Origin of the sequence: Chryseobacterium sp. OV279, assembly GCF_900128945.1 — a bacterium.
Lineage (GTDB): Bacteria > Bacteroidota > Bacteroidia > Flavobacteriales > Weeksellaceae > Chryseobacterium.
Window position 1 is genome coordinate 173,015 of the sequence record NZ_FQUD01000006.1, and the last position, 57,671, is coordinate 230,685.

General features: G+C 38.8%; 47 protein-coding genes and 1 riboswitch (2 of these 48 running past the window's edge). Of the genes, 9 read left to right on the top strand and 38 right to left on the bottom strand.

All coding sequences use genetic code 11. The annotated features are described in order from the left end of the window. The 19 genes from BUA72_RS23455 to BUA72_RS23545 all read right to left on the bottom strand — a co-directional run. A protein-coding gene (locus BUA72_RS23455; RefSeq protein WP_072925651.1) for an enolase C-terminal domain-like protein crosses the window boundary here: on the bottom strand, positions 1 to 548 show its 5' portion. 451 nt of this gene lie to the left of the window's left edge; 548 of the gene's 999 nt are visible here — the first part of the coding sequence; the start codon lies at positions 546 to 548; its stop codon lies off the left edge, out of view. 3 nt (positions 549 to 551) lie between these two features. Further along, positions 552 to 1,154, bottom strand: coding sequence for a hypothetical protein (locus BUA72_RS23460; protein ID WP_072925653.1), 603 nt, complete (start codon positions 1,152 to 1,154; stop codon positions 552 to 554). A 63-nt stretch (positions 1,155 to 1,217) separates the two neighbouring features. Beyond that, positions 1,218 to 3,809 (bottom strand): T9SS-dependent M36 family metallopeptidase, encoded by a 2,592-nt coding sequence (locus tag BUA72_RS23465; protein WP_072925655.1) that lies wholly within the window; start codon positions 3,807 to 3,809, stop codon positions 1,218 to 1,220. Between the two features lie 80 nt (positions 3,810 to 3,889). After that, positions 3,890 to 4,390: a tetratricopeptide repeat protein gene (locus BUA72_RS23470; protein ID WP_072925658.1), complete on the bottom strand. Its 501-nt coding sequence runs from the start codon at positions 4,388 to 4,390 to the stop codon at positions 3,890 to 3,892. Next, a complete protein-coding gene (prfH, locus tag BUA72_RS23475) occupies positions 4,377 to 5,075 on the bottom strand; it encodes a peptide chain release factor H (RefSeq protein ID WP_072925661.1) in 699 nt (232 codons plus the stop codon). Before prfH ends, BUA72_RS23470 begins: the two co-directional genes overlap by 14 nt. A 1-nt stretch (position 5,076) precedes the next feature. Next, on the bottom strand, positions 5,077 to 5,628 hold the full coding sequence (locus BUA72_RS23480; RefSeq protein WP_072925663.1) for a hypothetical protein: 552 nt from the start codon (positions 5,626 to 5,628) through the stop codon (positions 5,077 to 5,079). Positions 5,629 to 5,785: 157 nt separating this feature from the next. Beyond that, positions 5,786 to 7,177 (bottom strand): RtcB family protein, encoded by a 1,392-nt coding sequence (locus BUA72_RS23485; RefSeq protein ID WP_072925666.1) that lies wholly within the window; start codon positions 7,175 to 7,177, stop codon positions 5,786 to 5,788. Between the two features lie 26 nt (positions 7,178 to 7,203). After that, complete coding sequence (locus tag BUA72_RS23490; protein ID WP_072925669.1) at positions 7,204 to 7,938, bottom strand: hypothetical protein; 735 nt, start codon at positions 7,936 to 7,938, stop codon at positions 7,204 to 7,206. 411 nt (positions 7,939 to 8,349) lie between these two features. Continuing rightward, a complete protein-coding gene (locus BUA72_RS23495) occupies positions 8,350 to 9,330 on the bottom strand; it encodes a M28 family peptidase (protein WP_072925672.1) in 981 nt (326 codons plus the stop codon). Positions 9,331 to 9,404: 74 nt separating this feature from the next. Further along, on the bottom strand, positions 9,405 to 11,525 hold the full coding sequence (gene scpA, locus BUA72_RS23500) for a methylmalonyl-CoA mutase (RefSeq protein ID WP_072925674.1): 2,121 nt from the start codon (positions 11,523 to 11,525) through the stop codon (positions 9,405 to 9,407). 138 nt (positions 11,526 to 11,663) lie between these two features. Then, a complete protein-coding gene (locus tag BUA72_RS23505) occupies positions 11,664 to 14,699 on the bottom strand; it encodes a reprolysin-like metallopeptidase (RefSeq protein WP_047452754.1) in 3,036 nt (1,011 codons plus the stop codon). A 136-nt stretch (positions 14,700 to 14,835) separates the two neighbouring features. Then, positions 14,836 to 16,938: a prolyl oligopeptidase family serine peptidase gene (locus BUA72_RS23510; protein ID WP_072925677.1), complete on the bottom strand. Its 2,103-nt coding sequence runs from the start codon at positions 16,936 to 16,938 to the stop codon at positions 14,836 to 14,838. A 93-nt stretch (positions 16,939 to 17,031) separates the two neighbouring features. Continuing rightward, complete coding sequence (locus BUA72_RS23515; protein ID WP_072925679.1) at positions 17,032 to 17,706, bottom strand: hypothetical protein; 675 nt, start codon at positions 17,704 to 17,706, stop codon at positions 17,032 to 17,034. 18 nt (positions 17,707 to 17,724) lie between these two features. Then, entirely contained in the window at positions 17,725 to 18,396 is a 672-nt protein-coding gene (locus tag BUA72_RS23520) for a hypothetical protein (protein WP_047452757.1), read from the bottom strand. A gap of 78 nt (positions 18,397 to 18,474) precedes the next feature. Beyond that, a complete protein-coding gene (gene prfA / locus BUA72_RS23525) occupies positions 18,475 to 19,560 on the bottom strand; it encodes a peptide chain release factor 1 (RefSeq protein ID WP_034726886.1) in 1,086 nt (361 codons plus the stop codon). 176 nt (positions 19,561 to 19,736) lie between these two features. After that, positions 19,737 to 21,038 carry an APC family permease gene (locus tag BUA72_RS23530; RefSeq protein ID WP_072925681.1) on the bottom strand — a complete coding sequence of 434 codons (1,302 nt, stop codon included), beginning with the start codon at positions 21,036 to 21,038 and terminating at the stop codon, positions 19,737 to 19,739. A gap of 7 nt (positions 21,039 to 21,045) precedes the next feature. Further along, a complete protein-coding gene (locus BUA72_RS23535; RefSeq protein WP_072925684.1) occupies positions 21,046 to 23,466 on the bottom strand; it encodes a TonB-dependent receptor plug domain-containing protein in 2,421 nt (806 codons plus the stop codon). Positions 23,467 to 23,566: 100 nt separating this feature from the next. Then, positions 23,567 to 23,675: riboswitch (SAM riboswitch) on the bottom strand. A 233-nt stretch (positions 23,676 to 23,908) separates the two neighbouring features. Beyond that, positions 23,909 to 26,746, bottom strand: a complete 2,838-nt coding sequence (locus tag BUA72_RS23540; RefSeq protein ID WP_072925687.1) for an alpha-amylase family glycosyl hydrolase — start codon at positions 26,744 to 26,746, stop codon at positions 23,909 to 23,911. A 215-nt stretch (positions 26,747 to 26,961) separates the two neighbouring features. Further along, entirely contained in the window at positions 26,962 to 29,034 is a 2,073-nt protein-coding gene (locus BUA72_RS23545; RefSeq protein ID WP_072925689.1) for a T9SS type A sorting domain-containing protein, read from the bottom strand. A 151-nt stretch (positions 29,035 to 29,185) separates the two neighbouring features. Between BUA72_RS23545 and BUA72_RS23550 the strand changes: the two genes are divergently transcribed. Next, the gene (locus tag BUA72_RS23550; RefSeq protein ID WP_175548929.1) at positions 29,186 to 30,055 is read left to right on the top strand and encodes a helix-turn-helix transcriptional regulator; all 870 of its coding nucleotides are present in this window, start codon (positions 29,186 to 29,188) and stop codon (positions 30,053 to 30,055) included. A 99-nt stretch (positions 30,056 to 30,154) separates the two neighbouring features. On the opposite strand, the gene BUA72_RS23555 is transcribed toward BUA72_RS23550, so the two are convergent. Both BUA72_RS23555 and BUA72_RS23560 read right to left on the bottom strand, forming a co-directional pair. After that, positions 30,155 to 30,439: a hypothetical protein gene (locus tag BUA72_RS23555; protein ID WP_175548930.1), complete on the bottom strand. Its 285-nt coding sequence runs from the start codon at positions 30,437 to 30,439 to the stop codon at positions 30,155 to 30,157. A 93-nt stretch (positions 30,440 to 30,532) separates the two neighbouring features. After that, positions 30,533 to 32,140 (bottom strand): fumarate hydratase, encoded by a 1,608-nt coding sequence (locus BUA72_RS23560; protein ID WP_034726880.1) that lies wholly within the window; start codon positions 32,138 to 32,140, stop codon positions 30,533 to 30,535. A gap of 136 nt (positions 32,141 to 32,276) precedes the next feature. Here BUA72_RS23560 and fumC point away from each other — a divergent pair, with 136 nt between their 5' ends. The 3 genes from fumC to BUA72_RS23575 all read left to right on the top strand — a co-directional run bounded on the left by fumC (position 32,277) and on the right by BUA72_RS23575 (position 34,398). Beyond that, positions 32,277 to 33,671: a class II fumarate hydratase gene (fumC, locus tag BUA72_RS23565; RefSeq protein WP_034726879.1), complete on the top strand. Its 1,395-nt coding sequence runs from the start codon at positions 32,277 to 32,279 to the stop codon at positions 33,669 to 33,671. 297 nt (positions 33,672 to 33,968) lie between these two features. Continuing rightward, positions 33,969 to 34,163 carry a hypothetical protein gene (locus BUA72_RS23570; protein ID WP_047452765.1) on the top strand — a complete coding sequence of 65 codons (195 nt, stop codon included), beginning with the start codon at positions 33,969 to 33,971 and terminating at the stop codon, positions 34,161 to 34,163. 28 nt (positions 34,164 to 34,191) lie between these two features. After that, complete coding sequence (locus tag BUA72_RS23575) at positions 34,192 to 34,398, top strand: bacteriocin-like protein (protein ID WP_072925694.1); 207 nt, start codon at positions 34,192 to 34,194, stop codon at positions 34,396 to 34,398. A gap of 46 nt (positions 34,399 to 34,444) precedes the next feature. Here the strand turns inward: BUA72_RS23575 and BUA72_RS23580 are convergent, their stop codons facing one another. The 5 genes from BUA72_RS23580 to BUA72_RS23600 all read right to left on the bottom strand — a co-directional run bounded on the left by BUA72_RS23580 (position 34,445) and on the right by BUA72_RS23600 (position 40,263). Then, positions 34,445 to 35,380 (bottom strand): Dyp-type peroxidase, encoded by a 936-nt coding sequence (locus tag BUA72_RS23580; RefSeq protein WP_072925696.1) that lies wholly within the window; start codon positions 35,378 to 35,380, stop codon positions 34,445 to 34,447. A gap of 14 nt (positions 35,381 to 35,394) precedes the next feature. Continuing rightward, positions 35,395 to 36,114: an ABC transporter ATP-binding protein gene (locus BUA72_RS23585; protein ID WP_047452768.1), complete on the bottom strand. Its 720-nt coding sequence runs from the start codon at positions 36,112 to 36,114 to the stop codon at positions 35,395 to 35,397. A gap of 3 nt (positions 36,115 to 36,117) precedes the next feature. Beyond that, positions 36,118 to 37,584, bottom strand: coding sequence for a DUF5687 family protein (locus tag BUA72_RS23590; protein WP_072925699.1), 1,467 nt, complete (start codon positions 37,582 to 37,584; stop codon positions 36,118 to 36,120). A gap of 51 nt (positions 37,585 to 37,635) precedes the next feature. Then, positions 37,636 to 39,285 (bottom strand): DNA repair protein RecN, encoded by a 1,650-nt coding sequence (locus tag BUA72_RS23595; RefSeq protein WP_072925701.1) that lies wholly within the window; start codon positions 39,283 to 39,285, stop codon positions 37,636 to 37,638. Between the two features lie 75 nt (positions 39,286 to 39,360). After that, positions 39,361 to 40,263 carry a type IX secretion system protein PorD gene (locus tag BUA72_RS23600; protein WP_072925704.1) on the bottom strand — a complete coding sequence of 301 codons (903 nt, stop codon included), beginning with the start codon at positions 40,261 to 40,263 and terminating at the stop codon, positions 39,361 to 39,363. 393 nt (positions 40,264 to 40,656) lie between these two features. Between BUA72_RS23600 and BUA72_RS23605 the strand changes: the two genes are divergently transcribed. Next, positions 40,657 to 43,425 (top strand): T9SS type A sorting domain-containing protein, encoded by a 2,769-nt coding sequence (locus tag BUA72_RS23605; RefSeq protein ID WP_072925706.1) that lies wholly within the window; start codon positions 40,657 to 40,659, stop codon positions 43,423 to 43,425. Between the two features lie 174 nt (positions 43,426 to 43,599). Here the strand turns inward: BUA72_RS23605 and coaBC are convergent, their stop codons facing one another. From coaBC to BUA72_RS23625, 4 genes are all read right to left on the bottom strand, one after another. Further along, complete coding sequence (gene coaBC, locus BUA72_RS23610; protein WP_072925709.1) at positions 43,600 to 44,811, bottom strand: bifunctional phosphopantothenoylcysteine decarboxylase/phosphopantothenate--cysteine ligase CoaBC; 1,212 nt, start codon at positions 44,809 to 44,811, stop codon at positions 43,600 to 43,602. A 123-nt stretch (positions 44,812 to 44,934) separates the two neighbouring features. Beyond that, on the bottom strand, positions 44,935 to 45,258 hold the full coding sequence (locus BUA72_RS23615; RefSeq protein WP_027372958.1) for a DNA-directed RNA polymerase subunit omega: 324 nt from the start codon (positions 45,256 to 45,258) through the stop codon (positions 44,935 to 44,937). A gap of 41 nt (positions 45,259 to 45,299) precedes the next feature. Continuing rightward, positions 45,300 to 46,295 (bottom strand): outer membrane protein assembly factor BamD, encoded by a 996-nt coding sequence (locus BUA72_RS23620; protein WP_072925712.1) that lies wholly within the window; start codon positions 46,293 to 46,295, stop codon positions 45,300 to 45,302. 103 nt (positions 46,296 to 46,398) lie between these two features. Beyond that, positions 46,399 to 47,028 (bottom strand): TetR/AcrR family transcriptional regulator, encoded by a 630-nt coding sequence (locus tag BUA72_RS23625; RefSeq protein WP_034726870.1) that lies wholly within the window; start codon positions 47,026 to 47,028, stop codon positions 46,399 to 46,401. 98 nt (positions 47,029 to 47,126) lie between these two features. Here BUA72_RS23625 and BUA72_RS23630 point away from each other — a divergent pair, with 98 nt between their 5' ends. From BUA72_RS23630 to BUA72_RS23645, 4 genes are all read left to right on the top strand, one after another. Then, positions 47,127 to 47,753, top strand: a complete 627-nt coding sequence (locus tag BUA72_RS23630) for a TatD family hydrolase (protein ID WP_072925715.1) — start codon at positions 47,127 to 47,129, stop codon at positions 47,751 to 47,753. After that, positions 47,746 to 48,471, top strand: coding sequence for a tRNA threonylcarbamoyladenosine dehydratase (locus BUA72_RS23635; RefSeq protein ID WP_047452776.1), 726 nt, complete (start codon positions 47,746 to 47,748; stop codon positions 48,469 to 48,471). The genes BUA72_RS23630 and BUA72_RS23635 overlap by 8 nt, the downstream gene beginning before the upstream one ends. Then, a complete protein-coding gene (gene rnpA, locus BUA72_RS23640; protein ID WP_072925717.1) occupies positions 48,471 to 48,842 on the top strand; it encodes a ribonuclease P protein component in 372 nt (123 codons plus the stop codon). Before BUA72_RS23635 ends, rnpA begins: the two co-directional genes overlap by 1 nt. 359 nt (positions 48,843 to 49,201) lie before the next feature. Beyond that, positions 49,202 to 49,804 carry a DUF4126 domain-containing protein gene (locus tag BUA72_RS23645; protein ID WP_047452778.1) on the top strand — a complete coding sequence of 201 codons (603 nt, stop codon included), beginning with the start codon at positions 49,202 to 49,204 and terminating at the stop codon, positions 49,802 to 49,804. Here the strand turns inward: BUA72_RS23645 and BUA72_RS23650 are convergent. The 8 genes from BUA72_RS23650 to miaB form a co-directional block, all read right to left on the bottom strand. Then, the gene (locus tag BUA72_RS23650; RefSeq protein ID WP_072925720.1) at positions 49,801 to 50,913 is read right to left on the bottom strand and encodes a tetratricopeptide repeat protein; all 1,113 of its coding nucleotides are present in this window, start codon (positions 50,911 to 50,913) and stop codon (positions 49,801 to 49,803) included. The two genes, BUA72_RS23645 and BUA72_RS23650, sit on opposite strands and share 4 nt — an antisense overlap. After that, on the bottom strand, positions 50,914 to 52,992 hold the full coding sequence (locus tag BUA72_RS23655) for a hypothetical protein (RefSeq protein WP_072925723.1): 2,079 nt from the start codon (positions 52,990 to 52,992) through the stop codon (positions 50,914 to 50,916). A gap of 1 nt (position 52,993) precedes the next feature. After that, on the bottom strand, positions 52,994 to 53,515 hold the full coding sequence (lptE, locus tag BUA72_RS23660) for an LPS assembly lipoprotein LptE (protein WP_034726863.1): 522 nt from the start codon (positions 53,513 to 53,515) through the stop codon (positions 52,994 to 52,996). Continuing rightward, on the bottom strand, positions 53,512 to 54,204 hold the full coding sequence (locus BUA72_RS23665) for a DUF4013 domain-containing protein (protein WP_072925726.1): 693 nt from the start codon (positions 54,202 to 54,204) through the stop codon (positions 53,512 to 53,514). The genes lptE and BUA72_RS23665 overlap by 4 nt, the downstream gene beginning before the upstream one ends. Before the next feature lie 9 nt (positions 54,205 to 54,213). Beyond that, positions 54,214 to 55,500, bottom strand: coding sequence for a sigma-54 interaction domain-containing protein (locus BUA72_RS23670; RefSeq protein ID WP_047452782.1), 1,287 nt, complete (start codon positions 55,498 to 55,500; stop codon positions 54,214 to 54,216). A 33-nt stretch (positions 55,501 to 55,533) separates the two neighbouring features. Beyond that, a complete protein-coding gene (locus tag BUA72_RS23675; RefSeq protein ID WP_072925728.1) occupies positions 55,534 to 56,331 on the bottom strand; it encodes a tetratricopeptide repeat protein in 798 nt (265 codons plus the stop codon). Beyond that, positions 56,303 to 56,746, bottom strand: a complete 444-nt coding sequence (locus tag BUA72_RS23680) for a hypothetical protein (RefSeq protein ID WP_139259672.1) — start codon at positions 56,744 to 56,746, stop codon at positions 56,303 to 56,305. Before BUA72_RS23680 ends, BUA72_RS23675 begins: the two co-directional genes overlap by 29 nt. A 78-nt stretch (positions 56,747 to 56,824) precedes the next feature. Continuing rightward, on the bottom strand, positions 56,825 to 57,671 hold the 3' portion of the coding sequence (miaB, locus tag BUA72_RS23685; RefSeq protein WP_072925819.1) for a tRNA (N6-isopentenyl adenosine(37)-C2)-methylthiotransferase MiaB. Its footprint extends 590 nt past the window's final position; only the last 847 of its 1,437 coding nucleotides appear in the window; its start codon lies off the right edge, out of view — the gene reads right to left on this strand; its stop codon occupies positions 56,825 to 56,827.

A 57,671-nucleotide genomic window follows, 5' to 3' on the forward strand; every position in this document is an offset into this window, starting at 1 on the left:
TGGTCTGTAAAGCTGGCATTGGAATCCAAAGCAATATGCAGGTTTAACCTCAACAGTTTTTCAATATTCTCATGATTTAAGCCTTTACATTTTACTTTAAACCTATTCCAGCTGCTGTTTTCTATTTTCCGGATCTGGTCATTGATATCGGCCACAGAAATCGTAATAGAGCTTTCCACTAAATGATCGGAAGGAATCGTATTTAATTCGATAAAACTTTTATTTTCAAGCTTTCCAAACAGATCCCAATAAGCACAGTCCAAAGCAGACAGTAAAAACGAATGCAGATTCATTGTTGAAAGAAAAGTGAAAAATTCACTGGGATGAATGATGGTCTGGTTTTCCAGCAATGTCTTTATCTCCTTTAATCTAGCAATAAATTTTTTAAGGTCAATCTGATAATAATCTATCGCTACACATTCGCCATAGCCTTTACAGTTTAAATAAGATAATTCAACCAACAGGGCTTCCCTTTTGTCATAGTTTCCATAGGCAATGGAGAAGGTTTCTTTTAACTTCAGTTCTTTTATTTCCCAACTTATTCTCATACTCTAACTAATCCATTGTTCTACTATTTTAATCTCAACCCATTTACCGTTGACTTTCTTGTAAATTGCTGTATACCCACTCCCACTCAAATAGCCGCAGGAGATAGAATTTTCAACGATACACATTGTCTTCTCTTTATTAAAGAAAGGTACCGATAACTTTCGAAAACATTTATTCCCGAATTTCGTGCGAAAGGCAACCCAAAAATCTTTTTTACCATTTTCCGTTAATTTGTCGAGGTCTTCCTCTGTAGCATACTGTAATGGTCTCTTTATTTTTGTTGTATCCAATTTGAAATTAAACGTGGTTTTTGCCTGATTTTTATAGTACGCAGAATCCCTAATTAAAAAAACGGAATCATACTTTAGGATAACACTTAACGGCAGGGATTCATCTTCTCTTTTTTCAAAAAGATAAACCGACTTTAATGGGACAATAAATATATCATTCTTCTCCTCAGAAGACATACGTTCATTATCAATTAGCTGATTCAAAACTTCATATCTTAAATCTAACTCTTCATCTATAACACTGGTATTCAGATTGATTTCACTTTTCTTACATGAAATCATTAATAATAAGACCAAAAAAATATACCCTTTCATATACTAAAGCTACAAAAAAAGAGACCACAAGTGATCTCTTTCATTATTTACAGCTTAATAATTTTATCTTACAATCAGTTTTTCAGTCTGTGCTTTTTCACCCTGCGTGATACGCACCATGTAGACTCCTTTTTGAAGTCCTTTCGTAGAAACTGCTTTTTTAGATTGAGAATCTCTTGCGTCAGAGAATACTAATTTTCCGGACATATCAAACATTTTAATCTGAACGTCTTTTGAAGAAGCATCTAAATTACCCACAAAGAATTCGTCATAGGTCGGATTTGGGAAGATAATGAATTTATGATCTTCTTTTTTAATATCCTGAGTGGCTAAAGCCGTATTACATTCATCAGGAACAATAAAACTTTCAACCTGATCATTCGCCGTTGCTCTCACTCCTGCTGAAGCACCTGTTCCCAATCCTCTTTTGGCAAATGCCTTCCAGATCATACATTTATCAAGACCGGCATTTCCAACTAAATCGGCCTGAAGAATTGCGTCACGCCCATCAATAAATGTCGGACTGCAAGCCTGCAGTTTAAGTCCATCTACCACAAGTTGCAGCGCTTTTGCATTCCCGGAAGTAGTACTTGCCAGTACATCACTGTTATATCCGTATTTTTCGATGTATTTCCAGGTAAGATCCCAAAGCATGCTCGCCCAGATGAATCCTATAGCGTGTGAACCTGAAACCGTATTTGTATTTCCGTAGGTATAGCTGTTTACGGCAAAATCCGGAGAATATTTCGCAGGTCTGATTCCCAGTCCTGTAGTAGGCTCTCCTTTTGCGTAGGTTCCCATTCCTCTTGCCAAAGCAGATGTATCGCCCGGTCTTGTGGTCAGCATTAAAGCAAAATAATCAGACCAACCTTCGCCCATCTGTTCTGCACTGTTGGTTGCAGAAAGACAGCTGTAGCCCTGACCTGTCAGTCTGTTTGAAATTCCATGTCCGTATTCATGGGCGATGATCCCATTATCAAGGCTTGAATGTTTAAAACCATTAAAATCATTTCCTAAGGTAGCATTGATTGTGTTTCCGTTTCCAAGCTCGGTCACCATATACAAACCTTCTGTTTTTCCGATATTAATAGAAGGAATGGTTACCTGTCCTCCTGAAGTTCCTCCTCCCATAGCGATTGGAGTATCAGTAGACGGCCTATAAACAATAGCTCCCACTGCACCGGCTTTCTGAGCATTCAAGACTTTAAGCCCGTATTCACAGGTCGTACTTGTAATCACTGCTATTTTACCGGTAAGACTTCCCAACGCGGGCTGAGTACATGCATCTGCAGGCACTGAAACCGCAAGATCACCTGTCACAGTCTGTCCGTCAAACAAAAGTTTTCCAAAAGATGCACTTCCGGTCATTACTTTAGGTCTGCTGACCGCTGTTGCCGGCGTATTATACTGATATCTGGAAATAGGATCTGCTGCGGTTTGCGTTCTGTCATAGATATACATCTGCATCCTTGGAGCAGCCAGATAAACCTGTCCGTTAATCGTTGTCTCATATCCTGAACTGAAATTGGCGTTGTTCAGACCGCTTCCATCATACGCTTCTGCGTTTACGGCATCACCACCCATTCCTAAGTTTGTGAAATTTTTGGTCTGGAAATTTCTTGCAGCTTCCGTAAAGCCGAATTTATAGAAAACATCATGCATCTTATTATTCATATAGAAAAGATTCGTGATGGCTGCATCTCTGTGTGTGAAAGGGCTGATGTATCTCCCCTCATCAAAAGGAAAATCAAAGTTCAGCGCACTTCCTCCGTCCGGCGAATATCCTGGACTATTGGTATTGTTCTGATCAGAATAGGCATACACGTTATTTCCTCTTGTATTGGTATAGCTGGTCACTCCATCAGAATGCCATCCTTCAGGAGAAAATGTAATATCCCAAGGATTATTAAGGAGAGCACGCTGCCCAAATGTAGGTGCTTCTACAGGAAGTGGAAAAACATTGTAAGAAGCATTGGTAGGAGCAAGCAGACTGTTGGCTGAAACTTTATTCGATGCTCCTGCAAAACCAGCTGTAGCCGGTTCAGAATCTGAATACTGAGTACCGTGTGATTCTGATTCACTGTCTGAGTGGCTATCATGCGTAAAATTACAGTCTAAGGTTAGATTGTCTTTAGCAAGAACTTCTCCCGTATCTGCGTCAGCGAGTAAATGCCATACATCCGCTGAGTTTTTATCTGAAACAAAGAGTTCTTTTGCCAGTACATAGACTCCATTTTTTTCAAAATATACGTTTGGAAGGTAGTCTACTTTAGAAATTTCATGAAGTTCCAGCTTCTGTTTAAGAAGATCTTCCGGGAAACTTTCTTTAGCCTTTTTCTGGCTGGCAACAGTGATGTCTTTTTTAAAATCGTTTTTTTCAGAGATAATTTTATCTTCTTTGATCATTACTTTACCCAAAGCATTGTAGACTCTAAGTCCTGCGTAGGTCTGCTGAACATTCACCACATTCACGCCTAAACTTTTGGAAGCATCTTCATTTAAAATAATAACTCCTGCTCCTCCATTTTTTTGTGCGATCTGTCCACTTTCCTGATAGTAATTCTGAATAAGCCTGTTTGAATTTTGTGCATTCATTTTGCCAAAAGCAAAGAATACGGCCACCGACACCGGCCATAAAAATAATTTTCTATCCATAAGGTTGTTTTTTTCGCAATAAAGTTATGATTTTTTAACAAAAAAAGATATTTGATCTAATATTTTTAATTAAAAAAGATTTATTTCTTGCTTTTTTTGGTTTTTACCATCTTATTTTTAATGAATTTGGATCTAGACTTTAAAAAATCAACCATATTTTGATTATAACTGTATTTTTTTGCTTCTTTCAATGGTTCCAACGCTTTTTTATATTCCCCTCTGATCTCAAACAGCAGCGATTTTTGGATCAGAATCCGCGATTTATCAATTCCTTTGATTTTTAAAGCATAATTGATGAGTTTTTCGGCTTCATCCAGATCTTCATTATCCAAAAGGCATTTGATATAGTGTAAAGGCGTGTTGAGATTAGACACATTGCACTGCATGGCTTCTTCAAAATACATTTTTGCTCTTTCATAATCGGTGAGCATTTCACTATAAATTCTTCCCATCAGACACAGGCTGTCTGCATCTTCGGGGTCGTAGGACAAAGCATAATTCAGGGCTTCCAGGCAATCCGGAAGGCTGTATGGATAATTATCCAGAGCTTCAAAATAATATTTACTTTTAGTTAAGGTCATGTCTTTCGTTTTTTAATTCTTTTTTCAGGATATTCCGTTGTTTTTTAAATGATTTATCCTGATGATTCTTTTTAAAATCTGTTCCTGAAAATGTACGGACCGGGCTTCCTCTCTGTACCTGCAGATGATTGTTCCACGTGTCCTGCATTCTTTTTTCAAGCTGTTTGATGTAAAGTCTGGTTACTTTCTCTTTCAGCCGCATAATGGCCAGCTTTTTATTTTCCAGCTGCGACCGTGAATCCTGCGCAAATACGCTTTCTCCGGTGGGTATATGCACTGCACGGACCGCTGTATTTACTTTGTTCACATTCTGACCACCACTTCCCTGACTTCTCGTAGTCTGAAACTGAATATCTTTTTCATTGAAATTGATTTTCTCCAGTCCTTCCAGCTCGAAAACACCGATAAACCAGTTGCTCCTTTTATGGAGTTTTCTGAACGTGCTTTTCCCGGTCCAGCATATGCTTCCCAGCCATGTTTTTAAAAATTCATCCAGTTCTTTTGCTTTTAAAAGCAGGGTTACGGATTTTAAAGTCAGGTTTTCATCACCATTCTCGCGGTGAATGACTTCGTAATCTATTGCATTGTTTTTCACTTCCTCTAGGAAGACCTTCAGTACTTTAGCAGTCACCCACTGGCATTCTAAAGGTCCTCTTCCTGAGGTTATTTGTATGAGTTTTTCCATTTTAATCTACTTTAGGAATTTCATTTAATTTTGGATGACCAACAGGGTCAATTCCTTTTTCCAGCAAATTTTTGGCAGCCATTACAGCCCAGCATTTATCACTGGAATGGATGTTTCTGTAAAAAGTCAGCAAAATATCCGGCTTAACAACAGTAAAACCATCTATCTCAATCGTTTCGAGATCATTTTTTTCAAAGAAATCTATGGTGATTCTATGAGATTTCCCGTTTTCGAGTTCTACCGTTTTCTCATATCTCCTGAAATTTTCTTCACTCTGCAGATGATCATACCGGGTCCATACTTTCTGAAAACCTTCGTGTTGAATGACCATGACCGCTTCTGCGGCATTTTCTTTTTTTACAAAAACATCAATATCCTTATGGTCGTGGGCATGTTTGTATTCCGTATGTCCTTTTTCCGACATAAAATGCCACGCCCAGCCACCGGATATGATGACTTTATCCTTTAATTTATTTAAAATTTCAAGTCCGTGGTGGATTCTAAATTCCGGCCAGACTTCTCCGTATCTTTTTATGTTATGAGATGCTCCCATTTTTCTGTTTTTTGTTGATTAATACTGATAAGAATCTATATTAACCCGGTTGTTTATAAAACCTTATAGGTTCTTTGAAACCTATAAGGTTGAAAGCTGTAGGTTTATAATGGAAAGCAGAGTTCTTCTCACTGACGACTATAAACCAGCAACTTCATTATTTATCCATTCTCACAATTCTAGGTTGAAATGTTCCGAGAATGTCCACCAATTCACTTTGTGCATTCATCACTTCGTGAATATCTTTATAAGCCATCGGTGCTTCTTCTGTGTTACCACCCATCAAAGTCACTTTCTTCAGCTTCAGTTCTTTTTTGATATCGTTCTGAGTGAAAAGGCTTCTGCATTCTCCTCTCGAGTGAGCTCTTCCTGCTCCATGTGATGCTGAGTTCAAAGAATCAGGGTTTCCTTTTCCACGGACGATAAAACCTTTTGCCGTCATGGATCCGGGAATCATTCCCAATTCATTTTCATTGGCCGGTGTAGCGCCTTTTCTGTGGACAATCACTTCTTTTCCGTTATGGATTTCCTTCCATGCGAAATTGTGGTGATTCTCGATTCTCGCTCTTACCCTTCCACCGACAGCTTTTACAAGCCTTCTGTGAATGTCATCGTGACAGGCAGAAGCATAATCACCGGCAAGATTCATCGCCGTCCAGTATTCCAGGCCGAGGTGGGTGTTCATATCCAGCCAGGCAAACTGCTGCGCTTCTTTTGGCAACGGACACTGATCTGCAGCTACTCTTGAGTAATATTGCGCAATCTCAGCCCCCAAACCTCTGGAACCACTGTGAGAAAGTATTCCCAGGTATTTTCCTTTTGGTAGTCCGATCTGATCATCTTCTTCCGTGATCTCTACTTCTCCGAATTCCACGAAATGATTTCCGCCTCCTGATGAGCCCATCTGCTTAATGGCTTTTCCTTTTAATCTCCTTAAAATCGGGATCATATCGAACGTATCTCTCTCAAAGATTTCATGATCTATGTGAGATTTGTGTGTTTCATACATCCCGAATTTGGTATGTTCCGCAAGCGCTTTTTCATATTTATCTCTTGCTCCGTCCAGATATGAAACCGGTATATCCAAAATACTGAGGCTCATCCTGCAGCCGATATCCATTCCTACTCCGTAAGGGATTACTGCTTTTTCTACCGCCAGAACTCCTCCTATCGGAAGTCCATAACCGCTGTGTGCGTCAGGCATTAGAGCGCCCTGCGTTGAAATCGGCAGTTTTAAAGCCGTATACAGCTGGTTTTTGGCTTCTTCAGAAATATTGCTTCCAAAGATCTGGAAGGAAGCCCGCTGGCTATTGAGCATTCTTTTTTCTGTTTTTCTGGATGAAAGCAGAGATTCTGCAATCTGTCCGAAAGTCAGGTCTTTTTCAAAGTTCTCCGGATTCAGGAGGATGTCTTTCAAAATAGATTTTACATGGTGAATGTTCTTCGTTGCAAAATTTCTTTTCATGACCTCCAAAGCCACGTTGACGCTTTGATTATTTGGATATCCCAGTTTTAATATATCTTTTCCTTTTAGTTTTAAATTTCCCATTGTTTTTGTTTTAAATCATATTGGACCTATAAGTCCTCAAAATAGGCTGCAAGCTCTGTTGCAGACATGATGCAGTCGGCATATTTCCTGCTTTTGATAAGATCAGTTTCATATTCCCATTTCCAGACATTTGATTTACCATAGATCTTTTTCCGGATGATTCCCGCTATCTTATGCTGTTCCACATAGGCTTTTATTTCAGCATATTCTCTCTCGAGATCCAGATCTACAGGTTTGTAGTGCGTGATCATATTGGGCTTTATCCGTAGTGTAAATCTCCAGGGTTCAGTGAATTCGTAATACGTTTCATTTCTTTTTCTGAATGGATTGTATTCTTCTTTTTTAAGAAAATACGGCCTTTCTCTGGGGCTGAGCCCAAACTTTGGATCTGTCCATGCATAGGAAGAAACAGTATTGAGTCTCTGAGGTTTTTCCACATATATTCTTCGTCCGAACTTTCTTCTCTTTTTCAGAAAAAGCCGGCTTTCGGAGTACATGTACGTGGCGATCTTCTTCAGAATTCCTTCATAGAAATCTGCATCTTCTGATCTTTTCACGTCATCATTCAGCACGAAGAATCTTATAAAACCTCTCTGATAGGGTTTTTCCAATGGAATCCACGGAATATTCCTTCTGAGGTACCAAAGCTCTTTACTACGTTTATACTTTTTTCTTATCTGTTTTTCTACATCTTTTTTACCTGTTCTTTTTCTGCTTCTTGCGCTTCTCAGGCGGTGAAACAGAAGGTTATTATTTTCCATTAATGATAAGACACAAGATGTCAGGTACAGCATCCAAAAACATGGACTGTTTACATCTTTTCTTATTCAACTATATTTTAAGTTGATTGATTTTACGATAATGAACAGCGTGAAACATCGATCGTACATGATCTTTTCATTTTGTTCTTAAATGACACTAAAAAATTTCGGGGAAACTGGAGTTTAGATATTGCGCAATAAAAAACCCGAAATCTTACGACTTCGGGTTTTGATATTTCGTTGTACTATTATTCTAAGAGTATACCAAACCACGAAGCCTTACCACCATAAGCGGTACTCCAGCTGAAGAATTTTGATTCGTTTTGAACATTGCTTCGTTGTTTTTTTATTGGTTAAACTTTATTTTCAGGTGCAAATATAATATTTTTTCTGAATATCAAATTATTTTTTTTACTTCATGTGGATCAGGCTCAGAAAAATACCGTCTATTACTTTGGTCATTCTAGGAAGATCCAGTGTTTCCACAGTATCTGTTGTCTCATGATAATTTTTATTTCTGAAAAACGATGTATCGGTGATCATCAGGGCAGAATAACCAAATTTCCAATAGTTAAGATGGTCTGAAAAATCTGTTCCTTTTACAAATTTCGGAGCGGTAAAAGTTTCTGTTTTGATCTGGTTGGCTTCTTTAAACTGAGTCCTGAAATTATTTACAAAATCCCCGGCTCCGAACTTTTTGACCAATGTTATAAAATCTCCCTTATTCCCATAAACCCATGATAAAATCCCTAACGGATAGCTTTGTGAGTCCTTTTCGTCCTTGAAATACCCTATCATTTCCACACTAGCCATTCCGTATACGTCGATGTTGTGATCTTTTAAATACCGGGCATGGATGTGGCTTCCCATATTTTCAGTCCTGAAATAGGGAGGTTCTTCTAATGTATAGGCTACAAGATCTATTCTGTAATTCAGTTTTTGGCCCTTAAGCATTCTGGCGAGTTCCAGAAGGGCAGTCACTCCGGTAGCATTGTCGTCTGCTCCCTGCTGATCTCCACAAACATCATAATGGGCACCGATAATGATTCTTTTTTGATGTTCCGTACCGAAAGACGTGATGATATTTTTATAAATTTTGCCATCAACATTATATTCCTGAAAGGTCGTACTGTCCCCGTATTTGCTAAAATCCTGTTTAATATAATCCGCAATGGCATTCAGCTGATCCAAATTTTTGTGATTCCTGAATTCAGGGGTTTGTGTAAGGGCTGTGAGGTGGCTTTTAACCAAATTAATATCTGCCGGCACCGGAGATTTCTGAACCGGTCTGTTTCCGGAGTCTGCTGCAAAACAAAATACAGCTATAAAAATTAAGCCTGCAACAATAATGATCTTACTGGCTGCAGGCTTTGTTATATTTTTAAAATTCATCTCACGGTACTTTATGATTGGAGAACTGAAATTAGTACTTTTCAGCCAATCTGCACAGCAAGGGAAGTTTTATTTTAGTTTTCTAAAAATTTCTGTAGGATTTCCACCGCACATTTCGGGAGATTGGTTCCCGGACCGAAAATAAAATCAGCACCATTGGCATACAGGAATTCATAATCCTGCTGCGGAATAACGCCTCCTACCACGATCGTTACGTCATCAGCTCCCAGCTTCTTAAGTTCTTCCACGACCTGTGGAACAAGGGTTTTATGACCTGCTGCGAGAGAAGAAACGCCAAGGATGTGGATATCGTTTTCTACGGCCTGTTTGGCTACTTCTTCAGGGGTCTGGAACAATGGCGCCACATCGACGTCAAATCCCATATCTGCAAAAGCGGTAGCTACTACTTTGGCACCTCTGTCGTGTCCGTCCTGACCCATCTTGGCCACCATAATTCTTGGACGACGGCCTTCTGCCTCTTCAAATTTTTGAGTCAGATGAAGGGCTTTTTCAAAATATTCGTTTTTCCCGGCATTCATAGCGTATACTCCAGAGATTGTTCTGATATTGGCTTTATATCTTCCAAAAGTTTCCTCCATGGCATCACTCATTTCGCCAAGGGTTACTCTTCTTTTTGCGGCTTCGATGCATAAAGCTAGAAGGTTTCCATTTCCTGTTTTGGCACTTTCACGGATTTCGTTCAGGATTTCCGTCACGGCTTCAGGATTTCTTTCTGCTTTTATTTTTTCAAGTCTTTCGATCTGCTTTCTGCGGACTTCTGTATTGTCAATATCCAGGATCTCAATTCCGTCCTGTTTTAACGTAGTTCTGAATGAATTTACTCCGATGATGAATTCTTCACCGCTGTCTATTTTAGCCTGTTTTTTGGCTGCAGCTTCTTCAATTCTCATTTTTGGAATTCCGGCCTCAATGGCTTTGGTCATGCCTCCTTCCTGCTCTACCTCATCAATGTATTTCATCGCTTCCTCGATCATCTGCTGGGTAAGGCTTTCCACAAGGTTACTTCCGCCCATTGGATCTACCACATCACAGATTCCGCTTTCCTGCTGAAGGATAATCTGGGTATTTCTTGCAATCTTCGCTGAATAATCGGTAGGAAGTGCAATGGCTTCATCCAAGGCATTAGTATGCAATGACTGGGTTCCGCCTAAAGCAGAAGAAAGGGCCTCAATAGCCGTTCTGGTAATATTATTAAATGGTTCCTGCTCGGTAAGCGACCATCCTGAGGTTTGAGAGTGGGTTCTTAATGCTAATGATTTTGCATTCTGTGGGTTGAACTGCTTTAAAAGGGTTGCCCAAATGTACCTTGCCGCACGCATTTTTGCAATTTCCATGAAGTGATTCATCCCAATTGCCCAGAAAAATGAAAGTCTCGGAGCAAAATCATCGACATTCATTCCGGCTTTGATTCCTGTTCTTACATATTCAAGACCGTCTGCCAGCGTGTAGGCCATTTCCAGTACCGGAGTGGCACCTGCTTCCTGCATGTGGTATCCTGAGATAGAAATAGAGTTGAATTTTGGAATATTCTGCGCAGTGTATTCAAAGATATCTGCAATGATCTTCATGGAAGGAGCCGGCGGATAGATATAGGTGTTTCTTACCATGAACTCTTTCAAAATATCATTCTGAATCGTTCCGGAAAGGAGTTCCTGCTTTACCCCCTGCTCTTCGGCAGCTACAATGTAGAAAGACAAAATAGGAAGTACAGCTCCGTTCATAGTCATGGAAACCGAGATCTGATCTAACGGAATCTCATTGAACAGGATCTTCATATCTTCTACAGAATCGATCGCTACCCCGGCTTTACCTACATCCCCTACGACTCTTGAGTGATCGGAATCATATCCTCTGTGTGTGGCGAGGTCAAAAGCAACAGACAGACCTTTCTGCCCTGCGGCAAGATTTCTTCTGTAAAATGCATTGGATTCTTCTGCGGTGGAGAAACCTGCGTACTGTCTCACCGTCCATGGCTTCTGTACATACATGGTGGAATACGGGCCTCTGAGATAAGGAGCAGTTCCTGGAGAAGTCTGCGTTAAAGATTCATTTTTTACATCTTTTGGGGTGTAAGATGATTTTAACTCTAAACCGTCTTTTTCAAAATTATAGATCTCTCTTTCCAGAGGGTCTACGCTAAAATCTGGTTTTTTCACAGAAATTGTCTTTCGCATTCCAATAATTTTTGTCAGCGTAAAGTTAATTTTTTTGAACGAAACACGAAACTTATGTTAACATTCAGTTTTCCTGAATTTTAGGTCAAAAAAAAGACCGGACAAATGCCCGGCCTTTATTATAGATATACTTACTTATTATTTTTTGATAAGTTTAGTATTGTATGTGTTTTTGTCATCTTTAAGAGTGATCACATACATTCCTTTGATCAGTGATGCAACATTAATTCTGTTGTTACCATCTGTCTGACCTTGCTGAACTAATCTTCCGTCTGCACTGAAGATGCTGTAGTCAGCTTTTCCTTTAAGGTTCTTCACTTCCACGAAAGTATCCGCAGGGTTTGGATAGATAGACACTTCAGAAGTCTTAGGACCGCTTACATCATCTACTGCCAATCCGCTAGTGATTTTTACCGGAAGGTCCATAATACCTCCTGCTCCTGAAGCCAATTCTCCACATGCACTATCTAAAGCAGATGTTGCATATTTTGCAATAACTCTCATTCTAAGCAATTTACTTCCTGCATAAGCAGTAGCTGGAACCGTAAAGGTCTGTGCCGGGAAAGCAACACTTCCTACAGGAGAATTTCCTCCTACAGTGCTTACTCTTTCTGAAGCTTCAAACTGTCCGTTTCTGTTATAATCAATCCATACAGAAAGGTTAACAGGTCTTGTACTCATTTGGCTGTAGTTAGATGACATTAAGATCACAGGGGTCAAACTATACTGTGTTCCTTTTGTCAAATTAACTATTTTAGTAGGATCTTCACTTAGATCTTTATACGTTCTGAATGTAGGATCATCATGAACGATATTCGCAACCGTTACACGTCTAATTGCTGAGTAATCAGATATTCCAGAATTAAGAATACAGTAATCAACACCCGTTGTCAGGCCTTTTGTTTTAAGCGCATAATTAGCAGAGAAAGTTCCAGGAACACTGTTTACTACTGCAGCTACCTGTACTTCATAATTAGTTTCATCTTCAAGGCTGCTCAGAACCACAGAGTTTGTAGGGCTAGTTGCATTAGACCAGTTTGTAGTTCCAACTTTTCTGTAATTGATTGAATACGTAGCACCCGGTACACTGTTCCAGCTTACTCTCGCAGTTGTTTTGAAGATCTCCGTATTAATTGCAGTTACTCCCGTTGGAGCATTTGTCGTTGAAGTAGGAGCATCACCAACCGTTACCGCAGGAGAAACTGCGTAGAAAACATTTCCGATTGAAGATATTCTCAATTTAACTGGTCCTGTAATCGTAGATGGCATCTGAACCGTATAGCTACCTGTATTTGGTGTAGAAGCCACTAAATCTGTCCATGTAGTACCATTGTTAGATGTATAGTCGATTTTTACGTTAGGCGAGTTATACGGCGCAGTATTGGTATTGGCAACTTCCCACTGAATCGTGTTATTGGCATTTTTATACAGCACTGAAGAAGCAGTAAGTCCGTTAAATTTGAAAGGACCATCATTTCCGATAGTTGTTTGTATTTCAGCAGAAGACAACATTGGTCTTTGTGCATTTTCATCTCTTACCGTTACTGCATAATGTAAAACTCTTGGAATGTAAGATACCGTTTCCCAGTTTACGTTTGGATTATTGGCAGCACTTGTTTTATTGGTTAAAATCCCATTCATCACCAATGATAAGCTTGGGAAATATCTTCTTCCGCTTGTTGTTCCAAAATAAGATCTTGTCAACGCTCCTTCTGTGTTATATCCCCATCCAGCGTCACCAGAGATTGAAGCTCCATCAGTTACACTGTCATTTTGCTCCCATGTATATTTAATAGCATCACCCTGTGGATCTGTAGCAGAAGCATCAAGATAATAAGCCGTTCCTTTAGGAACAGTATAAGCCGTAAGAGCACTAATTACAGGTGGTGTATTCACTGTAATTTCTTCTGAAGTACCACATGCAGGCTTGCCCTCCAGACTTGTAAGGATCTGATCTATGGACTTATAATGGAAATACGCGTCAGAATTTGACTGAACGTTATCATCCGTAATTCCAGCATATCCCATAATGGTAGTTCCACCTCCCGGTTCTACGTTTGCATTTGAACCTTCGGATTTATTGGAAAATGTGTGATTTCCTCCCAGCTGGTGGCCCATTTCGTGAGCTACATAATCTATATCAAATAAATCTCCACTTGGGTTTGTATTTTGAGTAAAAGCAGAACCTTTAGCCAATGTAGTGGCAGTGGCAGGGTTTACACATGTAGATCCAATAGAACCGGCATTTCCGTTTCCACCGGCCGCATTGAATACGTGTCCCATATCGTAATTATCATTACCCACCTGTGCAGTTAGCGTTTGCTGCAGGTTTAAGTTCAAACTTCCTGTAAAAGGGTCTGTAGCAGCATCTGTATAAATAATATTTGGTAAATTCTGGATAATTGCTTTAATTCCAAAATCTTTTTCAAAAACTCCATTCACACGGGTCATCGTGTTGTTCATTGCTACAAGAGCAGGAGCCTTTTTCTGATCTTCCGTTGCAGTAGCAGGTACCCCTGCCAAATTCATAAAATATTGTGTATATTCTCCTGTAACTGCAAGAGCCAGTCTGTAGGTTCTATACTTTGTGCTGGACGGTCTGTTGTTAATCCCCAGATTAGAAAGATTTTTTTTTCCGTTAGCTTCTAATGATTTGATGTCTTTCAGATTCTCTTCGTCTGTACTGCATTCAAAACCATGCGCCCCTGCGGTTCTTTTTGTTTTATAGAAAACACCATACGTTTTCTTATCTGTTGTAATAGGTTCAATGAACTGGAATACCCCATCTTTAATGATCATAGACTGCATCTCATTGGGAGAAGTACTGAATCTTACAAATTTGGATGGATCATCAATACCGGCACCTATGTAAGAACCCAGCTGAAATTTATCTGCCATAGATTTCTCCATAACAGGATCACTATACACTGCAAATTTTTCAATTTTCCCTTCTGCTGTAGGCAAGGAAATAATAACAGGTTTTGCATTCTTACCTGTTTCTACTGCATCTTTTAGAATGTTTCTAAGTGATGTAAGGTCTACTCTGTAAGAGTGTTTTACCTCAACTTCATTTCTGATTTGAGATGATTTCTGCGAAACAGGTTCCCATCTCTGTGCGTTGAAACTGGCTACACCGGCTGTCAATGCACAAACTAGTAAAATTCTTTTTTTCATAACTGAACTACATGAATAGAATTAATAAATTTTAAATATCCACAACAAAAATAGCAATTTATAACATAGTACAATCAAAAAAAATGGCTAATTTTAATAAAATTAGCCATTTTGGTTTCTTTTTTGTTATTGATAACTATTTATTAATTCCCATTTCATATAAAGCAAATGAAATAAGGTCCGCATTTTCACTGATCACCTGTTCAGTGGCTCTTCCCGCTCCATGACCTGCATTTTTCTCAATTCTTAGTAAAATAGGATTTTTGCATCCCTGTTTTTCCTGAAGCTCTGCTCCGAATTTGAATGAATGCGCAGGAACTACCCTATCATCATGATCGCTGGTAATGATCATTGTGGAAGGATAACAAGTTCCTTTTTTCACGTTGTGAACCGGAGAATAGGATTTAAGATATTCAAACATTTCCTTGCTGTCTTCCGCCGTTCCATAGTCATAAGACCAGCCAGCTCCAGCCGTGAACTTGTTGTATCTCAGCATATCCAGAACGCCTACACCCGGGAAGGCTACTTTAGCAAGATCAGGACGCATCGTCATGGTAGCTCCTACAAGAAGCCCTCCGTTTGATCTTCCGGACAGCGCCATATATTCTTTTGAAGTATAGCCTTTCTTCTGTAAATATTCTCCTGCAGAAATGAAGTCTTCGAAAACATTTTTCTTTTGAGTCTTCGTACCCGCATCATGCCATTTTTTACCATATTCACCACCGCCTCTGATATTCGGTACGGCATAAATTCCTCCGTTTTCCATCCAGATGGCATTCACCACAGAGAATGAAGGCTGCAGGCTAATGTTGAACCCACCGTAAGAATAAAGGATGGTAGGGTTTTTACCGTTAAGCTTGGTTCCTTTTTTATAATTGATCATCATCGGAACTTTCGTACCGTCTTTTGAAGTATAGAATACCTGCTCAGAAACGTAATCATCCGGATTGAATTTTACTTTCGGCTTCTGATAAACTTCTGATTTTCCTGAATCTGCATTAAATTTATACGTGGTTCCCGGCGTGATGTAGTTACTGAAAGAGAAATACAGTTCTTTTTCCTCTTCTTTACCGCCAAAACCACCTATATTTCCTTTTCCCGGAAGTGTAATTTCTCTTACCAATTTTCCGGCTTTATCAAACTGTTTTACCTGATCGATAGCATCTACCATATAAGTAGCGAAGAAATACCCGCCTCCGGAAGAGATCCCTAAAACATTCTCTGTTTGCGGAATAACATCTTTCCAGGTTTCAGGGGAAGGATTGGTAATGCTTGTTTTTACCAGACGCATATTCGGAGCATCTTTATCCGTAAAGATAAAAAGATCATCTCCCTGTGTATCCACAATATTGACATTGATATCAAAGCCCTTATTGATCTGTACAAAATCACCGCCTTTTTTCAGGTCTTTGATGTACAATTCGTTTCCATTGGTAGCATTGGCAGCAGAAATGATCAGGTATCTCTGATCTTCAGAAACACCGGCTCCAAGATATCTTCTAGGTGTTTTATCACCTCCGAAAATCAGTTGGTCTGCAGACTGTTTTGTTCCTAATTTATGGAAGAACACTTTATGTTTATCCGTCATTCCGGAAAGTACCGTTCCTTCTTTTGGTTTATCGTAGCTTGAATAGTAGAATCCTTCATCACCCTGCCATGAAATGCCACTGAATTTTACATCAACAAGTGTTTCGTCGATCTGTTTTTTAGTGATGGCGTCGATGATGATGATCTTATTCCAGTCGCTTCCGCCTTCAGAAATAGAATAGGCAGCCAGGTTTCCTTTTTTGTTGAATGACAGATTGGAAAGTGAAGTGGTTCCTTTTTCTGAAAATTTATTCGGATCTAAAAATACTTCCGTTGCTTTGGTCTTATTGTTTGTTCTGTATAGGACAGACTGCGCCTGAAGGCCGTCATTTTTATAATAGTAGGTGTAATCTCCCTCTTTGAAAGGTGCTGAAATTTTTTCGTAATTCCAGATATCTCTCAGCTGATCCTTGATCTTATTTCTGAATGGGATCTTAGACAGATAATTCTGGCTGTAGGCTACTTCATCATCTACCCATTTTTTTGTAGCATCAGAATCATTTTCAAGATCTCTGAAAGGGTCAGCCACAGCGGTACCGAAATAGGTATCTGTCTGACTTCCTTTTATGGCATTAGGATAATTCATTTTTTGAGCATAAAAAGTTGCTGAAAAGAGGACTCCAGCAGTTAATAAAAGAGGTTTAAAATTCATAATCAAGGGTTTTATCAAAAATACATAAAGTATATGAAATAAAAAAAGCCCTGAAATCAGAGCTTTTAGTATAGAAATATTTTCTACAGTTCGTTATTTAGACCCGAAACTTTCAAAGTAGAAATCAGTTAATCCTGAAACTATTTCATCAGGACTCCCATTCCAATAGTATGTTTTTCCACCTTCATTCAGCTGATACAGGCTAAACTTCTGGTCGGTAACTACCGTTTTATCGGCATTTTTGAAATCTCTTACACTTTGAACCAGGTATTTTTTCAACTCTTCAGGCTTAACATTTTTAATATCACCAGGTGGAATATCGGAAAATTTCGCAGGAACCCTGAAACTTACGTAAAAATTTACCTCAGCAATTTTCTGATCTTCTACATGTTCATTCTGTACTATTTTTACATCTTTAACGGTGAGCTTTCCTTTCTTGAAATTCTCCATCATTGCACTAAAGTATGCTTCTGCTTCTTTTCTGCACGCATCGGCAGTTTCTTTGGGAAAAACAGATAAAAAATGATCTGTGCTTTCTTTCATCATTTCCAGCGAAACGGTATTAAAATCAACCTGATAAGCCGTTTCACCTTCTACGGTTGGCCTTAAATAATCATTCAACTTGTTCAGGACAGCAGTATCGTTATTCACGAAAGTACCAAAGTACATTTCAAAGACTTCAGAAGGTTTTTTCACCTCAGTCTGAGCCATCAGATTCTGACTTAGAACGGCCAACATCAGTAGTATGATGATTTTAAAATTTTTCATATTGATATTTTGTTTTTTTTAATGATTTAAGGTTTTAAAATAGGACTCATTCAGCTTCCAGACTAATTCCTGCGGGCCGCCGTTCCAGTAATAGGTGTTTCCTTCTTTTTTAACCTGATAAAGTTTAAAAACCTGTTGTACCGTCGTTTTCTTCTCTGATTTTGCAAAAGCTTTCGTTTTGTTTTTCAAATAGCTCTTCAAATCTTCTGCCGTCATTTTTTTGGCCTCTTCAAGTTTTAATGCAGAAACGTTTGTCGGAACAGGAAAGCTGAGATCCACACTAAGTTCTGTCACCCAACTGTTATCAGCATATTCATTTTTGACCTCCTTCGTATTTTTTACAACGTATCCCGTGTTCCTTAAATTGTTTAAAAGAGCACTGAAATATTCTCCCGCTTCTGCCCTGCATCCGGCCGCCGTTTCTTTTGGAAGATGGGCAAGGAAGCTTCCGGTAAGATTTTGAACCTCATCATTAAAAGATTTGTTCATGTCTATTGTATACGTATTTTCCGCTCCGAGGAATGGCACAAGATATTCATTAAGCTGTTGAAGCGCACGCTCATCCTGTTTTACAAAAGTATTAAAATACATCCCGAATACCTGCTCCGGTTTCAGAGCATCAGCTTGTGCAGACAGATTCTGAATACAGAACAGCAACATCAGTAATACAATTCTCATCGTTCCTTTCATAGTGTAGTTTTTTAATATGCTGAATTTAAAGCAAAAAAAAGCTCTTGAAATTCAAGAGCCTGATTGATATATCTGTTTTTAATAGTTTTCTTCTTCTCCCTTCATTTTCTCTGCGTTTTCCGCCATGATCACGGCATCAATCATTTCAGAGATATCTCCATTCATATAAGCGTCCAGATTATACATGGATTTGTTGATCCTGTGATCTGTCACCCTTCCCTGAGGATAGTTGTAGGTTTTGATCTTTGCAGAACGGTCACCGGTAGAAACCATTGATTTACGCTGTGCTGCAATATCACCCTGAACTTTCTGCAATTCGATGTCGTATAGTTTGGTTCTCAACATTTCCATTGCCAGTTCACGGTTAGCCAGCTGGGAACGTGCCTGCTGACATACAACCACCATTCCTGAAGGTTTGTGCGTCAGCTGAACTTTCGTTTCAACCTTGTTTACGTTCTGACCTCCGGCTCCACCTGAACGGGATGTCTGCATTTCAATATCGGCAGGATTCAGTTCGAAATCCACTTCTTCAGCTTCCGGTAATACAGCAATTGTGATGGCAGAAGTATGAACTCTACCCTGAGATTCTGTTTCAGGAACACGCTGTACACGGTGAACTCCGGACTCGAATTTCATAATTCCGTAAACGCCTTCTCCTTCCACCTTCATGATGAGTTCTTTGTAGCCTTTTGCCGCTTCATTAGAATCCGTTACTTCATGTCTCCAGCCTTTTGTTTTGAAGTACATGCTGTACATCCTGTAAACATCTTCTACAAAAATAGCTGCTTCATCACCACCGGTACCGGCACGTAATTCCACAATGATGTTTTTGTCGTCTGCAGGATCTTTAGGAATCAGTAAAACTTTCAGTTCTTCTTCCAGTCCGGGAAGTTTAGCCTGAGCTTCCATTTTTTCTTCTTTCGCAAGATCTACAAGGTCTCTGTCTGAGCCATCAGCGATGATTTCATCAGATTCTGCAATATTATCTAAAGCACCTTTATACTGATCGTACACTCTTACAATCTTTCCCAAATCACTGTATTCTTTGTTCAGAGAAGAATATTTTTTTTGATCTGAAATGATATCAGGCTGTATAATAAGGTCTGCAACCTCATTATATCTTTGTTTAATAGCTTCTAGTTTTGGAATTAATGATTTAGACATTCTGCAATTTTTGAGAGTGCAAAGATAAGAATTATTAATTCAAATTAAAATTCCTTTATACAATCAAATCAGCATAATTTTTTGAACCATTTAGGTTTATGATATTTTTAAGATAATTAAATGCCGTTTTAGCTTAAAATTCCACTAAAAGACAAATACCTTGTTCTATTGAATCATTATTCAGAGGGCTTTTTAAAAAACTTTTTATCCACAACATATAAAACAAGTCCAAACGCTACAATCCCCAGTCCTATGATGCTTTCTTTAGGATTATGGATGAGGGTAAAATAGAGGATATAGATACTGAAAAGCAGAAAAACGGCAGGAAATATATAGAACAGATTGGATTTAAAAATTTTCCGCTGATCTTTTTTAAGAAAGAAAACCGTAGAAATAGAGAGACTGGCGAATAGTTGCAGAATAAATGCGGTATAGACAAAAATCTCTTTAAAGCTTCCCGTCAGGATAATCACCGAAGCAATCACCGCATGGGCAAAAATGGCTCTCACCGGAATACCTTTTTTATTATTGACTGCCAGTGATCTCCATAAATGATTTTCCCTTGCAAACGCCTGCGTCAGCCTCGATCCGACCCATAAATAACCACTGATCGTCGCAATCAGTTGCAGGGCAATAAAAATGTTGACGATTTTCCCGAAACCGATTCCCAGCATATTACCCGCTGCTTCGCCCATCACATCTTCTTTTCCGGCCATCTGGCTTACAGGCGCATGTTTCAGCATGATAAAATTGACCAGCAGATAACTTACCGTTACGAAAACTGTTCCCACAATCAAAGCTCTGGGAAGGTTCTTCTGAACGTCTTTTATTTCTCCCGCAATGTATGAGGCGGAATTCCAACCGGTATAGGAATAGGTGACAAAAACCAGCGAAGTCGCAAAAGCGGGAAGCATGATTTCATCCTGCCAGCTGTTTCCAAATTCCAGACTGTTTCCTGCCGCGGACTCCGGAAGTACCACGCCAAGGATGACGAGAACAATGATAAAAGCAATTTTGATAAAGGTGAAAAAGTTATGAAACCTACTGGAAGTCTTGAGGCTGAATGATAACGTCGCAGCCACCAGAAATATGAATCCGATCGCAAAACCGTTTCCAAAGGTGTAATTAAAAGCTGATAGGTATTTTGACATCGCCAGGGCAGCCAGAGCTACCGGTGCAGAAAACCCGATAATCAGAGAGATCCAGCTGACCAGATACCCGAAAACAGGATGATAAGTTTCTTTGAGATAGATATAATCCCCTCCGTTTCCTTTGAAATAGGATCCAAGCTCCGCGTAGCAAAATGCCCCGAACAAAGCGAGAATCCCGCCAATGATCCACAACAGGAAAATGCTGTAGGTATTGGTAATATCAGACAGCTGAAAACCTAAAGTCGTAAATATCCCCGTCCCAATCATATTGGAAACGACGATAGCAGCAGCGGTTTTCCAGCCGATCTGGTGTGTAGCAGTACTCATTGATCTGTTAAAAATTAAAATTAAGTCTTCCGAAGAAGTAATTCCCCAGCGTTCCCATCTGAACCGGTGCGTATTTAAACACACCATAATAGGAATTCGCATAGATCTGAAGATCCGGGAAAACATCAAATACATTATTGGCTCCCACGGTCAGATTGATGGTTTTCGTTATGTCATATCCCACACTCACATCCGTTACGACCTTTGGAGAGAAGCTCTGTACTTTTCCGAACGGATAACCGTCTCTGATGACCTGACCAAAATACGTATTTCTTACCATGAAATTGAATTTTCCAATGGCATAATTCAACCCCAGCGAAGCTTTTGTCTTGGGTGAAAGGGTTTCTATGATATTGATCTGATCCGGTCCGAAAAACTGATCCTGCGTAGGCACCAGCTTTTCAGGAAAATGGAAATCTTTGATTTTCGTTTCCGTATAATTTCCAGCTAAGTTGATATTCAAATTTCCGCCACCAAGTTTCCAGTCGTAAGTGACCACAACATCAACGCCTTTTGTCTCAGTATCAATGGCATTCGCGAAGAATCTTCCGCTCTCTACATTGTACTGAGCCAATCTCGGATCATCGATATTACTCGTAATCACAATTCTGTCTTTTACTTTAATCCAATATCCATCAATGGTTATAAACAATCTGTTGGCAGGTTTCAGCGTAAATCCTGCGCTGGCATTTACTGAAGTTTCCTGTTTTAATTGATCAAACCCTAGTGCTTTTGCCGCATCACTGTCATTCCTGAAAATTCCTTTGGTTACAATTCCCAATCCTGAAGTAGAAATATCTGCGTAGGAATTATTAAAATATTGCTGCTGAAGTGACGGCGCTCGGAAACCTGTTCCCACAGCCGCCCGTACTGCATAGTTTTTTACAAACTCATACCTCACCGCCAGTTTTCCGTTCAACGTATTTCCAAAATCTGAATAATTTTCAAATCTTCCAGCCAGGTCTATATTCAACTTTTTAGCGATATCATAAGAAACATCGGCATAGACCGCCGCTGAATGTCTTGATTTTTTCACAGCATTATCCGGTGAAAAACCAATAAACGACTGTGAACCTCCATTTCCTACCACTGTAGAACCCGGAACGGCAGGATTTCCATTGATGTCATAGCGCGTGTAAGATGCTTCATCTCCCGGCTTGATCTCATACTGTTCAAAACGGAATTCTCCACCAAATGCAATATTAAACTGATTTATATTTTTAGACACATCAAGATTAACCGTATTCTGAAGGAAACTGTGTGCTCCGGCATAAAAGCTGGTGGGTGATTTTGCGCCTAATGAAGCGTTGTTTGTATTATTAACATTGTAATTGAATGTATTGCTTCCGAATGTATTGCTTAAATCAACGAACCAGTTATTCACATTGTATTTTGCGCCTACAGCATATGAAAAATCATAAACCTGCGAGCCCAGAGAAGCCTGGAAGCCGTTGGGATAAATAGAAGATACCACATTGGATGTTTCACCTGGAAGTCTTCTGAAACCAAAACCTTTTCCTTCTTTAATACTGAAGCCTCCGAAAGAATAGAGTTTCAGACTTTCACTTAACGGATATTCGGAGTTAAAAAATAACTGCGCCTGTCTGATCTGTGCATCGCCGATCTGAAAATTAAAATCATCACGCGTAAGTCCTCTTTCTCTTAATTTCTGATCATCAAGTGCCCTTGCTCCTTCCGGGTCATCTGCAAATTCATACGCAAAATTTTCCCCGAAGATGTCAAGATCATGATTTTGAGTTCTTGTTGTCTTTCCCCGGTGACTCAGCTGTAGTGAAAGATTCACATAGCTGTCTTTTTTACCCAGAGAAGATCCATAATTGATTCCTGCCTGATAGGTTTCCCCATCATTTCTCCCACTGATTCCGTAAGATGCAGAAGCTGATGCTCCGATGTCTTTTTTGAGAATAATATTCACCACTCCTGCGATAGCATCTGAGCCATATTGAGCTGCGGCTCCATCTCTTAAAACTTCAATCCTGTCGATAGCGATCACGGGAATGGTACTGAGATCCGTTCCTACAGACCCGTTTCCTACCGTATTCTGATAATTGACCAATGAAGTGCTGTGTCTTCTTTTGCCGTTGATCAGGACCAAAACCTGATCAGGTCCCATTCCTCTTAAAGTTACCGGATCGATATGCTCCGTCCCATCTGAAGCAGACTGTCGCACAGTATTAAATGACGGAATCACATAGTTCAGAAGGTCCTGAACGGTAGTTTGTGGAGCAGATTTCTGCAGCTTTTCTATATTGATAATGTCTACGGGAACCGGTGTTTCCAGTTTTGTTCTTTTCGCATTCCGGTTTCCTACGATTACCACGTCTTCGATCTGAGTTCCTTTTTCCTGCTCCTGTGCATTCACTAAAACAGCTCCCAGGAGTATCACAGACAGACTTAATTTTTTCATCTTTCGTTCTTGTAAATTAATAATAAAATGCTTCCGCAGACCTGATCCGCAGTTAATAAAAAGACTTCAAGAAATGGAATTGCTGTCAGAATAGTGACTTTTCTCATCTTCCCCGCAATGGGCTGGAATTAGCACCTTTACACTTTTTAGAGACGTGCAGGTTGCTAAGGTTTCATAGGGCCAAATCCCTCCACCTTTCTTGATAAATCTACTGCAAAAGTAGACTAATATTTTTAATTGACCAAAAGAGGAATTGCTGAAATAATCATCCGGAAATAATTTAAATTAACCACAGGTTTCTCATTTGTACACAGGAGTTTGCGTCTAATCAGGCTATTGATTCAGTATAATCTACAGGTGAATATTAAGATGTGAACACCTGAGAAATTCAGGGTCAAAAAAAATAAAAAAGGGATAATTTTCATTACCCCTTTTGTCTGTATTATTGAATGATCATCTTCTGAATGGCTGTACCAGTTTCAGAACGGAGATGAACGAGATAGGTTCCGGGTGGATAATCTGCTTTGAGTTCATAGGTTCCGTTTTCCTGATTTAATTTAAAGGAATCCATTCTTTTACCACTCAAGTCAAAAATGACGATCTCTCCGTTCTTCGCTTTATGGTAAATTAATTTTGCAGAGCCGTTTTTCACAGGATTATCTGCAATCTGCAGGGATAATTTATTGGCAGCATTCACATCCATTGTTGACAACGCTCCTGCGTAATTTCCAAAAATTCTGAATTCTCCCGGCTGCAGCATAACCGGAGTTGTTGTAGAGGCAAAATTTGAGATCGATTGATCCATCAGATTCTGCCATTGTCCTGCATATGGGAAATAGGGGATAACATTCTGCGCCGAAGTGCTGTAATTAGCCAGAACTACCACATTCTTTACTCCGTTTATGGCATTATCGTACACATAAATCCTAGTGATCAGACCCGCAGGATCATTAGTAAGGTTGTTGGATTCTATGGTATAGGTTTTTGACTTGAAAACCGGATAAGTCTTTCTGATATTGATAATTTTAGCCCAGGTATCATAAACCGCTTTTCGGTTTGCATTGGTATCATAGCCCAATGTGAAGGCAACCGGCTTTTCATCCGTACGGCAACCACTGTTGATGCTTCCGTCTGCACAACGGTTGATACTGAATTCGTACCCCAGTTCTCCAAACTGCCAGATCATTTTCGGGCCGGGAATGGTAAAGAAAGTCGCCCCGAATGTCTTCATTCTTTCAAGGGCTGTGTTCAGATTGGTAACATTGTAGCCGCCGTTCACCGCTCCGTAGGAAAGATTCTTGAACATCAGTCTTTCTTCATCATGGCTTTCTCCGTATCCTACAGCATGCATATTCGTAAAACCGTGAAGCGTGTGATTCATTCTGTCATAATTGCTGTTCTCCGTGTATCCCATCGTGTTTTGATTGTACGGATCTGTCTGCTTATTCCACAGCATTACGCCTTTTCCTTCAGCAACTCTGTAGTTCGCCCACTGCTGTTCTTCTGCATCTGTTCCCAAATGTTCGAAAATCATATAAGAATTGGGATCTATCGCCCACTGCCTGTCTGCATAATGTTTCATAATATCTACTCTGTCCTGCTGGTAAGCATTGGTACAGGCTTCATCATTTTCAGAACAGTTTTGGGTAAAACCTTTCGTTAAATCCCAACGGAATCCATCGATATGATACTCGGTTAGCCATTGCTGAAGACTTCTTTCAACGTAATATTGAGTTGAAGGACTTGTATGGTTAAAATCGTTGAATACATTATAGGAATGTTTGGGAACCTGATTGAAATAAGGGTTGTTGGCCGCAATCTCCCCGAAACCGTCCCCATCAGGATCTATATTCCACAGTCTGGCCAGTGGAGAACGTCCTGTTGCATGATTAAAAGCGATATCTAAAATAACTGCGATCCCGTTCTGGTGGCACAGGTCTACAAATTCTTTGAATTTCTCAGGCGTTCCGTACGCTTTATCCAGCGCGTAGTGAAAAGATGTATTATAGCCCCATGATAAGTTCCCTTCAAATTCCATAATGGGAAGCAGCTCAATGGCATTGATATTTAAGTTTTTCAAATAAGAAATCTTATTGATGAGTGACTGCCAGTTTTTTTCCTGTGTAAAATCTCTCAGCAATAATTCATACACCACCAAATCTTCCTTTGCCGGTCTCTGAAAATTGGTCACCTGCCAGCTGTAAGGAGTCTGACCGGTTTTAAAGGTTGAAACTTCAAAGCCCTGACCTGCAGGAAACGGAGGTAAATTGGGATACGTTGTGCTTGAAATCCACTGATCATCATAGGACGATAAAATCTGCGGTGAATAAGGATCCGCCACTTTTTTAAGATCATTGGTTCTGTATTGGAAAGTGTATAATTGCTGTGGAGTCAATCCGTTTAATTCAATCCAGTAAAGATCAGGATTGGCAGTATCTCTTTTCATTAAATAGGTATCATTCACCGCCCAGTTATTAAAACTTCCGATGACGTGTACAAAATTTTTATGAGGTGCGTACAGGGCAAGTCCCACTTTCGTCTGGTCTGAAGAATGATAATTAATCCCCTGCCTGATCCAGCCGGGAATAGCTTCCGAAACTACTGTCCGGGGAATCTGCAGAAGAAATGCAGCACTCTTTGTGTTGGAATTTGTACCAGTAGCAACTAGTTCCATACTGGCATCCTGAGACACCGTATAGCTATAGGTGTAAGATTGTGAAGGAGCAGATGCCGTATTCACAACCGTTCCGTTTGCCTTTAACTGAAACGTCGCATCTACATTAGTGGTCGCTGTAATATTAACAGACGTTCCTGCCGGAATTGTAGTCAGGCTATTCGCTGCCGGGTTGGTCAGCGTTAAATTTAAAAGACCAACATTAACAAAAATATCCGGGGAGGTCTGATGGGAGCCCGTTTTATCTTTTAGCAGAAATCCAAACCTCCCGATTCCCGTTCTTCCGAAAAAAGCTGTTGGAGTCATGGTTAAGGAATAGGTATCTGCAGTTGAATTGTAAGTGAGTTTATTCAGATCACTGGAACTGTTCCAGCTTCCGTTGGTAGGACAATCCTGGCTGTTCTGATAATTGGTATCAAATGACCATGACCAGATGTAAATGGCATTATTTGAAACATTCCACGCTGATTCATCGATCTGGTCTCCCGGAATGGTTAGGGTAATCACATCCGTTTCATTGAACGGACTGGGAGTAACGGTATAATTAATCTGCCCGAAAACCAACGCTGCAACAAGCAGATAAACAAGGGAATAAAACTTCTTCATTTCTTTATTTTTATCTAATATAGTATTAATTTTCTTTTTTATACTTCATTTCACAGTGAAAAAATAAGTCATAAAAAAAGACCCATGAAAAATTTCATGAGCCTTTACGATAAAAGTAATTGTAATGAACTTTTTTTAAAATAAATCAATTTATGCCTTTATAACAAAGGGCTTTCCTAAAAAAGCCCCTGCTGATCAATCAAACGTATCGGGACTTAGTTTTTAATAATTTTCTTAGAAAAAACCTGTCCGCTCTTTAACTTTAATTCTACAATATAAATTCCATTCGGAAGTCCGTTCATATTGATCTGGTTATTGGAAAACTGAATATTATTCAGCTTTTGTCCTACCATATTGATAACACTGACACTTTCGATCAGTGCATCTGCTTTGATATTAAGAACACCGTTCGTAGGGTTTGGATAGAATCCTACTGCTGACGTATTTTTGATGATATCTGATGTTCCTAAAGCCGAACCCGTCTTGATGCATCTTACCGCGGATCCCTGTCCTCTCATCGCTCCTGAAGAAGGATTCGCAATAGTAGACCCTATGTATAGGTATTTTCCTCCTGAATTAGAGGTGTCAGAACTCCAGAAATATCCTCTTTGCCCTGCAAATGTAAGGGCTCCGTTGGAAGAACTTCTGTATCCTGATGCAGGCAGTTTCAGGTAACTATTGTAGGCCGTTCCCGGATTTGCGATATGATCCGACTCTACAGCGGCTGCCCATTCAGCCTGGGAAGGCATTTTCCAACCCGGCCCAACTGCCATACAGGGATCTGCTCCTACATTGTTGGAAACATTCGCTGCATTGGAAGCGGTCCATTTGTCGGTAGCGGCAAAAGTACTCCACCATGATCCGATGATGAAAGCACCAGAACCAGCCAGTCCGTCCGGTGAATTCGGTGTTGTAGGTGCTGCCGTAGCCGAATTTCTCAGCTGGTGGCCATCATCCCATCTTCCCCACTGGAAAAGATCTCCGTACGATGCTTCATCTCCTAATGAATTTGCTACCTGGGAACTTCCAAGGTTCTGCTGCATCCAGATGTTTCCCTCGGCTCCTCTTACCGTCGAATACGTTACCGTTTGTCCACGGTAAGTAAAAGTTACACAACCCGTATCTCCTGCATTGCTTCCAGGATCTGTATTGGTACATCCCGGAGGCGTTCCGTTCAGTGGAATTCTTTTCACTTTGGTACCATCTTCGGAATAAGCAAGTACTAAGTAGTTATTCGCCTTATCAATCGCTAGGTCATTATACTTAGCTTCTCCTGTGGAAATGAAATCTCCACCGTAGGTTACCCAATTTTGCGCAGCAGTATCGAATTTATAAACCGTATTTCTTAATAAGTCGTTGTCTTCAAAACGGCTGGCTACTACAAATGGCTCTCCGGATGCTGTCACTGTAATCGCTACATGCTGTACTCTTCCGTTAGAAAAATCAGCCTGACCAAGCTGTATCCATGCATTTCCGTTAAATTTCTTAACGTTAAGTTTCTGACCATTCGCTGAACTGGCAACATAAGCCACATACAGATTATTATTACCATCTATCGCAATATCAGAGGTATACTGCTCAGAAGAAGAAGCCGCATCTACGATTGTTCCTCCCACCAGTGTCCACGTATCTGTAGCTACCGCTGATGTACTGTTCTCATATACTCTTACACCCGATGCGATATTGCATGTATAAATTTTCTGATTGGATCCGATCACCATTTCTGCAAATGATGCTCCGTTTGAAAAACCAGTATTTCCTACCTGCTCCCAGGCTCCGTTTGCATAACGCTGTACAGTTCCTGAGTTCTGTCCACCGAATGTAAACAGTACATTAGACGGAGAAACCGCAGAAGCATGATAGTTAGCCGCAGATTCCGTAGCTTTTGCAAGCTGTGTCCATGAAGTACCATTAAACTGACGAACTGCAATTCCGGATCCCGGATATCCTACCTGATTGGTGTAAAAAATATTTCCCAAACCGTCAAGAGATAATGAATTAAAGGTTGCTGTCCCTTCTGTAATTCCTGCCGTTCCCCCTACATAAGACCATGAAGTCCCGTTGAATTTCTGCACAGAACCTTTAGCCACTGAGGTATCATAATAAGAAAGATAATAGTTTCCAGCCTGATCTACTGCCAGATTGTTATAACTGCTTCCTCCTGCTGAAACTCCCTGCGCACCTCCTACATCTTCCCATTGCTGGGCATATAGATAACTTCCTGCGATGGTTAGCAAGGCTAAACCTGCTCCTATTTTACGGATCGCAAAATGTAAATTTTGAAACATATCTAATATTATTTTTAATTATTCTAAATTTAATTTAATTTTGCGCAAAATTACTTTACATTCTTAACCCTGAGTTATCATTTCCAAACTTTTTGTTATCTGATGTAAGGCTTTTGTTTCAAATTGTACCATGCCCGTAAAATCATTTCCTATGAAGAATCTCTCCAGGAGTGGACTGTTATTCAGTTCCGACAACATCAAGATCGTCATGCAGGAAGACCCACAGCCTGAAAAGTTTTCAAGATTGCATATGATTGAAAGCAGGGCAAGTTTCAGCCTGCTTTTTCTGCTGAGTCCCAATATTAAACTGGAAGCCAATGACTGTGAGACCAAATTTCTGTTCAGGAAAAACCAGTATATCCTTCATTATTCATCTCAGGAAAGTACCGCAGAGCTTTGGACAGAAAGCCAGGAAGCTTTAAAATATTTTCAGATTCAGATTAATTATCAATATATTTTTAACCTCATCGATCCGGAATCGAGCAAGGAAAATGCAGATATTCTGGAAAACATGATCCGGAACAATTATATTTTCCTTCATCAAAGAACGCCTCCTTATATGACTGTGGAAATGCATATGATCCTGAACGAGCTGATCAGTTATTCAAAAAAAGGAATGGTACAGCGGTTATTTGTCGAAGCCAAGATCATTAAGCTTCTGATTTTAATTTTTGAACAGTTCAATGAAAAAAATACCGTACAGAACGAGCCGGGAACTTCTTTTGTGATCAAAAAATTCATTGATGAAAATTATCACAAGAATATCCGTGCGGAAGATATCGGAAAGCTTACGGGGATCAATCAGAATAAAATCAGGAAAGAATTTAAAGCCCAATATCAGATGACGGTTTCCGATTATATTTCAGAACTGAGAATGCTGAAAGCGAAGAAAATGATCATCGACAAAGGTATTATGATCAAAGAAATTGCTATTGAATGCGGATATGAATATGTTCAGAACTTCACACGGGCATTCAAAAAGAAATTCGGCGTTTCTCCGGAAAAACTTAGAAACGGCTAATAAAAAGAAAAACCGCCTAAAAAATTAAGCGGTTTATATATGTTGTTTTGCTTTGATATTACTTTTTCAGAATTAAGGTGAAAAAGCAATGACAGTCAATTAATGATGATGTCCGTGATCGTGTAGGAAAGGTCCGTTTCCTTTAGGATTGCTGAAGACTACTTCTACGCCTTCCTGCTCATTAAGTTCTTTTCTTCTGATATCTTCAGGATCAAAAGGTTTTACTTTTCCGAAATATTCTTTCAGACCTTCAGTTAACCACATTGGGATTACCAAACCGAAGAACATGAAGATACACCAGAACCCTACTAAGAACATAATTATAAAGAATACAGTCCATAGGAACTGGTAGAACGGCCAAAATGCTGATAAAATCGTTATCATTCTCTTAAAGATTTTAGGCAAAAATAGGACTTTTTTGCGTTGTACACAAAACATACAAGCCCTATTTTCTAATTTATTTTGATTTTAAACTAATTAATGGGCAAGATCTGCGAAGAAGTCATTGCCTTTATCGTCCGTAATGATGAATGCCGGGAAGTCTTTTACTTCGATCTTTCTCACCGCTTCCATCCCTAATTCAGGGAAGTCTACGATATCTACAGAGACAATATTGTCTTTGGCAAGAATCGCTGCCGGTCCGCCGATAGATCCCAGATAGAAGCCTCCGTATTTACCGCAAGCTGTGGTCACATCTTTGCTTCTGTTTCCTTTCGCCAGCATGATCATGCTTCCGCCGTGGCTCTGGAACTCGTCTACATACACGTCCATTCTTCCAGCAGTGGTAGGTCCGAAACTTCCTGAAGCCATTCCTTCCGGAGTTTTTGCAGGTCCTGCGTAGTAGATCGGGTGGTTTTTGAAATATTCAGGCATCGGTTGTCCGCTATCGATGATCTCTTTGATTTTTGCGTGAGCAATATCTCTGGCAACGATCAGTGTTCCGTTTAATTTTAATCTTGTTTTGATAGGATATTTAGACAGCTCAGCCAATATCTCAGGCATTGGCTTGTTCAGATTGATTTCAACAGCTTCTTCCAGGTGTGGCGGCGTATCCGGTAAGAATCTCTTTGGATTTTCTTCCAGCTGCTCAAGGAAAATACCTTCTTTTGTGATTTTTCCTTTGATATTTCTGTCTGCAGAACATGAAACGCCCATTCCTACAGGACAGGAAGCAGCATGACGCGGAAGTCTGATCACTCTTACATCGTGGGTGAGGTATTTCCCTCCAAACTGTGCTCCAATAGCACTTTCCTGGCAGATTTTCTGAACTTTAGCTTCCCATTCAAGGTCTCTGAAAGCCTGTCCGCCTTCATTTCCTTCTGTCGGAAGGTTGTCGTAATATTTTGCAGACGCTTTTTTCACAGCAGCAAGATTGGCTTCAGCAGAAGTTCCCCCGATCACAAGAGCTAAGTGATAAGGCGGGCATGCAGCCGTTCCAAGGTCTGAGATTCTTTCCTTTACAAATGCTTCAAGAGACTTTTCATTCAATAATGATTTTGTCTTTTGATATAAGAATGTTTTATTGGCAGATCCTCCTCCTTTCGTTAAAAACAAAAATTCGTAGTAGTCTCCTTTCTTGGCATAAATATCAATCTGTGCCGGAAGATTGGAACCTGAATTTTTTTCGTCAAACATCGTCAAAGGTACCACCTGAGAATATCTAAGGTTTCTTTTCTGATAAGTATTGTAAATTCCTTTGCTAAGGTATTCTCCGTCATCCACTCCGGTGTAAACACTTTCTCCTTTTTTACCCATGACAATAGCTGTACCTGTATCCTGGCATGAAGGAAGAGCTCCTTCTACCGCCACAGCAGCATTCTGCAAGAGATTGTAAGCAACGAATCTATCATTATCTGTAGCTTCCGGATCATCGATGATTTTTCTGAGACTTTCAAGGTGAGAAGAACGAAGCATGAAAGAAACATCCGCCATAGCTTCTTCGGCCAAAAGCTCCAGTCCCTTCGGATCAATGGTTAAGATCTCTCTTTCTCCTAATTGTTCAACCTTTACATAGTCTGATGTCAATTTTTTATACACCGTATCATCTTTCTGGATCGGATACGGATCCTGATATCTAAAATCCATTCAATTTTTGTTTGTGCAAAAATACGTCATCCTTAAAAAAACATGAGTAAAATCACTCATCCATATTGATATTTATAATGGTTATAAATTGCGGGATTCTGCGTTTATGATTAACTTTATAAAAATTTCAATCACAATGAATTACAGAATCGAAAAGGATACTATGGGAGAAGTTCAGGTGCCTGCTGACAAGTTTTGGGGAGCACAGACTGAACGTTCAAGAAACAATTTTAAGATCGGACCTGAGGGTTCTATGCCTCACGAAATCATTGAAGCTTTTGCATTTTTAAAGAAGGCAGCTGCTTATACCAATACAGATCTTGGTGTTCTTCCCGCAGAAAAAAGAGATATGATCGCTAAAGTATGTGACGAAATCCTGGAAGGAAAACTTAACGACCAGTTTCCTCTGGTGATCTGGCAGACAGGTTCAGGAACACAGTCCAATATGAATATCAATGAAGTGGTTTCCAACAGAGCTCATGTGAACAATGGCGGAACTTTAGGCGATAAATCCGAAATCCACCCGAATGATGATGTGAACAAATCCCAGTCTTCCAATGATACTTACCCAACGGCGATGCATATTGCTGCTTACAAAAAAGTGGTGGAAGTAACGATTCCGGCTGTTGAAAAATTAAAAAATACAATTGCTGCAAAGGCAGAAGCATTTAAAGATATTGTAAAAATCGGGAGAACCCACCTTATGGACGCGACTCCTCTTACCCTTGGACAGGAATTTTCAGGCTATAAAGCTCAGCTTGAATATGGTCTGAAAGCGTTGAAAAACACCCTTCCTCACCTTTCTGAACTTGCCTTAGGCGGAACTGCTGTAGGTACAGGACTTAATACCCCAAATGGTTATGATGTAAAAGTCGCTGAATATATCGCGAAATTTACCAATCACCCGTTTGTTACGGCTGAGAATAAATTTGAAGCTCTGGCTGCTCACGATGCCATTGTGGAATCTCACGGTGCTTTAAAACAACTGGCTGTTTCTTTATTCAAAATAGCTCAGGATATCAGATTGCTGGCTTCAGGGCCACGTTCGGGAATCGGGGAAATTCATATTCCGGAGAACGAACCAGGATCTTCTATTATGCCAGGGAAAGTAAATCCTACGCAAAATGAAGCAATGACCATGGTTTGCGCTCAGGTTCTTGGAAATGATACGACGATCTCTTTTGCAGGTACTCAGGGGAATTATGAGCTTAATGTGTTCAAACCTGTTATGGCGTACAACTTCCTTCAGTCTGCTCAGTTAATTGCGGATGCATGTATTTCATTCAATGATCACTGTGCGGAAGGTATTGAACCGAATCATGAGAGAATTAAAGAACTGGTAGACAAATCATTAATGCTTGTTACCGCTTTAAACACCCACATCGGTTACGAAAATGCAGCGAAGATTGCAAAAACAGCCCACAAAAACGGAACAACTCTAAAAGAAGAAGCGGTAGGCCTTGGCTTTTTAACGGCTGAGCAGTTTGACGAATGGGTGAAGCCGGAAGATATGGTAGGAAGCCTTAAATAAAGGTTTGGGAGATGGAAGATGGAGGCTGGAAGTTACTATTCAGCATTAATTTTTAAGAGATCCCTTAAAATATATCAAGTGTGATTTAAGAATTAATAAAAATGCTTTGTAGTATGTTTTAGACCATAACAACTTTAATTTCCCATACATTTAAATAGATTGAACAATAAGAAAACCCCAGAAATTCTGGGGTTTTTATTTTTAGTAAAACACTGACGTACAATTTTTTATAAAAACATAGGCTATAATTTTATTTTTTCCTATATTAGTGATATAAATACATTTTAAACTAACCTTATGAAAAATTTAAAAAAATTACACAGAGATCATTTAAGAGAAGTAATGGGAGGACATACATGCCCGAACAATCTCGTTCATGTAGAGTTTAACGGCTATCATGCATGCTGCCTGAATATGCCACCTGAAGGAAATCCATGCAAAGGAAAATTCTGCTTTATTCCTGAGGGAATGTGTTCCAGTGAACCGATGTAAGATGAAACTCTAACTCAACTATTTTACTATGAAAAATCTAAAAAAATTCAACAGAGCCAACCTGAAAGACGTATTCGGAGGGGCCGTTATTCCACGTTGCCCACCGAACTGGTATCTTGTCCAGTACAACGGTTATTACGCATGCTGTAGTGTTCCTACAGACAATCCCTGCCAGGGAATGTGTATGGTGCATGTTGATATGTGTGCGGTACCGATAGAGGAAGATCCTATTTAAAATAATTGATGGAAAGGCCGGAAACAAGTTCCGGCCTTTTTATATCTTATCCTGAAAATTCATCCAGCATATTTCTGGTAGGAACAAAGAAAAGCGTTCCGGTAACGGCTGTACTGAAATCTAAAATTCTGTCGTAATTGCCCGGCGGATCTCCGATGAACATATTCGTCAGCATTTTCTTCGTTGTGCTGAATGTACTGGAATAGGCAATAAAATAAGTCCCGAACTCATTGGAAGAAGGGTTTCCAAAAGGCATATTGTCTCTTACAATCTTAAGTTCTTCCCCGTTTTCCCCTTCAATATTAGCCAAAGCAATATGGGAATTGGATGGTTTTACGGAATCCGACATTTCTATATCATTTTCTTTTGACCGTCCGATCACTTTTTCCTGCTCTTCTGTGGACAGCCCCTTCCAGGCATCCATATTGTGAAGGTATTTCTGAACAAATAAGTAGCTGCCGCCTTTATATTGAAGATCTTCATCGCCGATTTTCGCAAAATAATCGCGGTCTTCTCCGTGTGGATTTTCAGTTCCGTCTACAAAACCGAGAATGGAACGGGCATCCCAATATTTGAATCCATGGATCTCAAGAATACTTTCGGCAACGGAGCTCAAAAGTTTTGATATCTCTATCGCCATATCGAAAATAAGGCTTTTATTATCTGCTCTCAGGTGAAAATGAAGATCTCCGGGCGTAGAAATGGCCGTATGTTTTACGCCTTTAATTTCTTCAAAACTGATCAGCTCTTTCGGCAACGGTGTCGGAAGTTCCAGTTTTTTCCAGGCTTCAGCACCAATTCCCATCACACAGCTTACTCTACTATCGGGAAACCTGTTGAAAGCCGAATTATTAAGATTGAGAACCAAAGCACAAAGCTGCTGGAAAACATCTTTCAGCTGCGGGCTGCCATTCAGTTTCCACACCATGAAAATAGTGTTGCTGTTAGGATAGTCTGTGACGTTTTGGGATTCTATACTCATTATTTTTATATCAGTTAAACTTCTGCCGGCGCAGACACCTGATCTGCAAAATACTGTTCAAGATCCTTCAATGTTTCCGGATTGGTCTTGATGTCTTTCACAAGCTGTCCTTTATTCACGACGACAATTCTGTTGCAGACTTCTGTCGTATGGGAAAGGTCATGGCTAGAGATCAGAAAAGTAACTCCGTCTTGCTTCGAAAGTTCTTTAATTAAGTTTTTAAGCTTGATCTGCGTGGAAGGATCCAGATTCGCAAATGGTTCATCCAGGATAATAATTTCCGGATTTCCGATGACAGCTCCGATGATTCCAACCTTTTTCTGGTTTCCTTTTGATAAATCACGGACATATTTTCCAGAATTAAGAATTTCTCCATTGAAAAAATCATGGAAAGGTTTTAAAAATTCGTCTACAGAAGCTTTATTCTGACCTCTCAATTCGCCAATGAAGTAGAAATACTCTTCAGGGGTCAGATAACCAATCAGGAAAGTGTCATCTACAAAAGCAGAGACTTTGTTTTTCCAGGCTTCAGATTCATTGACCTTAATATCCTCGATGCTTACAAATCCTGTCGTAGGCTGGATCAGGTCAAGCATAAGACTAAAAAGCGTGGTTTTTCCGGCTCCATTATTTCCTACCAGCCCAAAAGTTTCACCGTTAGGAATTTCAAGATGCTCAATATTAAGAACTGTAGCAGTTCCGTAGGTCTTGGATAAGTTATTGATGGTAATCATAATTTAGTCTTTGTTTTTAAATGCGTCCAGCGTACTGTATTTTTCGCGTTTGTATTGTTTGACGATGATATCGAATATTCTTTCTCTCAGCATAAATCCTACAAGTCCCAGAATTGCAATGCTTACAACGCCTGCTGTGATTCCGAAGAAGTATTTTGACAGAGCAAAAACGCCCATTGGAAGTAACATTTTCGGGATCAGAAGCAGCATAGCTTTCAGATTAAAACTGTTTTTCTGTCCTATCCTTTTTTCTTTTGAATTAAGATCGATCTGGGTTTTATTAAATGCCCCGGACCAAAGAGTAAGCTGGGAATTCACCCCTATATTATAAATCCCTGCCGCAAAAAATGTGATATAAAGTTCCCACCCGAAATAGGCATAAAATAACGCAATGATGATTGAAGCTGCGGTCATGATGTTGATTAACCACCATTTTGCTTTAAGATATTCTTTGTAAGGAACGTTCAGGGTCATCATTAACGGATAATAAGAACTGTCGAAAGAAGGAACCCTCTGCCCGAAAAGAAACTGAAAGCCTCCGGTCACAAACAGTCCCATAAACATCATCATGGCCGGCGTTTTATAAATCACGGAAGTGTACATCAGTAATCCGTAGAAAAGGAAGAAAAAGCTTCCGATCAGAATCCCTTTGGTGACTTTATTCCGTCTCAGCATTTTGATATCGTTGTTGATAAATGTTCCGATAACGCCATATTTATTTAAGAAGGCAATGTTTTCGGTTTTCCCAAACTGCTTCTTCGCTTCAAGTCCCTGATCCAGATAGAATTCTTTACGAACATAGCTGAAACATATTCGCCATAAGCCAAAGAACAGAACAATTGGAACGATAATCCAGTAAGGAATCTGGTAGAAACTATAAATAAATTTCTCAGAGTAAAAAAGTACGGGCACAATATTATAATAGCTAAGCGCACCCACTCCGGCAAATATACAGCCTATGATTATCGCAATCGTTTCTTTATCATTGAACAGGATATTGATAAAATTATTCAGATAAAACAAGAACGAAATCCCGATGAACCAGGTTAAAATACCCACGATACTGTATCCATTGAACATCGCAATGATCGAAAATGTGATGAAGAACAAGGAATTCAGCCAGCTCAATGCGGAAAGAAAGGTTTTCACGAGTATATAATTGACCAGCGTATTTTTAGGAATATTCTGCGTCAGGAACGGCTTGATATTCTGGGTAGACATTTCCTGCCAAATGTACTTGAAAATCAAGTCGGCAGCCCATGCAATTATCAAAAATTTTGAAACGACTTTTAAAGGATCCTGATGCATTTCGTCCCGTACGTAGAAGAACGCCGCAAAAGCACCTCCAGCCAGACAGGCCATAAAATAAAGGATTCCTATAAAACGAAGGATCTTCATGGCCAGATTCACGCCTACAGAAGTACCGCGGAAAAAGCTCTTGATTTCCAGTCTTAGGAACTTTAGAAACATATGTTAGTTTTTTTATATTAGTCAATATAAAGTAAAATATGTTACAGTTTTTTAGCCAATCAATTCTTTTGCCTGTGCCAGTGCAGCCTCAGTAATTTTGCTTCCGGACAGAAGCTGGGCGATTTCATTGAGTTTTTCTTCGTCGTTCAGAGGAATGATGGTAGACTGTGTTTTACCGGAAATATCTCGTTTTACGACTTTGTAATTGTCGTTTCCTTTGGCAGCAACCTGTGCGAGGTGGGAAATAACGATGAGCTGCATATCCGCAGACATTTCTCTCATCAGATTACCGATTTCTTCGGCTACTTTTCCTGAAACTCCGGTATCAATTTCATCCAGAATCAGGGTTGGAAGTTCATCGCTCTCTGCAATGATCTTTTTTACCGCAAGCATTACCCTGGATCTCTCACCACCGGAAATAGCCGTCTGTATCGGTTTTAAAGGGAAACCGGAATTGGCCTGGAAGAGTAACTGTATATTTTCTTTTCCGAATGCATTGAACTCCGCTGTATCCTGAAGTTCAATATCTACGGTTGCTTTTTCAAGACCTAATTTCTTCAGAAGTCCTTCTGCTTTTTTAATGAAGACAGGAACGGATTTTTTTCTGTTTTTTGACAGCTTTTCAGCAAGAGCCTGAAGCGTTTTTTCTTTTTTGGAAATATTTTCTTCAATCTCCGCAATATGATCTTCGAGTTCCGAAGCGCCTTTCTGCTCACCTGCCAGCTGATCTCTGAGCGCTTTCAGTTCATCCAGATCAGAGACACTATGCTTCAGAAATAAGGCATTAATCTTATTATTAAGTTCGACAAGGATCGCGAGATTGGCCGGATTGATTTCTATTCTTTCCGATTCATTTTCAAGTTCGGAAATGATGTCTTTCAGCTCTACAAAAGAGGTTTCAAGTCTTTCATCAAGTTCTGAAAAACCATTGGATACTTCTGCAATTCTGGAAAGTTTATGTTTAGCTTCGTTAAAAAACGACAGAATTCCCACTTCTTCCTGGTGAAATCTCGACAGGATCTGTACGAGATTTTCGGAAATCATCTCCGCATTTTCCTGAATAGACAACTGATTCTGAAGATCTTCATAATCTACATCATCCAGTTTTAGTTCTTCCAGTTCGTTCAGAAGAAAATCTTTGTAATCGCTTTCTTTTCTGTTCTCAGAAAGCTGGGTCTGAAGTTTTTTAAGCTGTATTTTTAAACTCTGATAGTCAGAAAATTCATTCTGATAGTCTTCAATGCCCTTCTTGTTTTCAGAAAGTCCGTCAATAATTTTAAACTGATATTCTGACGTAAAAAGGTTCGAAGTTTCAAACTGGGAATGAATATCGATGAGTTTTGAAGACAGTTCTTTAAGCACATCAAGAGTCACCGGCACATCATTGATGAACGCCCTTGATTTACCCGAAGGAAGAATTTCCCTTCTGATGATGGTGTGATGCTCATAGTCCAGATCATTTTCAATAAAGAATTTTTTGAACTGGTTATTGAGATCAAATTCAGTTTCTACAATGCTTTTCTCTTCCGATTTGGAAATAGATTTTACTTCTGCCCTTTCACCAAGGATCAGCCTTAAAGCCCCCAAAATAATGGATTTACCAGCTCCGGTCTCCCCGGTAATTACCTGCAGACCGTTATTCAGTGATACTTCAAGGGTATCAATCAGGGCAAAGTTTTTAATGTAAATTCTCGAAAGCATGGATTAGCTGATTACTTTAAGTAATGCAAATATAGAATTTAGTATTCGGTATTCAATGGCTAAAGCCGGCAGATTTTATTTCCACTTGCTCCATTTATTCTCAGAATATTTGGGCGTAAAGATCATCATCAGCTGCTTAAGGTCATTGATGACAAGTCCTCCATTGTTTCCGGAATTGAAAACATTGAAAATTTCGTCACTTTTATTGTCTAAAAATAAATTGAAGTAATAAGACTGCTGGAATGAGTTTTCATACATTTTCAGCTGCATAAGTGCATCAAAGATTACTTTTTTTGCTGCGGTCTGATCCTGATTGAACAGATTATCCATGCCTGCTCTGTGATAGGTATACATCGTAGATCTTAATTGGCTCCAATTCGGATTGATGATCTCATTGATGAGTATGGTACGGCTTCGCGGCTCATTGATGACATTCCATCCTTCATAGTTCCTGTTCTGCGAATTTTGAGCAATCTGCTGCGCTTTTGAGAACCACTGTGTCCCTCCCATAGACTGGAAGCTGTCTGCATCATAGCCTAAGATCACATAAACATAAAAGCTGACTACATCAATCAGATTTTTTCCTGAAAACTGTCTTTCATTAAATACAAGGTTTTCATTTTCCACATATTCAAATGCAAATCTTTTGTCCTGAAGATTGACTAATGGTGATTCATAGCTTGTATTATAAACCGGACGTACTGCCTGAATCACAATACTTCCCTTGAATCGGTTTCCGTCTCTTTCAGCTATTACAACAGAGAAATTACACTTCACCTTTTCGAAGTTCTGAAGTTTTTTTCCGGTCCAGCTGGTATTGTTGATAAAGTCTCTAAGGCTTTTTTCCAGCGCTTTATAGGCTTGCTGGTTACTTCCTCCCAGCTGTTGGGCGTTGATCTGTACTGTTGCAAGCAGTTCCTGGGAAAAACTCAGATTATATATAAAAAACAGCAAGAATAAGCTTATGATTTTTTTCATTATCTATTAAAAATTGAGAACGGAAATTTATTAAAATTATTCTTAGTACCCTAAAAATATCAGGAATTAATCTAAATCCGGATTAGCCATTGATTAGCAACAAAAATATTATAATAAATGCTAAAAGATAGAAAAAACAATTTTTTATTATTAAGATAGTTACACGAGTAAAGACAATTTCTAAAAACTCTATGTATGGTTTATTAAAATTGGAAAATAATAAACTGATTTTTGTAATAATTTTTCAAACACATTTTCTATTTCACATATTTTTTCTCAATTTCGCCACATGAAAAAATACGTGAAATACATTGACAGAAATTAGATTTAAATTCAATTTTAACAATATTTCACCAACACTTTTTAAGCTAAGTACAATTATACACTTTAAATATGAAAAAAAAACTAATTATCTTCATCATCTTATTAACAGGTTTACTTATAATTAAATCTCAAACCCCAATTAATGCTTATCTTAAAGAAACCAATTTTTTCCCTGGATCTGAACCTAGCGGATTATTACAAGTGGGAAACAATTTGGTATTTGCAGCAAATACTGGTAACGGAAATGAACCACACAAGTATAATTTACAAACCCAAACGGCAGAAATCATAAAGAATATTAATAGTGGCTCGGGGGACGGTATGCTCAAGAATGAATTCTACAAACTAGATAATAAAGTATATTATTTTGCATCTGATAACTCTAATCTCCAATTATGGTCTACTGACCTGATAACAAATTTAACCTCAAAAGTTAAAGATTTCAACATTTACTACTCTTCGTCCAATAATATTATTGCTAAAGTCCTAAATAATAAACTGTATTTTGTATTCCAACAAAAGCTTTATGTAAGTGATGGTTCTACAGCCGGCACTTTTCAAATTAACAATGTGAATAGCATTGGAAATTACTTACAGGAAAGCAACGGGTATGTATTCTTTTTTGGTACTAACAATATATCCGGCAGAGAATTATGGAAAACAGATGGCACTATAGCTGGTACAACTGTTGTTAAAGACATTAATCCTGGTATTGATTCTTCCATTGAGTATGGTGAAAAGATGTATAATTTCAATAATAAGATTGTATTTATCGCCAGAGATAATAATTTTAATTTGGGGTTATGGAGTACGGATGGCAGTGATATTAATACTGTAAAGTTTTATACTTTAGGTAACAATTCAAATTTTTATAATTTTGATTTTGAAAATTACCATAGCCTCCTTTTCAAAGTAAACGGAGACTTATGGAAAACTGACGGAACAACTATAGGAACAAATCAGATATATAACAATATACCCAATATTAATAAACTTACTTATTTCAGAAATAAAACTTACATAGATACAGATACAGGCATATATCATGTTGACCAAAACGATCAGGTAAATACATTAAATAATGGTTCGGGTCCTATTCTTCAAACAATTGCTCCTAGTAACAATGGAAACTATTTAGCATTAAGAGAATATAACAACAATACTTCACAAATATATTTTTTTGATGGAACTAATCTATTACAAACAAATATTAAATTCACGCCTGATAATAAATTCATTGAATATCAAAACAAGTTATTATTTTCCGGATATATTGATTCCTACATAGATTTTTATACCACTTATAAAAATACTGAATTGTTTTCCTATAATCCCTCCAGCAATATTTCAAAAGTTGAAAAGGATTTGATCTACGCCGATCACGGAACTCCTCGTTTTTATACAGAATTAAATGGAGAAGTATATTTTTTAGCTCGGGACGGCTCCTATTTTCAAGTTTACAAGATAGACTCCAATAGTAACATCGTAAAACTCAGCACTGGTTTACAAGAATATTTGCCAGATAATATTGAGGGATATAATCCTGTTACTGTTTCAGGAAGTTTTCTTTACTTTCATGGCAATAATCTGATAAGAACTGATGCTGTAAATAATTCTACTCAACAAATTTCTCCGCCACTAAATGAAAAAATTTATGGTACTTATTCTTTAAATGATAATAAAATTCTGATTAAAACATTCAATAGCTCTGAGAATTATATGAGAATTTGGAGCTTGGATAATAGCGCAACAAACTTCACTTTATTGGTGGAAAGACCTGTCAATAATATGCCTTCCGTAAATAATGTTGATAATGATTTTGTGAAAACTGATTCTGGTGTATATTTTAAAGTGATAAATAATTCCTCAACAGAAATTTGGAAATCTAATGGTACAATAGCTAATACAATTAAGATTACTGATTTATATAATTTTTATACATTTAATAGCTTTTTAGGCTTATTAAATAATAAAATATTCTTTTCTGATAATCCTAATAATAGTTTCAGTAATACAAAACTTTATTATATTGATGAAACCGCTAATCTAGTGAGTTTTGTAAAAGATTCATATTATAATATAGATGGAAAGTCATTTATTAAAAACAATAAATTATACTTCTTCTCCGGAACGAGTAATGGATTTATTACTGCACTGAACGTTACCGATGGAACATTACAAAATACCCAGACTATTACACAAATTAATTCTGAAGGAGCTTATAATGTTAAAAAGTGTGGAAATTTTGCTTATTTTCTTGATTACCATCGTCAAAAATTATTCAGAACCGATGGAACAGCATCTGGTTCAGTTTTCATAACCACAGGAGCTCAAAGTTATTCTAAGCTCAATTGCATGAACAATGAAATATATGGACTAAATTCTTTACAAAAGATTTTTAAAACTAATGGAGATCCCGGAAATTATCAGGAGCTTAGTTTTACTATAAATAATCAGGTTTTGCAACAGCCAAATTATCTTTGGATGAAAAGTTTATATACTCATAATTCTAAAATTTATTTCAGCATAGATCAGTATAATAATCATGGTGAGGAACTTTTCATCACAGACCTTATAAACACTTTAGGAGTCCATGATGAGAATATGACTAATAGTGATAAAATATTGCTATATCCTAATCCTGCAAGTACCGAAGTTAATATTAAATTAAGCAATCAGGAAAGAATTATAAAAGTGATGATATATGATGCTAATGGCAGACAAATTTCCACACATAATAGTCAGCTAATAAACATACAAAGCATACCTACAGGCATATACTTTTTAAACATTATTACAAATTTGAAAACATATAATAGTAAATTGATAAAGAAATAATTTATCATCAATATTTTATACAAATTTGGGGCGGCTTAACTGAAGTTAAGCCGCCCCAAATTTGTATATACTTTCTTGATACCTCATATTGGTAATTAAGTCGTGTCTAAAAAATAGGATTCCTATTTGATATTTTTTTAATTATAGCTGAAAAACAGTAAGCTTAATCGAAATTTACAATGATTGATTAAGTTGCATCTCAACAAAATCCAGAATATCTTTAGCAACTTCATCTTTGGATTTCAGGTCAAATTCCTGTTTTCCTGTTTTGGTAAATATCTTGATTTTATTGGTGTCGTTTTTAAAACCTGCTCCTTCGTCACGAAGGGAGTTCAGGACGATCATGTCAAGGTTTTTCTTCTCCAGCTTTCCTTTGGCATTTTCCTCTTCATTCTGGGTTTCCAGAGCAAATCCTACCAGAAACTGGTGGGTTTTCTTTTCACCCATGGTTTTAAGAATGTCAGGATTTTTCACCAGTTCGATGGTTAAATTATCATCATTCTTTTTAATCTTTTCTTTCGCAACCTCTTTTGGAGCGTAATCTGCCACTGCAGCGCTGGCAATACCAATATCCACACGGTCATAAAATTCAAAAACTTTATTCAGCATTTCTTTGGCGGAGGTTACTTTATGGAGTTCAATATTCTTATCATAGGTTGTCTGAGAGCTTGGTCCTGAGATCAGAATCACCTTAGCACCTCTTCTAGATGCTTCTTCCGCAAGAGAGAATCCCATTTTCCCTGAGGAATGATTCCCAATAAATCTTACTGGATCAATAGCTTCATAAGTAGGACCCGCCGTAATCAGCACGGTTTTCCCCTCAAGGCTTTTGCTGTGATTTTGAGAAGCAAAGAATTGGTCAACGGTTTTGAAAATCGTCTCCGGTTCTGCCATCCTTCCCTGCCCGATCAGACCACTGGCCAGCTCACCACTTTCTGCAGGAATGATAAAATGTCCGTAATCTTCTGCCATTTCAAGATTCTGTTTGGTGGAAGGATGCGCATACATATCAAGATCCATGGCAGGAGCGATAAATATGGGGCATTTCGCGGACATATAGGTGGCAATCAACAGATTATCACACATTCCGTGAATCATCTTGGCTAATGTATTGGCCGTGCACGGAGCAACGATGATGACGTCTGCCCAAAGGCCCATTTCCACATGACTGTTCCAGGTACCGTTATCACTATAAAAATCTGAATATACAGGCTTTTTTGAAAGCGTTGAAAGACTTAGTTTCGTTACAAACTGTTCCGCATCGGGTGTCATAATCACCTGAACTTCGGCACCTTTTTTCACAAAATCCCGGATCAGGAAATGGATTTTATAGGCCGCAATTCCTCCAGAAACAGCGATAAGTATCTTTTTACCGGAAACACTCATTTAGTTTTAATTTTTGAAATACTAAATTACTTATTTTTTCGCACAAAGACGGGTACAAACAGACAAAGGTCATAAAAGAATTGAATTCCTTTATGACCTTCATATGATTAAAAACAAAAATAATTATTTTCTGTCTTCTGTCTTTCTGAAATAGATATCTTCATTCAGCCATTCTTCGATAGCAATAGAAGTAGGCTTAGGAAGTTTTTCGTAATGTTTAGAGATTTCAATCTGTTCTCTGTTTTCGAAAACTTCTTCCAATGTAGAATTGTGCACAGCAAACTCGTCTAATTTATTGTGAAGCTCCGTACGGATCTCCGCGTTGATCTGCTCTGCTCTCTTTCCCATGATAACAATAGCTTCATAGATTGAACCTACTTTATCTTCAATCTTGTCTTTATCGTAAGTAATAGTATTTACTTCTGCTTTTGTATCTTTTACACTCATTTTGAGAAAATTATTTTATTTTAAGATGGCAAATTTACGAATTATCTTTGGATTTTGAAAGTGGCCGCCGGAGGAGGGGTACTAAGTGCCGCACTGTCCCTCTGGATCTGCATTGCCTTCTTTTCGTTGCTGATCTGATCTTTGATCTGCTGCTCCGTTTTATTTTTTTCCGCCGTCTTTTCAGCCTCTTTTTTCTGTCTTGCCGTTAATGCTGCAATTCTTGCATCATTTTGTTTTTTTACAACTGCAAAGTTGGTTTTTTCTTTTTCCAGTTTTCCTCTCAGATCTTCTGCTGTTTTGGAATATTCTGTATTCGGAAGTTCTTTTTCTACTAGTTTGGTGTAAGCCAAAGCGCTTTCTAAACGTTCCCCTTTAAGTTCATAGACCGATTTTGAAGCCAGTTCGTAACGGGATTTCATGATAAAATCATAAATCTTCGGACGAAGTTTTGTACTTGGAAAATCTTCCAATACATTTTCTAAAGCCACGTTAGCCGCTTTATACTCCCCCATTTTGAAATACTGTCTTGCATTTTCATATGCTTTGAATTCTAATTTATAAGACAGTTCATCCACCAGCTGGCTGATATTTTTAGATCTCTCAGAATTAGGATAATTCGTCAGGAAGTCCTGAAGCTCATTGATCGCTGTTTCTGTTGTAGACTGGTCCAAATTATAATCCATAGAACCCTCATAGTAGCATAATGCAGACATATATGCAGCTTCTTCAGCTCTTGGGTCTTTCGGGAAGTTTACGGCAAAGTTTTTAAACTGGTGTCCTGCCAGTTTATAGCTTTTGTCATAGTAATTGGCATAAGCAGTATTAAAACCTACGTTAGGAAAATCATCTGTTCCCGCTACAAGGTTAGTCAACCTGTCATATAGAGCCAATGCATTTTTCCACTTCTTTTTGGTAAAATTTTCATTCGCTGCCTTTAAGATTACATTCTTGTCAGCACTCTTCATTGCTCTTTCCTGCTGGCTTACGCATGAAGAAACAACTGCTACAGCAAAAAGACCTAAAATATATTTTTTCATATAAAAAATTCAACAGTTTTCGGATTCTACAGCCGATTTACTAATTTGCAAAAATATAACTTTTTTGTCAATAGATTTTTTTTTATGAATATTTAACGTAAATTTAGTCTGCAGCGTATCCCAAAATCGCAAAAACACTGAGTAAAAGATTCATTCTTACTTTTTTCTCCGCTTCTTTTGTATAAGCTTCCTCATTTTTACTCGGCACATACAGCTCGTAGAAGTTTTTATTACGGATGACAAATAAAGTAGAACCAATGATCATTGTAAGGATATCTTCAGGTTTGGGAGTAAAGGTAAATACGCCTGAAGCCACCCCTTTTTTAATGACATCGTCCAGCTTTTTTACAAACAGCTGATAGAAGTCCAGCAACTCGTCTTTTAAGTTTTCGGTATGTCTGAGTTCCTGGGTAACGAATCCGTGGAAATAATTGTATTTGAATAATTGGGAAACAATATATTTGATGATCTCTCTCAGCTGCATTTCAGGCTTGCCGTCCTTGATGGTATCTGCAAATTCTGAAAAGTTCTCTCTGGTCTTGAGTACCCGGTACTGATAGAGGTAAGACATCATTTTTTCTTTGGAACCAAAGTAGTAGGAAATCATGGCCACATTGATATTGGCCTTGGAACAGATATCTCTTACAGAAGTTCCCTCATACCCTTTTTTGGCAATAAGTTCCTCTGCAATGTCCAGGATATGGATCTGTTTTTCCGTAAATTTTTTTCTCATGAAGTGCACTTTGAGTAAAGTTAAGAAATTTTTAACACAATTATAAACGTTCGTTTAATAATTTTAAATTAATTTTCTGAATAATCGTACTTTTGTTAATGGATTTTTTTGATTTTCACCACCATAAGAAGAATACAGTCTATGGGATTTACAATATAGACTTCGGTACGGTTCCCCCGGAATCTCCTTATTCTATAGGCATACATCCTAAAGACATCACCGTAGATTCTGTGGAGGACCAGTTCAGCTGGCTGGAATCAAATATCACTGAAAACTGCCTGGCCATCGGAGAATGTGGACTCGACTCCATGGTTCAGATTCCACAAAAGATCCAGGAACAGATTTTTTTAAGACAAATCCTTATTTCCAACGAGATCAAAAAACCACTGATTATTCACTGTGTAAGAAAATTTTACGAGGTGATTTCTTTTAAAAAGAAAGCTAAACAGGCCGTTATTATTCATGGTTTTAACAAAAAGGAACGCATTGCGGAGGACCTGCTGAAAAATAATTTTTATTTGAGTTTTGGAAAAGCTGTTTTGTATCATTTATCTTTGCAGGAAATTGTAAGGAATACTCCCCTGGACAAAATGTTTTTAGAAACTGATAATGAATGCTTTAATATTGAAGAATTGTATTCAAAAGTTTCGGAGTTAAAGGGGATTTCTTTGGAACAACTGAACGAACAGATTTTAGAAAATTTAGACACGATAAAGAATGGATAAGTACTGGCTGGAGAGAACGGAGCTCCTGATGAAAGAAGAAGGACTGGAAAAGCTTAATAAGGCCAATGTCCTGGTTATAGGTTTAGGAGGCGTAGGTTCTTTCGCGGCAGAATTTTTGGCCAGAGCAGGTGTGGGACATATGACGATTGTAGATGGCGATACGGTAGACATCACGAACATCAACAGACAGCTTCCGGCATTGCGCTCGACGGTAGGACAGCATAAGGTAGAAGTGGTGGCAGAAAGGCTATTGGACATCAATCCGGATCTTAAATTAATTAAAATCAATGAATTCCTGAATCCGGAAAGAATGGACGAAGTGCTAGATTCTGATAAGTTTAATTATATTTTAGACTGTATTGACAGCATTACGCCAAAACTGTCTTTAATTAAAGCCGCCAAAAGAAGAAAAATAAAACTGGTGAGCTCTATGGGAGCCGGCGGAAAAACAGATCCAAGCAAGGTCATGGTAAGAGACATCAGCAAAACGCAGAACTGTTTCCTTGCCAGACAAATCAGAAAAAGACTTAAAAAAGAAAATATCAATAAAGGTTTCAGATGTGTTTTCTCCAATGAACTTCAACAGGAGGAAAGTCTGAAGCTAACAGACGGGGCCAACTACAAAAGGTCTTTCTACGGCACTATCAGCTATATTCCTGCCATCTTCGGACTGTATGCAGCCGCTGAAGTGATTAATTATTTAGTGAAACAGGATTAATGAACTACACCTACTCCAGAGAAGAAAAACTCAAGAAAAACACTGAGATTGCTTTACTTTTTGACAAAGGTAAATGGAGGACCTGTGGAAACCTAAGGATCATCATTCTGAAAGATAAACCTAACCTGCAGGTAGACAGCCATAAATTTGGAGTTTCTGTTTCTAAAAGATATTTTAAGAAAGCGGTGCACAGAAATCGTGTCAAAAGGCTTTTAAGAGAATGCTACCGACTGAATAAGGATTTATTTAAAGAGGCTTTCGGAGAAAAAACACTGGCGATGATGTTTTGGGTTTCGCCTGAAATGCCGGATAAGTTTCAGGATGTGGAGGAGCAGTTTATTAAGCTGTGCCAGATGCAGAAGAGGTCTTGACAATGTAACAATGGAGCAGTGTAACAGTTTACCAATGAAATAATGCGTAAAATGTGAGGCTTTTTATTTTTCCCACTGATTATACAGATTTCACTGAGGAAAACTGAAAACTGAGACTTGTTTTTGCTTAATGTTTTTTTATTTTTTCACCACGGATTACACAGATTTTCACAGATGGGAAGGGGGAAATAAATGTTCCTTCTCCAAAATATATCGGCCCTTTTTTCTGTCGCGATGCACGAAATTTCATAAAGGAATTCGGGTATTTGTGTATTAAAAAAATGATAGAGGTTTAAATTTTTGTAAAAACTTGTATAGTTTTTGTAATTTTAGGGAAAACAATAAATCTGAAAATTAAAATGTTAGATCATATTCCCTACCTTTCTTACGTCCTGAGTGCCTTTATCGGTATCGGACTGGCGGCGGCAACCGGCTTCAGAGTTTTTCTGCCGATGTTTGCGGTGAGCCTTGCTTCTTATTTCCACTGGATCCCGATGAATGAGCATTTTGAATGGCTTTCCGGGCTTCCTGCGCTTATTACGACTGGTATTGCCACTATTGCTGAAATATTAACGTATTATATTCCTTTTGTCGATCATTTGCTGGACACGATCTCTGTTCCTCTGGCTACTGTAGCAGGTTCTGTTTTATTTGCCAGTCAGTTTGCGGATCTGGGAACTTTTCCACAGTGGGGCCTTGCACTGATTGCCGGGGGAGGAACTGCAGCTACGATAAGTTCGGGTTTTGCGGGGATACGGGCGGCTTCTACCGCCACAACAGGTGGTTTGGGGAATTCGGTGGTGGGAACTGCTGAAACAGCCGGAGCGGGCATCATGTCTGTACTGGCGATGGCTGCACCGGTGATTGCGGCTTTGTTTGCTGTTATTCTGATTATTCTGATCGTTGTTTTCGGCCGGAAAATATGGCGGAAATTCCGGAAAAAGAATGTGGAACCGCTTTAATCCTTACACGGAAGATTCGCTTTGGGACTATCTTTGAGAATGATTGAACGGACTCTTTCTATATTTTCTTTGGATTTCAAAAGGCAGTAGAATTTAAATACTTTTGTTAAAAGACCGATATCATTGTTGGGAATAAGGGCCTCAAATTTTTTCAGACTTTCTACAGCTTCTTTATTTTTTTTAAGCTCCTCATAATAGAACACACTTAGCAACAGTAATTTTGTCCTGTCTGTAGGAGCAAGTGTCTCTTTTCCATTATCATCCTCAATGGTTTCAAAAGCTTTTTCGGGATCTGTTCCAGCTGTGAGTTGTACTGTTTTATGGGTTTCCTCAAGGGCTTTTTCATTCTGCCCGGTCGCCATAAAGGACTGAATTTTAATATTTTTATAGGTCAATATCTCAAAATCATCCAATTCTGTATTCTTCTCCGCTAAGTTGAGAACATTCAGAGTCTCTGCATATTTTTTCTTAGCAAAAAGAAGTTGAGCTTTGTTAAAAAGAGCCAGGCTGTTTTGAGGATCTGATGCAAGAATTTTGTTATTGATTTTTAAAGCATCTTCATTATTTCCGGACGATGTAAGGTTAGCTGCTTTATTCAGCTGAATATCTCTATTTTCGGCAGCAGTGGTGTTTCCTGAAAGGTATTTGGTCACCAAGGACTTAAATTCCTGTGACATGGCCTGATAATACTCAAGATACTTAACATCATAGAAAGAATTGGGTTTTCCGTCTGATTCAAGAAATTTTTCGAAATTATGGGTAATCAGTTCTACCTGAAACTCTCCTTTCACATAATGTATGGTAGCTGCGCAGGAGAAATTATAATTCCTGTCTTTTGTTTTATTTATTTTTTGAAAAATGACTACAGATTCTATTTTTTCAAATGAAGTAAAAGAAGATGATGATTCTTTCCAGTCTTTATTTTTAAACAGTGCTGCCCTTGGAATTTCAAGGAGTCTTGTGATCACGGTTTCTTCCTTAAGGTTCTTTGCAGGAAGTGTAAACTCATGAGTCAAAGTAGCTACAGGAAATACTTCACCCGGATTTACCTGTCCCGAAGCAAAGGAGAAACAAGCAAGCAAAAAAATACAGACTAAACGTGCAATCATTTATTTTCCGCTTTTGATGATATTCACCTCTTCGATTCTGCTGTTGAAATAAGCAACTCTTTCAGGATATTTTTTCTTTAAAATCCCAAAGGCTTTAATCGCTTTTGAATATAGTTTTTGTTCCAGATACAGATTGGCCAGTGTTTCTGTCATCAGGTGAGAAATATCATCGTTCTTTTCTCTGACAACATAGGTGCTTTCGTCTCTTAACTGACTGATCTTAGGATTGTTTTCGATAAAGGCTTCAATAACCTTTTCCTGAATAGGGATTATTTCTTCTTCTTCTACCTCTTCTTTCTGTGCAACAACCTCTTCTTCTGCCGGTCTGTCTATTTTAAGCCAGCTCTGCCATGTATTGATAAAACCGGGAACATTGCTGTCAGATGGCGTCTGTGCAGTACTTTGAGCTTTAACTTCCTGAACAGACTCTTCTGCCTGTATGTTTTCTTTTTCTCTTTTTTCTACGGATAAACTTGAGATATCTGAACCGAAGAAAGAAACATTCATCACGGGAGCTTCTTCTCCTTTAGGTGTTTTTGTTTCAGTAACTTCTTCAGAGGCTTTACCATCTGTATGCTGTTCTTCTGTCGTTTCAGGCGTTTCTTCTGCAGCAGGTGCAACTTGCTCTTCTGAAACTGTTTCAGCTTCTTTTTGAGGCACTTCAACTGTTTCTGCAGGAACTTCTTCCGGCTTCTCTTCTACAGCAGTGATTTCTTCTTGTTTTGGAGCTTCAGTTTTGGGAGCGGGAACTGTTTGTTCTTTGGAAATCATAGAATCCGGTACATTAGATTCCAGGCTCATCGGTTTCCATGCGGAGACTTCCTGAGCGACGATCTTCTGTTCTTCCGGTTTTTCTACTGTTACTTCCGGCTCTTCGTTTTGTATAGGCTGTTCTTTGGTCTCTTCTTCTTTTTCAGGAGCAGATTCCTCAGTCGTTTTCGGTTCTTCTTTTTCAGTGGACCAGAAGTGGAAATTCTGGGTCTCGGCAAAACTGATCTCGTGGTCGGCAGTTTCAGGTTCCTCATTGTCAACCTTTGGAGCTGACTGAGCTTCTTTCATTTTCTTTTCTACCTCTTCGATCAGGCGTCTCATTTCTTCCTCATGCTTATTCACATTCGGTTTAGAGACTTCCGGAGCTACCGCTTCATCATCACTGTTTGCCTGGATTTTAACGTCCGGCAGGAATTCATCCATTCCGTGGAAACTGATTTCCGCATGCGGTTCCTCTATATTTTCAACTTCATCAATGATTTCAGAGTCATGCTCTGCTTCAATGGCTAAAGGTTCTTCAATAGTTTCTTTCTGTTCTTCCTCCTCAGTAACTGCCGTTTCCGGCATTATTGCTTCTACTTCATGGAAACTTACTTCTTCCTCATTATCGACTTCCTGTTCTTCAGCAGGTTCATCGATTTGATCTTCATCAATAATCAATTCAGGCGTGAATTCTACTCCGGCTTCTGAATCTTCTGACGGCTCATTATTTTCTGCTTCTACTTCCTGTACAGGTTCTTCCTTAAGATTTTCTGTAACAGGTTCTGTTTTTTGAGTCACGATTACCCCTGATTCCAGTGTGGATTCAAGATCTATGACTTCGGAATGGGTTTCTTCCAGGAAGTTTTCTTCTCCTTCAAAAAGAATTCTGTTTCTCTCCCCATTCACATGGATATGTTTGATCTCCTGAACAGGCGGTATCATAGAGGCCACTGCCTCATACTGATCCTGCTTTTTATCGGAAGGCTCTTCTCTTTTTATAGGAAAAGCTTTGTCTTTATAGGAATATTTCACGGCCTTTTCTGTGGTTTTGGAAGGCTGTTTTTCTTCTGCCGTTTCTGGTTTCGGTTCACGCTGGATCTTCCCGTTGATCAGCTGATAAAGAAGTTTTTTATCGGTGGTATAGGCCGCCGTTGTAGAAAGTTCTTTCTGATAGTTTTCTTTATCATAAAGGTGTACCCCAAACAAATGAAGTGCCCTGATGTTCTGAACATAAGGAAAAGCATAGATTTCTTCTTTCAAAAGACCGAGATCTTCTGACTGAATATTTTTGGGGTTCTTTAATAATTCTAAAACTCTGGGATTCATCTTACCAATTGGCTACAATATCGTTAAATATCTTGTTAATAATTCTGTCTGTCACCAGCTTCACCTGGGAAGCCTCTATCTGACTCTGCGTCAGGTCACTGTTGAAAACCGCTTCATCCGTATAGGTCCTGTCGAAACTGGAATCTGGATGTATTTTGTTTTCATAGTGTACTTTTACACTGATCGTCAGTTTGCTCTGTGCCTGCTGTACTATACCGCCAGAAGGGTTCTGCGTGGTATTGGAGCTGATTGTAGTAGGTGAGAATCCGTAGTCGGAAATTTCACCTTCTATCAAAATATCAGGATTTGATTTTGTTCCTTTCAAAGTAGTTCTCTGCAGGAATCTGTTTTGGATATCCGTAGAAAACTGCTGGGAAAGTGTGGGGTTCACAAGGGCTGCATTATTGGGAAATTCATTGATCTGAACGGTCTTTTCATCCGTCAGTGAAGATCCTGTAAATGAGTAACACTGATGAAACAGCGAAAGAATGACAAACCCGAATATTATTTTTAATTTACTCATACCATTTTTTGATTTAAAGACTCCAAAACATCTTTATAAGCAGCATACTTAATGCAGATTCCCAAAGGTATAGAAAACAGGATTCCTATTCCGCATGCGATGATTCCAAGCTGGGATATAAAGCCTACTACAATTGAGAACAAAAGGATCATAAAAAAGTTTTTCTTGGCAATTTTCCAGGAAAGTCTGTACGCCTCTCTTACGCTTGTGATTCTGTACAGCGAGATCAAAGGCTGTATAAAATACATGGATATAGAAAGAATTACGAAAAATATCATAATCAGCATCATCCACAATCCCATTCCACCTGCCAGTAAGGCTGCACCGGTATCTGATACCTGTCCACCTTCATTATCGGCAGCAATCAAAAACGGGACTAGTATAAATTGTATCGGAATCATGGCCACAATACATATCGCGAAAATAAGCAGAAACAATTTCAGATACACTACGAAATCCGTAAAGTCGAAAATATCTCCTGCCGAAACCTGCTGACCTTCATCTACTTTTTTGCAGATCTTATAGAAGTTACCCAGTCCAAGAATCCCACAGAAAGGGATAAAGCTTATGACAAACAGGAGCAGCGTAGCTACAATGAAGCCACCAATATCTTTTTTGAACAGATCTGTTCCCCGGGATACATATTTCCCGATATTAAAATCATAATCTTTTACTTCTAAATTCTTCATTCCTGTGTATTAGTCTTCTAAGTTATATTGTTTTATTTTTCTGTATAATGTTCTCTGTGAAATACCAAGCTCGTCCGCAGCTCTGTTTCTACGCCCTTTATGCTTCTCTAACGCTTTGATAATTAAATCTTTTTCATTATTCTGAAGCGATAAAGATTCCGGTCTGTTCTCTTCTATTTCTATATCTTCAATATCTTCGTAGCTGTCATCAGCATTTGAAATAATGGTTGGCGAAGTCTGTACCACCGGCGATTTATCTTCGAAATAGAGCAGTGAATTCTGTGCTACAGGCTGGTTCTGTTCTGCAGAATAAATCCTGTTGATCAGGTTTTTTTCCTGGTTGCTCAGATCAGCGGTTCCTTTGTTTTTGATCAGTTCTGAAGTTAGCGATTTTAAATCATTAATATCACTTCTCATATCGAAGAGAATTTTATACATGATTTCTCTTTCGCTTCCGAAATCACTCTGCTTCTGGGAGTTCTGAGTATTGACCACCATCGGAAGATGAGTTTCCATAGGAATATATTCAGCGAGTTTCTCCACTGTTATTTCGCGGTTTCTTTCCACCACGGTCATCTGCTCTACCAGATTTCTTAACTGACGGATGTTTCCCGGGAACGTATAATTTTCAATATAATGAACAGCACTAGGCTCAAGCTGCAGTTCCGGCATTCTGTATTTTTCTGCAAAATCTATAGAAAACTTCCTGAATAACAGGTGAATATCTCCCTTTCTTTCTCTCAAAGGAGGCATATCGATCTGAACGGTATTTAAACGGTAGAATAAATCCTCACGGAATCTTCCGTCGTGAATGGCCTTCATCATATTGACGTTCGTAGCCGCCACAATTCTCACATTGGTTTTCTGTACCTGTGAAGAACCCACTTTCATAAATTCACCACTTTCCAGAACTCTTAAAAGACGAACCTGGGTCTGAAGAGGAAGTTCTCCCACCTCATCTAAGAATATAGTTCCACCGTCTGCCACTTCAAAATAACCTTTTCTGGTCGCTGTAGCTCCGGTAAATGCACCTTTTTCGTGCCCGAAAAGCTCAGAATCTATCGTTCCTTCCGGAATCGCTCCACAGTTGACGACGATATAAGGCTGATGTTTTCTTTTGGATTCTGAATGGATGATTTTCGGGATAAATTCTTTCCCTACTCCACTTTCTCCGATGACCAGAACGGAAATATCTGTAGGTGCCACCTGAATTGATTTTTCCAGAGCCCTGTTCAGTGCAGGAAAGTTTCCGATGATTCCAAAGCGGTTTTTTATGTTTTGTAAGTCGTTGCTCATAAGTAAATTTTTGATTATTGATTTAATAATAATCTACAGGGCCTCAATCTGTTTCCTGTAGACTTTGTTAAAGTGATGAGTGTAGACATCTTTCATGGTCTTGCCTTCATCATAAGTCCTTAATGCTAAGGTTTTTAAATCCAAATAATCTTTGTTTCTGATCTTAGAAACTTTACTTTTAAAATATATATTCTCCGCAAAGTCGTATTCTTTGCTCTGTTTTTCAAAATTTTCTGAAGCTTTGTCGTATCTGCCCAGCTCGAAATAGGTCACTCCCAGCTGGTAATGGTCATACATGCCTTTGAAATAACCTTTTGACAATAAAGCTTTTTCAATGATGGCTGCGGCTTTTTCTTTCTGCCCCAAAGCACTGTAAGCCATGGCTTTCACCACTTCCAGGTGATAATCTCCGTTTAAAGATCTTCCTAAGTCTTCAGGATAGTATTTTTTTAATGCTTCTAAATCCAGAACAGCTCCGTTGTAATCGCGCAGAAACTGTAATTTACACCAGCCTCTGTAGCCCAGATGCATCTTAGGATCTACGGCAACCGCTTTATCAATAAGGACTTTCCAGGTTACAAAATCTCCATTCTTAAGATATGGAACGGCTTTTTCCATATAGGAATTGGAGAAATCGGGGCACAATCCGATGGCTTTATCAAAAGCTTCCTGAGATTCCCTGCTGCCCTGTCTGTCCGAAGCCCAGTTGTATAACTCACAAGCTTTTTTGCAGTTCTCACCCTCTACTGCGTTACAGTTGACCTGCGCAATAGTATTGGTGTAAACGATAAGCATCAAAAAGCTAAGGTAATACCTCTGAAACTTTTCCATTTTCAATTTTATAGGTTAAATACTGATAATAGCCTACTTTAAAACCTTTTATCTCTTTCGGGATCCAGCCGTCCAGAGATTTTGTAAACCTCAGCAAACGGTCTCCCAGTTCTTTATCTAAAACTGTTTCTTTAAGTTCTGCATTCATTTGCTGAACTCTGAACAGTCCTGTTTTTCCTTCACAATTTACTAAAAATCTTACGGTAATATACCCGTTCATTTTAGTTTCGGAAGATATTTTTTCTTTTTCCAGTTTTTCTGTAATGGCGATTTTCTCTCCTTTATAGTCAAACTCTTTTGATCCCTGATAATACTGAAGATTGACCAGCTTTTCCGTGGTGCATCTTTTAAATGCAGGATCATCCAGTTTTTCATCAAATTCAATATCTCCAACGGTTAAAGGATATTTGCTCATGCTTTTTTCCGTCTGACATGACATCAGCACAAAAGAAAATAATGCAAAAAAACAAACCGCTTTGATCAAGATCTCAAATTATTCTGCTGTTCTCCCTAAAAGTGTGCCCTGTGTATTGTCATAGACAAAAACGTTCACAATGTCACCTATTTTCTGTCCTTCCAGCACATCAAATACACAAACCGCGTTCTGAGAATTTCTTCCTTTCCACTGGTTTTCATTTTTTCTGGACGTCCCTTCGATCAGAATCTGGTGTGTTCTTCCTACGTAAGTCTCCATTCTTTTTCTGGATAACTCGCGCTGAAGTTCAATCACTTCATTCAGACGTTTCTGCTTCACTTCAAATGGAATATTATCTTCCATCTTTTTATGCGCAGGCGTTCCCGGTCTTTCTGAATAGGCGAACATATAACCGTAGTCATATTCCACTTCCTTCATCAGGCTTAAGGTATCCTGGTGATCTTCTTCCGTTTCATTACAGAAACCGATGATCATATCCTGAGAAAAAGCAATATCCGGAACGATCTCCTTTGCCTTTCTGATTAAATCTAAATATTCCTCACGGGTATGCTGTCTGTTCATGGCAAGAAGCATATTGTTGCTTCCGCTCTGTACAGGAAGGTGAACGTAGTTACAGATGTTGTCGTGTTTTGCGATCATTCTGAATACATCCAGACTCATATCCTGAGGGTTGGAAGTAGAGAATCGGACTCTCATTTCCGGAACGGCTTTAGCCACTAAATCAAGCAGCTGTGCGAAATTAACAGCCGTAGCTTTCTGCATTTCAGAAGCTTTAACGAAGTCTTTCTTTGGACCTCCTCCGTACCATAAGTAAGAATCTACATTCTGGCCCAAAAGGGTAATTTCTTTATATCCGTTATCTAAAAGATTTTTACATTCTTCAATAATAGAGTGCGGATCACGG

Coding starts and splice junctions, on each gene's coding strand:
- BUA72_RS23505 (WP_047452754.1), bottom strand. CDS start 14,699: ATGAAAAAAAGAATTTTACTAGTTTGTGCATTGACAGCCGGTGTAGCC.
- BUA72_RS23620 (WP_072925712.1), bottom strand. CDS start 46,295: ATGAAAAAATATATTTTAGGTCTTTTTGCTGTAGCAGTTGTTTCTTCA.
- BUA72_RS23545 (WP_072925689.1), bottom strand. CDS start 29,034: ATGTTTCAAAATTTACATTTTGCGATCCGTAAAATAGGAGCAGGTTTA.
- BUA72_RS23465 (WP_072925655.1), bottom strand. CDS start 3,809: ATGGATAGAAAATTATTTTTATGGCCGGTGTCGGTGGCCGTATTCTTT.
- BUA72_RS23535 (WP_072925684.1), bottom strand. CDS start 23,466: ATGAAAAAATTAAGTCTGTCTGTGATACTCCTGGGAGCTGTTTTAGTG.
- BUA72_RS23520 (WP_047452757.1), bottom strand. CDS start 18,396: ATGAAAGGAACGATGAGAATTGTATTACTGATGTTGCTGTTCTGTATT.
- BUA72_RS23585 (WP_047452768.1), bottom strand. CDS start 36,114: ATGATTACCATCAATAACTTATCCAAGACCTACGGAACTGCTACAGTT.
- BUA72_RS23490 (WP_072925669.1), bottom strand. CDS start 7,938: ATGGAAAATAATAACCTTCTGTTTCACCGCCTGAGAAGCGCAAGAAGC.
- BUA72_RS23570 (WP_047452765.1), top strand. CDS start 33,969: ATGAAAAATTTAAAAAAATTACACAGAGATCATTTAAGAGAAGTAATG.
- BUA72_RS23555 (WP_175548930.1), bottom strand. CDS start 30,439: ATGATAACGATTTTATCAGCATTTTGGCCGTTCTACCAGTTCCTATGG.
- BUA72_RS23470 (WP_072925658.1), bottom strand. CDS start 4,390: ATGACCTTAACTAAAAGTAAATATTATTTTGAAGCTCTGGATAATTAT.
- BUA72_RS23480 (WP_072925663.1), bottom strand. CDS start 5,628: ATGGGAGCATCTCATAACATAAAAAGATACGGAGAAGTCTGGCCGGAA.
- BUA72_RS23680 (WP_139259672.1), bottom strand. CDS start 56,746: ATGAGCAAATATCCTTTAACCGTTGGAGATATTGAATTTGATGAAAAA.
- BUA72_RS23650 (WP_072925720.1), bottom strand. CDS start 50,913: ATGATTGCACGTTTAGTCTGTATTTTTTTGCTTGCTTGTTTCTCCTTT.
- rnpA (WP_072925717.1), top strand. CDS start 48,471: ATGAACTACACCTACTCCAGAGAAGAAAAACTCAAGAAAAACACTGAG.
- BUA72_RS23460 (WP_072925653.1), bottom strand. CDS start 1,154: ATGAAAGGGTATATTTTTTTGGTCTTATTATTAATGATTTCATGTAAG.
- BUA72_RS23530 (WP_072925681.1), bottom strand. CDS start 21,038: ATGAGTACTGCTACACACCAGATCGGCTGGAAAACCGCTGCTGCTATC.
- BUA72_RS23645 (WP_047452778.1), top strand. CDS start 49,202: ATGTTAGATCATATTCCCTACCTTTCTTACGTCCTGAGTGCCTTTATC.
- scpA (WP_072925674.1), bottom strand. CDS start 11,525: ATGCGAAAGACAATTTCTGTGAAAAAACCAGATTTTAGCGTAGACCCT.
- prfH (WP_072925661.1), bottom strand. CDS start 5,075: ATGGAAAAACTCATACAAATAACCTCAGGAAGAGGACCTTTAGAATGC.
- BUA72_RS23655 (WP_072925723.1), bottom strand. CDS start 52,992: ATGAATCCCAGAGTTTTAGAATTATTAAAGAACCCCAAAAATATTCAG.
- BUA72_RS23560 (WP_034726880.1), bottom strand. CDS start 32,140: ATGGATTTTAGATATCAGGATCCGTATCCGATCCAGAAAGATGATACG.
- BUA72_RS23615 (WP_027372958.1), bottom strand. CDS start 45,258: ATGAGTGTAAAAGATACAAAAGCAGAAGTAAATACTATTACTTACGAT.
- BUA72_RS23600 (WP_072925704.1), bottom strand. CDS start 40,263: ATGAAAAAAATCATAAGCTTATTCTTGCTGTTTTTTATATATAATCTG.
- fumC (WP_034726879.1), top strand. CDS start 32,277: ATGAATTACAGAATCGAAAAGGATACTATGGGAGAAGTTCAGGTGCCT.
- BUA72_RS23675 (WP_072925728.1), bottom strand. CDS start 56,331: ATGGAAAAGTTTCAGAGGTATTACCTTAGCTTTTTGATGCTTATCGTT.
- BUA72_RS23595 (WP_072925701.1), bottom strand. CDS start 39,285: ATGCTTTCGAGAATTTACATTAAAAACTTTGCCCTGATTGATACCCTT.
- BUA72_RS23635 (WP_047452776.1), top strand. CDS start 47,746: ATGGATAAGTACTGGCTGGAGAGAACGGAGCTCCTGATGAAAGAAGAA.
- BUA72_RS23550 (WP_175548929.1), top strand. CDS start 29,186: ATGAAGAATCTCTCCAGGAGTGGACTGTTATTCAGTTCCGACAACATC.
- BUA72_RS23580 (WP_072925696.1), bottom strand. CDS start 35,380: ATGAGTATAGAATCCCAAAACGTCACAGACTATCCTAACAGCAACACT.
- BUA72_RS23605 (WP_072925706.1), top strand. CDS start 40,657: ATGAAAAAAAAACTAATTATCTTCATCATCTTATTAACAGGTTTACTT.
- BUA72_RS23515 (WP_072925679.1), bottom strand. CDS start 17,706: ATGAAAAATTTTAAAATCATCATACTACTGATGTTGGCCGTTCTAAGT.
- BUA72_RS23575 (WP_072925694.1), top strand. CDS start 34,192: ATGAAAAATCTAAAAAAATTCAACAGAGCCAACCTGAAAGACGTATTC.
- BUA72_RS23590 (WP_072925699.1), bottom strand. CDS start 37,584: ATGTTTCTAAAGTTCCTAAGACTGGAAATCAAGAGCTTTTTCCGCGGT.
- BUA72_RS23630 (WP_072925715.1), top strand. CDS start 47,127: ATGGATTTTTTTGATTTTCACCACCATAAGAAGAATACAGTCTATGGG.
- BUA72_RS23665 (WP_072925726.1), bottom strand. CDS start 54,204: ATGAAGAATTTAGAAGTAAAAGATTATGATTTTAATATCGGGAAATAT.
- prfA (WP_034726886.1), bottom strand. CDS start 19,560: ATGTCTAAATCATTAATTCCAAAACTAGAAGCTATTAAACAAAGATAT.
- BUA72_RS23625 (WP_034726870.1), bottom strand. CDS start 47,028: ATGAGAAAAAAATTTACGGAAAAACAGATCCATATCCTGGACATTGCA.
- BUA72_RS23495 (WP_072925672.1), bottom strand. CDS start 9,330: ATGAATTTTAAAAATATAACAAAGCCTGCAGCCAGTAAGATCATTATT.
- BUA72_RS23510 (WP_072925677.1), bottom strand. CDS start 16,938: ATGAATTTTAAACCTCTTTTATTAACTGCTGGAGTCCTCTTTTCAGCA.
- coaBC (WP_072925709.1), bottom strand. CDS start 44,811: ATGAGTGTTTCCGGTAAAAAGATACTTATCGCTGTTTCTGGAGGAATT.
- BUA72_RS23485 (WP_072925666.1), bottom strand. CDS start 7,177: ATGGGAAATTTAAAACTAAAAGGAAAAGATATATTAAAACTGGGATAT.
- BUA72_RS23540 (WP_072925687.1), bottom strand. CDS start 26,746: ATGAAGAAGTTTTATTCCCTTGTTTATCTGCTTGTTGCAGCGTTGGTT.
- BUA72_RS23670 (WP_047452782.1), bottom strand. CDS start 55,500: ATGAGCAACGACTTACAAAACATAAAAAACCGCTTTGGAATCATCGGA.
- lptE (WP_034726863.1), bottom strand. CDS start 53,515: ATGAGTAAATTAAAAATAATATTCGGGTTTGTCATTCTTTCGCTGTTT.